Annotated in this window: 45 protein-coding genes (1 of these 45 running past the window's edge); 24 read left to right on the top strand and 21 right to left on the bottom strand. The window is 43.7% G+C overall.

All coding sequences use genetic code 11. From position 1 onward, the window contains the following. The first annotated feature begins 58 nt into the window (after nucleotides 1-58). From D6V41_RS08870 to D6V41_RS08860, 3 genes are all read left to right on the top strand, one after another. Nucleotides 59-4,147 (top strand): hypothetical protein, encoded by a 4,089-nt coding sequence (locus tag D6V41_RS08870; RefSeq protein WP_136251102.1) that lies wholly within the window; start codon nucleotides 59-61, stop codon nucleotides 4,145-4,147. Between the two features lie 105 nt (nucleotides 4,148-4,252). Then, a complete protein-coding gene (locus D6V41_RS18335) occupies nucleotides 4,253-5,614 on the top strand; it encodes an ATP-binding protein (protein ID WP_136251101.1) in 1,362 nt (453 codons plus the stop codon). Between the two features lie 292 nt (nucleotides 5,615-5,906). Continuing rightward, nucleotides 5,907-7,037: a hypothetical protein gene (locus D6V41_RS08860; RefSeq protein WP_136251100.1), complete on the top strand. Its 1,131-nt coding sequence runs from the start codon at nucleotides 5,907-5,909 to the stop codon at nucleotides 7,035-7,037. A gap of 66 nt (nucleotides 7,038-7,103) precedes the next feature. Here D6V41_RS08860 and D6V41_RS08855 read toward each other — a convergent pair whose 3' ends face one another. Together D6V41_RS08855 and D6V41_RS08850 are read right to left on the bottom strand one after the other, a co-directional pair. Continuing rightward, nucleotides 7,104-9,224: a tetratricopeptide repeat protein gene (locus D6V41_RS08855; RefSeq protein WP_136251099.1), complete on the bottom strand. Its 2,121-nt coding sequence runs from the start codon at nucleotides 9,222-9,224 to the stop codon at nucleotides 7,104-7,106. A gap of 160 nt (nucleotides 9,225-9,384) precedes the next feature. Beyond that, complete coding sequence (locus D6V41_RS08850; RefSeq protein ID WP_168710995.1) at nucleotides 9,385-10,080, bottom strand: DUF481 domain-containing protein; 696 nt, start codon at nucleotides 10,078-10,080, stop codon at nucleotides 9,385-9,387. A 314-nt stretch (nucleotides 10,081-10,394) separates the two neighbouring features. On the opposite strand from D6V41_RS08850, the gene D6V41_RS08845 reads away from it, so the two are divergent. Both D6V41_RS08845 and D6V41_RS08840 read left to right on the top strand, forming a co-directional pair. Further along, nucleotides 10,395-10,817 carry a CBS domain-containing protein gene (locus tag D6V41_RS08845; protein ID WP_136251097.1) on the top strand — a complete coding sequence of 141 codons (423 nt, stop codon included), beginning with the start codon at nucleotides 10,395-10,397 and terminating at the stop codon, nucleotides 10,815-10,817. A gap of 78 nt (nucleotides 10,818-10,895) precedes the next feature. Next, nucleotides 10,896-12,023: a tetratricopeptide repeat protein gene (locus tag D6V41_RS08840; RefSeq protein WP_168710994.1), complete on the top strand. Its 1,128-nt coding sequence runs from the start codon at nucleotides 10,896-10,898 to the stop codon at nucleotides 12,021-12,023. A gap of 93 nt (nucleotides 12,024-12,116) precedes the next feature. Here the strand turns inward: D6V41_RS08840 and D6V41_RS08835 are convergent, their stop codons facing one another. Beyond that, nucleotides 12,117-15,386, bottom strand: coding sequence for a S41 family peptidase (locus D6V41_RS08835; RefSeq protein ID WP_136251095.1), 3,270 nt, complete (start codon nucleotides 15,384-15,386; stop codon nucleotides 12,117-12,119). A 319-nt stretch (nucleotides 15,387-15,705) separates the two neighbouring features. Between D6V41_RS08835 and D6V41_RS18330 the strand changes: the two genes are divergently transcribed. Both D6V41_RS18330 and D6V41_RS08825 read left to right on the top strand, forming a co-directional pair. Next, complete coding sequence (locus D6V41_RS18330; protein WP_241664484.1) at nucleotides 15,706-15,858, top strand: BrnT family toxin; 153 nt, start codon at nucleotides 15,706-15,708, stop codon at nucleotides 15,856-15,858. Nucleotides 15,859-15,988: 130 nt separating this feature from the next. After that, nucleotides 15,989-16,213, top strand: a complete 225-nt coding sequence (locus D6V41_RS08825) for a BrnA antitoxin family protein (RefSeq protein WP_136251094.1) — start codon at nucleotides 15,989-15,991, stop codon at nucleotides 16,211-16,213. A gap of 338 nt (nucleotides 16,214-16,551) precedes the next feature. Here D6V41_RS08825 and D6V41_RS08820 read toward each other — a convergent pair whose 3' ends face one another. Further along, nucleotides 16,552-17,706: a hypothetical protein gene (locus tag D6V41_RS08820; RefSeq protein ID WP_136251093.1), complete on the bottom strand. Its 1,155-nt coding sequence runs from the start codon at nucleotides 17,704-17,706 to the stop codon at nucleotides 16,552-16,554. A 76-nt stretch (nucleotides 17,707-17,782) separates the two neighbouring features. Next, a complete protein-coding gene (locus D6V41_RS08815) occupies nucleotides 17,783-19,624 on the bottom strand; it encodes an ABC transporter ATP-binding protein (RefSeq protein ID WP_136251092.1) in 1,842 nt (613 codons plus the stop codon). A gap of 241 nt (nucleotides 19,625-19,865) precedes the next feature. Here D6V41_RS08815 and D6V41_RS08810 point away from each other — a divergent pair, with 241 nt between their 5' ends. Next, nucleotides 19,866-20,318: a nuclear transport factor 2 family protein gene (locus tag D6V41_RS08810; RefSeq protein ID WP_168710993.1), complete on the top strand. Its 453-nt coding sequence runs from the start codon at nucleotides 19,866-19,868 to the stop codon at nucleotides 20,316-20,318. A gap of 47 nt (nucleotides 20,319-20,365) precedes the next feature. On the opposite strand, the gene D6V41_RS08805 is transcribed toward D6V41_RS08810, so the two are convergent. The 5 genes from D6V41_RS08805 to pyrC all read right to left on the bottom strand — a co-directional run bounded on the left by D6V41_RS08805 (nucleotide 20,366) and on the right by pyrC (nucleotide 24,595). Next, nucleotides 20,366-20,860: a hypothetical protein gene (locus D6V41_RS08805; protein WP_136251090.1), complete on the bottom strand. Its 495-nt coding sequence runs from the start codon at nucleotides 20,858-20,860 to the stop codon at nucleotides 20,366-20,368. 110 nt (nucleotides 20,861-20,970) lie between these two features. Beyond that, on the bottom strand, nucleotides 20,971-21,600 hold the full coding sequence (locus D6V41_RS08800) for an RraA family protein (protein WP_136251089.1): 630 nt from the start codon (nucleotides 21,598-21,600) through the stop codon (nucleotides 20,971-20,973). Nucleotides 21,601-21,620: 20 nt separating this feature from the next. After that, the gene (locus D6V41_RS08795; RefSeq protein WP_136251088.1) at nucleotides 21,621-22,034 is read right to left on the bottom strand and encodes an MAPEG family protein; all 414 of its coding nucleotides are present in this window, start codon (nucleotides 22,032-22,034) and stop codon (nucleotides 21,621-21,623) included. Nucleotides 22,035-22,125: 91 nt separating this feature from the next. Continuing rightward, the gene (locus D6V41_RS08790) at nucleotides 22,126-23,544 is read right to left on the bottom strand and encodes a DEAD/DEAH box helicase (RefSeq protein ID WP_136251087.1); all 1,419 of its coding nucleotides are present in this window, start codon (nucleotides 23,542-23,544) and stop codon (nucleotides 22,126-22,128) included. 1 nt (nucleotide 23,545) lies between these two features. Beyond that, nucleotides 23,546-24,595, bottom strand: a complete 1,050-nt coding sequence (gene pyrC / locus D6V41_RS08785) for a dihydroorotase (protein ID WP_136251086.1) — start codon at nucleotides 24,593-24,595, stop codon at nucleotides 23,546-23,548. A 268-nt stretch (nucleotides 24,596-24,863) separates the two neighbouring features. Here pyrC and D6V41_RS08780 point away from each other — a divergent pair, with 268 nt between their 5' ends. Continuing rightward, nucleotides 24,864-27,071: a tetratricopeptide repeat-containing diguanylate cyclase gene (locus tag D6V41_RS08780; RefSeq protein ID WP_168710992.1), complete on the top strand. Its 2,208-nt coding sequence runs from the start codon at nucleotides 24,864-24,866 to the stop codon at nucleotides 27,069-27,071. A 75-nt stretch (nucleotides 27,072-27,146) separates the two neighbouring features. Continuing rightward, complete coding sequence (locus D6V41_RS08775; RefSeq protein ID WP_136251084.1) at nucleotides 27,147-28,901, top strand: lysophospholipid acyltransferase family protein; 1,755 nt, start codon at nucleotides 27,147-27,149, stop codon at nucleotides 28,899-28,901. 35 nt (nucleotides 28,902-28,936) lie between these two features. Here D6V41_RS08775 and D6V41_RS08770 read toward each other — a convergent pair whose 3' ends face one another. Continuing rightward, nucleotides 28,937-29,446 carry a DinB family protein gene (locus D6V41_RS08770; protein ID WP_136251083.1) on the bottom strand — a complete coding sequence of 170 codons (510 nt, stop codon included), beginning with the start codon at nucleotides 29,444-29,446 and terminating at the stop codon, nucleotides 28,937-28,939. A 294-nt stretch (nucleotides 29,447-29,740) separates the two neighbouring features. Beyond that, nucleotides 29,741-30,295, bottom strand: coding sequence for a lipocalin family protein (locus D6V41_RS08765; RefSeq protein WP_136251082.1), 555 nt, complete (start codon nucleotides 30,293-30,295; stop codon nucleotides 29,741-29,743). 120 nt (nucleotides 30,296-30,415) lie between these two features. Here D6V41_RS08765 and D6V41_RS08760 point away from each other — a divergent pair, with 120 nt between their 5' ends. From D6V41_RS08760 to D6V41_RS08750, 3 genes are all read left to right on the top strand, one after another. Then, nucleotides 30,416-31,381: an aldo/keto reductase gene (locus D6V41_RS08760; RefSeq protein ID WP_136251081.1), complete on the top strand. Its 966-nt coding sequence runs from the start codon at nucleotides 30,416-30,418 to the stop codon at nucleotides 31,379-31,381. A 93-nt stretch (nucleotides 31,382-31,474) separates the two neighbouring features. Continuing rightward, complete coding sequence (locus tag D6V41_RS08755) at nucleotides 31,475-33,661, top strand: alpha-amylase family glycosyl hydrolase (RefSeq protein WP_241664483.1); 2,187 nt, start codon at nucleotides 31,475-31,477, stop codon at nucleotides 33,659-33,661. Nucleotides 33,662-33,758: 97 nt separating this feature from the next. After that, nucleotides 33,759-35,198, top strand: a complete 1,440-nt coding sequence (locus D6V41_RS08750) for a M24 family metallopeptidase (RefSeq protein ID WP_136251080.1) — start codon at nucleotides 33,759-33,761, stop codon at nucleotides 35,196-35,198. 91 nt (nucleotides 35,199-35,289) lie between these two features. Here the strand turns inward: D6V41_RS08750 and folE are convergent, their stop codons facing one another. Next, nucleotides 35,290-35,976 carry a GTP cyclohydrolase I FolE gene (gene folE / locus D6V41_RS08745; protein WP_136251079.1) on the bottom strand — a complete coding sequence of 229 codons (687 nt, stop codon included), beginning with the start codon at nucleotides 35,974-35,976 and terminating at the stop codon, nucleotides 35,290-35,292. 192 nt (nucleotides 35,977-36,168) lie between these two features. On the opposite strand from folE, the gene folM reads away from it, so the two are divergent. From folM to D6V41_RS08725, 4 genes are all read left to right on the top strand, one after another. After that, entirely contained in the window at nucleotides 36,169-36,900 is a 732-nt protein-coding gene (gene folM, locus D6V41_RS08740) for a dihydromonapterin reductase (protein WP_136251078.1), read from the top strand. 73 nt (nucleotides 36,901-36,973) lie between these two features. Next, a complete protein-coding gene (locus D6V41_RS08735; RefSeq protein WP_136251077.1) occupies nucleotides 36,974-39,154 on the top strand; it encodes a TonB-dependent receptor in 2,181 nt (726 codons plus the stop codon). 11 nt (nucleotides 39,155-39,165) lie between these two features. Continuing rightward, on the top strand, nucleotides 39,166-40,272 hold the full coding sequence (locus D6V41_RS08730; RefSeq protein ID WP_136251076.1) for an agmatine deiminase family protein: 1,107 nt from the start codon (nucleotides 39,166-39,168) through the stop codon (nucleotides 40,270-40,272). Next, nucleotides 40,262-41,164 carry a carbon-nitrogen hydrolase gene (locus D6V41_RS08725; protein ID WP_136251075.1) on the top strand — a complete coding sequence of 301 codons (903 nt, stop codon included), beginning with the start codon at nucleotides 40,262-40,264 and terminating at the stop codon, nucleotides 41,162-41,164. Before D6V41_RS08730 ends, D6V41_RS08725 begins: the two co-directional genes overlap by 11 nt. A 29-nt stretch (nucleotides 41,165-41,193) precedes the next feature. On the opposite strand, the gene D6V41_RS08720 is transcribed toward D6V41_RS08725, so the two are convergent. From D6V41_RS08720 to D6V41_RS08710, 3 genes are all read right to left on the bottom strand, one after another. Then, nucleotides 41,194-41,922 (bottom strand): hypothetical protein, encoded by a 729-nt coding sequence (locus D6V41_RS08720; RefSeq protein ID WP_136251074.1) that lies wholly within the window; start codon nucleotides 41,920-41,922, stop codon nucleotides 41,194-41,196. A 196-nt stretch (nucleotides 41,923-42,118) separates the two neighbouring features. Continuing rightward, a complete protein-coding gene (gene pdeM / locus D6V41_RS08715) occupies nucleotides 42,119-42,832 on the bottom strand; it encodes a ligase-associated DNA damage response endonuclease PdeM (protein WP_136251073.1) in 714 nt (237 codons plus the stop codon). Nucleotides 42,833-42,866: 34 nt separating this feature from the next. Next, a complete protein-coding gene (locus D6V41_RS08710; RefSeq protein ID WP_136251072.1) occupies nucleotides 42,867-45,371 on the bottom strand; it encodes a ligase-associated DNA damage response DEXH box helicase in 2,505 nt (834 codons plus the stop codon). Nucleotides 45,372-45,677: 306 nt separating this feature from the next. On the opposite strand from D6V41_RS08710, the gene D6V41_RS08705 reads away from it, so the two are divergent. From D6V41_RS08705 to D6V41_RS08690, 4 genes are all read left to right on the top strand, one after another. After that, nucleotides 45,678-46,685 (top strand): ligase-associated DNA damage response exonuclease, encoded by a 1,008-nt coding sequence (locus D6V41_RS08705; RefSeq protein WP_136251198.1) that lies wholly within the window; start codon nucleotides 45,678-45,680, stop codon nucleotides 46,683-46,685. 5 nt (nucleotides 46,686-46,690) lie between these two features. After that, nucleotides 46,691-48,361, top strand: a complete 1,671-nt coding sequence (locus tag D6V41_RS08700; protein ID WP_136251071.1) for a cisplatin damage response ATP-dependent DNA ligase — start codon at nucleotides 46,691-46,693, stop codon at nucleotides 48,359-48,361. Between the two features lie 88 nt (nucleotides 48,362-48,449). Beyond that, nucleotides 48,450-50,111, top strand: coding sequence for a GGDEF domain-containing protein (locus D6V41_RS08695; protein WP_136251070.1), 1,662 nt, complete (start codon nucleotides 48,450-48,452; stop codon nucleotides 50,109-50,111). A gap of 1 nt (nucleotide 50,112) precedes the next feature. Next, nucleotides 50,113-51,297, top strand: a complete 1,185-nt coding sequence (locus D6V41_RS08690) for an alanine racemase (RefSeq protein WP_136251069.1) — start codon at nucleotides 50,113-50,115, stop codon at nucleotides 51,295-51,297. A 1-nt stretch (nucleotide 51,298) separates the two neighbouring features. Here D6V41_RS08690 and D6V41_RS08685 read toward each other — a convergent pair whose 3' ends face one another. Together D6V41_RS08685 and ubiG are read right to left on the bottom strand one after the other, a co-directional pair. After that, a complete protein-coding gene (locus tag D6V41_RS08685) occupies nucleotides 51,299-51,907 on the bottom strand; it encodes a glutathione S-transferase family protein (protein ID WP_136251068.1) in 609 nt (202 codons plus the stop codon). A 32-nt stretch (nucleotides 51,908-51,939) separates the two neighbouring features. Next, nucleotides 51,940-52,716 carry a bifunctional 2-polyprenyl-6-hydroxyphenol methylase/3-demethylubiquinol 3-O-methyltransferase UbiG gene (gene ubiG / locus D6V41_RS08680; protein WP_136251067.1) on the bottom strand — a complete coding sequence of 259 codons (777 nt, stop codon included), beginning with the start codon at nucleotides 52,714-52,716 and terminating at the stop codon, nucleotides 51,940-51,942. Between the two features lie 65 nt (nucleotides 52,717-52,781). Between ubiG and D6V41_RS08675 the strand changes: the two genes are divergently transcribed. Then, nucleotides 52,782-53,147, top strand: coding sequence for a DUF2237 family protein (locus tag D6V41_RS08675; RefSeq protein WP_136251066.1), 366 nt, complete (start codon nucleotides 52,782-52,784; stop codon nucleotides 53,145-53,147). Here the strand turns inward: D6V41_RS08675 and D6V41_RS08670 are convergent. The 3 genes from D6V41_RS08670 to D6V41_RS08660 all read right to left on the bottom strand — a co-directional run bounded on the left by D6V41_RS08670 (nucleotide 53,144) and on the right by D6V41_RS08660 (nucleotide 56,506). After that, nucleotides 53,144-53,581, bottom strand: coding sequence for a DUF4112 domain-containing protein (locus D6V41_RS08670; RefSeq protein ID WP_136251197.1), 438 nt, complete (start codon nucleotides 53,579-53,581; stop codon nucleotides 53,144-53,146). The two genes, D6V41_RS08675 and D6V41_RS08670, sit on opposite strands and share 4 nt — an antisense overlap. A 104-nt stretch (nucleotides 53,582-53,685) precedes the next feature. After that, complete coding sequence (hemH, locus tag D6V41_RS08665; RefSeq protein WP_136251065.1) at nucleotides 53,686-54,765, bottom strand: ferrochelatase; 1,080 nt, start codon at nucleotides 54,763-54,765, stop codon at nucleotides 53,686-53,688. A gap of 139 nt (nucleotides 54,766-54,904) precedes the next feature. Then, complete coding sequence (locus D6V41_RS08660; RefSeq protein WP_136251196.1) at nucleotides 54,905-56,506, bottom strand: AbgT family transporter; 1,602 nt, start codon at nucleotides 56,504-56,506, stop codon at nucleotides 54,905-54,907. A 230-nt stretch (nucleotides 56,507-56,736) separates the two neighbouring features. Between D6V41_RS08660 and D6V41_RS08655 the strand changes: the two genes are divergently transcribed. Next, nucleotides 56,737-57,273 (top strand): hypothetical protein, encoded by a 537-nt coding sequence (locus D6V41_RS08655; protein WP_136251064.1) that lies wholly within the window; start codon nucleotides 56,737-56,739, stop codon nucleotides 57,271-57,273. Nucleotides 57,274-57,322: 49 nt separating this feature from the next. Next, nucleotides 57,323-57,671 carry the start of a hypothetical protein gene (locus D6V41_RS08650; RefSeq protein ID WP_136251063.1) on the top strand. It continues 797 nt past the right edge of the window, so the window shows 349 of its 1,146 coding nt (coding positions 1-349); the start codon lies at nucleotides 57,323-57,325; its stop codon lies off the right edge, out of view.

The raw sequence follows: 57,671 nt of genomic DNA, 5'->3' as shown, positions 1-57,671 counted from the left end.
TAAGTGCTAGTTTTAAGTGCCGGTTGTGAGTGCTGATGATGAGTGATGAGTATCAGTGATGAGCATGAACACAAGTAGCACCGCACGTTCAAGCGTTTATGCCCCCCTGCAAAATCAAACTGAGCGCAGGGTTAGCTCAAGTCGGCCTGCAGCACGGCAGGCTCGGCCAAACCGTCAAACCAGACGCCGCATAGGTACTTCCGTTCGCCCTACTAATACAAGTGTTGTTTCAAATGCCAGTTCAAGTACCGTTTCCAATGGCAGCTCCAGTGCAGTTTTAAATGCCAGTTCCAGTGCAGTTTCTACTGTCAGTTCCAGTTCCACCAGCAGAGACAGGACTCAAGTGCAAATACCGTCATTGTCGCTTAGCGGAAACAGCGCCAACAAGCTCAATCAGGCCTTGCAATGCACGCCCAGCGTATTAGCCAGCTCAAGCCATGCTTTGAAACAAAGCGTACAAAGCTCACTCAATCAAGAACACGCTGATCACACTCGTCAACCGGTGGTGGTTAGCACAAAAATTGGCGATAGTACGGGCAGTGTGTCAAATAACACAGCAAATAGCGCAAGCCGCTCAACAGCCCTGACTGATGTTAGTGCTACACTAAGCTCCAATGCATCGCAAGGTTTGAGTCAGGCCAGTGATGTGCCAGAACAAGCTCAACAAAACAACGGGCTCTCTCAATCTACCGCTCAATCCACCAATCAAGAAACCGCTCATGAAACTAGTTTGGCGGAGTCTCAGGTCAGACAAGCTCAACAAGATCTGCAATTGCAAAGTCAAACAGGCGGATTTTTTGACTGGTTATTAGATAATTTTGCAGCCTTGGTGAATCAGTTACCTAGCCGTGATGAAAGCATACAAACAAGCGCAGGACCAGCCCCCGAGCTTGACACAACAGGCAGAGCCAATCCCGAATTGTTGTCTCAAAACCAATCTGAAGCACATAGCCAAATAGCACATGCAAACCTTTCTCTTCAACGCGCAATGGCAAGCGCAGACAAAAACGAAAACGGCCAATCACCGATACAAGCTCCCGAACAAACAATACAACAAGAGGCATTGCCACAAGCTACACCGCTAAGTCTACAAGAAACTAATTTGCACCTTAACAACGCGCAGCAATACGCCGCTACTGCCCTGCCTGCAAACGTAAGAGAAGGCGCAGATCTAATCATTGCACAAAGTATGCAGGCGCAAATTGAACAAGGTCAGACTCAACTTAACGAAGCAGAACACGAGCAAACGCTAAGGCAACAGCAGGCTCAACAAGAGGCGAATACTCGCACTCAAGCCATTTCAGAGCAGAGCAACCAAGCGCAGCATGATGCAATTGTGTCTCATCGCGAATCTATTTCTCAGGAACAAGCAAATAGCATTTCGCAAGCGAACCTCGCCCAAAGCGAATTTACTGACAGCGCACAAAGAGAAGCCTCAGATAATCACCATGCCATTGTTCAACGCGTCAATAACAGTAATCGAGATGCCAGTAGCACTTTGCAGCATGCTGAGCATCAGGCCGAGGTTCAACGCTCTGCAGGAGAGAGAGAAGCAGCTGGCGTAAAAGAAAGCTTAAATCGCGAACAAGAAAACGATAGCTGGTGGGACAGAGCAACAGATGCAATAAAGCAGGCATTTGAGCGCGCCGCTCAGCGCATTAATGCGATATTTACCCGCATACGCCGGGCTGTTGCAACAATCATCGAACGGGCAAAAAATGCAGCGATAAACCTCATAAATCGCGCTCGGCAATTCGTGATTGAAAAGCTAAATCAGTTTCGCGTGTGGGCGCAGCAACAAATCACCGCCCTTTTGTCTCAGCGTTTCCCCAGGCTGGCGGCAATATTAAATACGGCAATTGATCGCATTGTAGGTATTGCAATGCGTGTTATAAATCGTATAGCCGACGCAGCAGTGGCGCTCGTTCGGGCAGTAGCGGGCTTTCTTGGCCGCGCCCTGGACTTCATTTTACATGCATTTCAAACTGCGCTTGCCGGTGTGTTTAGCATATTGGCTGCTTTAGTCTCAGGTAATTTTTTAGAGGCACTAAAAATCGCAATCCGCGTGGCCTGTGAAATTGCCGGCGTTGACCCACAGCCGATATTCGATTTTTTCACCCGCGCAGGCGAAAACATCATGCGAATACTGCGCGACCCAATGACATTCTTCCAAAATTTAATTGAAGCAGTGCGAGGCGGTATTGCCGGTTTTGCAGACAATATTCGCACGCACTTGATCAACGGACTGCTTGGATGGCTCACCGGGGCACTATCAGATATCCCTATTAATTTTCCTGAAAGACTGGACTTTAAAGGCATTATATCACTGATTGCACAAATTCTGGGGCTGACTTTTGAAAATGTAAAAGCGCGCATTATTCGCCGCTTTCCGCCTGCCGAACGCGTGTTTGATGCCATTGAACGCGGTATGGAAGTCATTCAATTAATAAGGCGTGAAGGAATTGCCGGTATCTGGGAAATGATTAAGGCACAACTTGCCAATTTGAAAGAAATGGTACTCGAAGGCATTCGAAATTTTGTTGTGACGCGAATCGTTACCGCTGGCATTACCTGGCTTTTAAGCTTGCTTAACCCCGCCGCAGCGATTGTTCGCATGGTAAAGATGCTGTACGACCTTGTGATGTTTTTTGTAGAACGCTTTAGTCAAATTCGTGACTTTGTAAGCAGCGTGTATAACTCAATGGTTAATATTGCCATAGGCGCAATAACGCCTGCAAAAACCGCCATTGAACAAGCCATGGCCAGAAGCCTGCCGGTAATCATCAGTTTTTTGGCGTCATTAATTGGGCTTGGCGGAATAAGTGGCGCAATCAGGCGTTTAATTCAGCGCATGACTCGTCCCATCAATCGGGTAATCGACAGAATTGTGAACAGGGTTATAAGGTTTGCGCGACGCCTGATCAGGCGCGTCAGAAGAACCGTAAGGCGAGGCATTAATCGAGCAAGAAACTGGTGGAATGTTCGCAAATCTTTCGCCGCGCCACAAGGCGAGCAACATACGCTATTTTTAAAAGGACGGGGCAGTCGTTCAGTACTTACTATGCGCTCAGTTGAGCAGCCCTACGCAAGATTTTTATCTAACATCAACGAACAAAACTTAAGTACCGCAAACAAAAGGCATTTGCGTCAGGCTCGCAGTATTCAAAGTCAGATTGTTGCAAAAATTCGCGAACCGATTGCCGGCAATGCCCAACAGCGCTCGCAAAAAGAGCAGGTAAAGCAAAGGGAACTGGATAGCTTATTTACAAACTTATCCACGCACACTCAGCATTTGTTTACTCGCAGCATCCCAAACTATGGGGAGGTGACGTATTCGGGAATGACTGGCGCGAATTACAGTAAAGGAATGAAAATTAGCGTGCTTACCAAACAAAACAACCCGCGAGGCTCTGGCCCGACTCGAAGTGCTCATACCCAGTATGACATTATCGATAGGCGGCGCTCATCAAAAACCTCCACAGCCACATTTTATATTCGCGGTCACTTACTTAATGAGCATCTTGGCGGTCCAGGACAGTGGAAGAATATGACGCCTTTGTCTAGGTCGGGCAACGCCCAGCATGAAACTCAGGTCGAAAGCTATGTTAAAGCCGGTTTTGATAGCGGTGAAATTCAGTCTTATGAAGTGATTCCAAGCTATAGTGCCAGAAGCGGCAAATCAAACCTGAAAGCGCTTCTGCAGTCTCTTCACCCCACTAATCATGCTGATTTTGAAGCGGTGGTCGATGCCGAGGATAATGTGCCTTCGCATCTTGCCATAACCGCAAAGAGATTTACGCAAGATGCAGCAGGAAATTTACGGGAAGAGCGCAGTCGAAGCTGGCGCATTGACAATGATATTAATCAGGATGCAAACCATTACGCCCTCTCAGGCAGTCCACGGATTTATCCGGTAGACATTAATTCCTTAACGCATTCAAGACCATTAGTTGCGCTGAATCATTTGGAAATTACGCCTCAAGCGTTGCCAATTTTCCGAGCAGTCAGGGAGCGTAAACGAAACAATCAAGCCATGTTTGGACGTTATTCCACCTTGTCGAATGAAGCTAATCAACACGGTGGGAGCACAAGCACGGCGATGCTAGAAAGATGGAATAATGACGGCTATATTTTGCTTCGCCATTAAAAATGTAGCCGCGAAAGGCAATAAGAAAACTTGTCATAGGTAAATGCGCACCGCCAAGAGCGCACAGACAACAGCGCACAGATAAAAGCGAACAGGTAAATCAGCATGCATAAAAGCAATGTCTATCCGTTTGAATATGATAATAGCGAAAATATTCGCCAGGCTATGTCTTACTTACGAGAAGTAATACAGGCGCGCTGTAAGTTATCCACCCAAACCAGCGCCGACGCGCAAAAACTGCCTTCTCTGACGTACGTGGATGACCAATCTGTATTTGCGCATATCATTCGAAGCCACCAGCCGCAGTTTCATGAATATATTTTTCTGCTTTGCGCCATTGCTATTGAATGTGAGCCCTATTTATTTGAACAAGAGCTTGCCACTCTCGCCAAACACCCAGAGCCTCTTTTACGCTTTGCAGAGGCCAGCAATCACCACAGCGCCTTTTTTGTACCTAGCGTTGAAACCGCCATATATCTAGTGGCGGGCAATGATTTAACCAGCCGCCTGCGAGCCATGAAAAGCTTGCTTCCAACTCACTGGCTTTTTCAGAATAATCTTTTGCAAAGCATTAATGAAACCCAGCCTGTTGTGCAGCAGCAGCTTAGACTGCATCCCCAGTTTTATCAGGCGCTTATACAAGGCCACCAGCACAGCGATATTCATTTACCTGATAACATGCCTGCACGTTTACTGGAAACTCAAAAAGCCTGGGAAGATTTAGTGGTGAATGAAAGCACCCAAGCGCGTATTGAAGATTTGTTATCTGCCATATTGCATGGCAATACCTTAAGAACCCAGTGGAAAATGCAGCACAAACTGATGCCGGGCTATCGCACCCTTTTTTATGGACCATCCGGCACAGGCAAAACCCTTGCGGCCAGCTTAATCGGCAAACACTGCAACAAACCGGTCTATCGAGTGGATTTATCTATGGTGGTGAGTAAGTACATAGGTGAAACCGAAAAGAACCTGAAAAAATTGTTCGACATCGCAAATGATCAAGCATGGATCTTGTTTTTTGACGAGGCAGACGCCCTATTTGGCAAGCGAACCGCAGTCAAAGACGCACACGATCGATTTGCCAACCAAGAGGTGTCCTACCTACTGCAGCGCATTGAGCAATATCCTGGCATTACTATTTTAGCCACAAATTTTAAAGGCAATATGGATGAGGCTTTTGTGCGCCGATTTAATACCATCGTGGCTTTTCATCTACCAGATGAAGCGCAACGCCGAAGCATTTGGCAAAGAAACTTGCCCCCCAACTATTTGGTGGCTGATGAAAACGCCTTGCTTGATAGCGTGCAAAAACATGCACTTTCCGGTGGAAGTATTGTGAATGCTATCGAACATGCATGCTTAAAGGCATTAACCCGCGGAAAAGATGCAAAACTAAGCGTTGATGACTGTTTAGCAGGAGTAATGCTCGAAACTGAAAAGCTGGGCAAAGTGTTTCAAGCTTAGATTACTAAATTCCTTAAACAAGGCAGCAGGTGCTTGCAAAACCGTCAACTATTTTTACAGCTTTAAGAATACACAATTCTAAATATATGATTCGGAACAAGATTATACAGGGTGCAAATCTTGCATTGAAAAAGCGTAATAATAAAAGTAAGTACTCACAAATATCATTAAAATTAGAAAGTTGCAATTGTGCATCATTCCTCAGTCAGTGTTCGTCGATGTAATTGTCCTTATCGCAGTGGCCAATAAAACACTCTCTTTAGAATGAATAAGTTCTCAAAAGGATTACATCATGACTCGTTTAATTTACTTTTCCGCAGTGCTTTTTTTGTCGCTGTTTGTTTTTGTTGAGGTGGCCACGGCTAAGCTTATTCGGGGAGGTGGACGTGGTACTATAAGTCTTCAAACGGAAGTTCCATATTATTTTGTTGAAAATGACAGGGTTTTGCAAATAGAAGGTTCAGTAAATGGAAGAGACTTCGATACCTTTACTGCCATGAGCGAAGCAGCCTTTTTAGATAGAAACGCTGGTTTTGGTATTAGTACGCGCACTATTGGCGGTGGCAGTAGCGGAATCTCAGCTATGCCTTCATTCTCTGGCAAGCCTGGCTCTACAAAAGCAAATGACTGTAACGGGAGTTATACCCCGGATGATGTTCGTGAAATAGAAGACGAAATTGAGTTTTTAATTAATACTGGTGGCTCAGCAGATAATATAAGCGCTGCAGAAGGACGTTTATCTGCATTGAGAACCGGCACTCCCTGCGAATGGCAGCTAACGCAAGGTGATGATTTTACTGCATTTGGCACCTTCAGTATGTTTTTTGACAATCCACTGATTAACACCACCATCGAATGGACGATAAGCGGCAACGGAATTGAAAAAACGCTTACAGGAAGTATTAATACTGACCCAGACAGAGTTACTGAAGATGGCGCGATCGGCGTGGGCGAAGTGGTACTTGACGCCTTATGGGAAGATTTAGACTTGCTACCCGGTATTTATGATATTAGCGTGAGCGCGATGATTTCAAGCGACGCAGGCATGTTTTTCAGAGAGCAAATCAATACGAGCAGTGAAAGTTTTATCGACCCCATCGACCTGCAGTATTTAAGCGGTTTTAACCCTGAATATGATGCATGGGTAGCGAGAAAAGAAGCCGCTGAAAAAGCTGGCTTGCCTTTTGATGAACCTGAGCCGCAACAAGAGCTTGACGGCTACGTCATGGCGGATGATTTTTCTGAATACATCGCGCCCTCAAGTAGTTTATTTTTCAACTCTACTTCTTTTTTATTAGGCGACAATCCGCCTGAAATTCTTAGAGTGCTAGCGAGGCCTGTCGAGGCAAGTGCTCCAGCATCCAGTGCGCTTTTAGTATTATTAGGAGCTTTAGTTTATTTCAGACACAAAAAAGCAATTTAATAAAGTAGTTAAATAGAAGAAGGCGCTTGCCTTCTTTTGTTTTTATACTTAGAAATAAAAGACAATTTATTCTTCAAATAACTGCCTCACTTCCTTAGCTTGTCGAGCCAAGTCTTCATCGATAAAGCGAATAAGTGCTTTATACTCAGCGTCATTGTTTATGCCTTCAAGCAGAGGGTCATATTTGGTCCACCATTCTCGCCAACCAGCATCTACTGATTTTTGAAGAAACACTAGCGCTTGCGACGAGTCACCTTTCAACGCATGTAGTCGTGCAGTTGTATAAAATGTGAAACTCCAACTTAATTCATTCTGCAATAATTTGCTGCATTTCGTCAGAGTCGACTCAAATCGTTGCAAGTTCTCAGTGATTTTATCTGTCCAGGCGACCTCTATGGCCGGCGAACAAAAGGGCATGGTATACTTATCAAAATCTTCCAATTGCTCGTAATTATGACTAATTTGATATATGGCCGTTTCTTTTTTTCCAAACATCGCGTGATACCAGCCTGATTCGAATGCAATCCAATAATCATCTGGGTTGGCCTCTAGTTCAAACTCCATTTTATTAAAAAGCTCATCAAACCTTTCTTCAAAAATAAGCATAGTGGAATCATAAATTGGGTCGGAGGTTTGACTTTTGAGAATATCAACAAGTCCCAGGTTCAATAGTGATGAATTCAATCGATACTCTAATTCAGTATTTTCTGGGGAGCGCTCTATAGCGAAAAGTAATTCCTTTATTGAAGCAGCGAACTTTCCCTCTCTAAAATATACATCAGCCAAGCCCTGGAATGGAAAGCTTGAATCAGGATGGTCTTCTTTTAAGTTTATAAAGACTTGTTTTGCCTCATCAACCTTGCCTTGCCAAAGCAGTTGAACGCCGAGATTGTAAGTGTTCGTTATAAAAAGTGGATCAAGCTCTCTTGCTTTTATTTGTTCCTCAATCGCCTCATCATACCTTTGCAACGCAATAAATGATGCACTTTTCCACATGTATGCAATTGCCAAGCTCGGATTAATTTCAAGAGCCTTGTCAAATGCTTCGAACGAGTCTTCGTATTCTTTTCTGAGATATTTAACTAAACCCATTACTGCATAAATCTGTGCGATTTCTGGTTCACGTACAATGGCTTTTTCCAGATTTCGCTCCGCAAGAGTACTCGCTATTTCAGATTTGAGTATGCCAAACGTTGCGGCACCTTCAGAAAGCAGGGCAATAGTATCTGCCAAGCCCACATAAGCGGCAGCGTATTCTGGATCAAGAGCAATGGCTTGTTCAAAGTACTTTCTCGCCTGTTTCATGCTTTCAGTGGATTGCTTGCGGTAAGCTTCGCGACCCTTGAGATACATAACGTATGCATCGACGCTCTCGGTGGACGATAGTGACTTAAGCTCTCCTGCTTCCAAATACCTGTCTTGAAGCAAGTTAACCACTGCTCGACTAATTTCACTCTCCAGCTCAAACACATCTTTGAGCTCTCGTAAAAAACTTTCAGACCAAAGCGTACGACCGTTCTCTGTGTCCAGCAGTTCTACTCTCACGCGAATGCGATTGCCGCTTGCCCTAACACTACCGGTAAGCACCGTATCTACTTCCAATCGCTTTCCTATATCGACAGGTGTAAGTCCCCTTTCTGTCAGAATTTGACCAGAGCGAGATGCAGAAACTTTAAACCCGTCTGCACTTCCGAGCAGACTGGTAATTTCTTCAGCAAGTCCAACTGCCAGATAGCCTTGGTCTTTTTCAGGGCTTTGGTCACTGAAGGGTAATACTGCAAGCGAATCGGAGGTTTTAATTGTGCTCAAACCTTCGGAAGATGCGCGCTGTTGGTCACTGATCGACTCAAAATACTGAATGCCAATAAAGGCACTGATGACAAAAATTGCTGATAGACCTATCCAGTTCTTAGGGCCGAAAGGTTCTATCCTTGGATTAAACTCTTCATCAATACCCGGTGTGCGTTTGATGCCATCCATCGTAAAATCAAAATGCCAACTTAAATAGCAAGCTATCGGAAACCCACACACGAATATAAGCAGAGTCGCAGGCCCTACCAATGGATGTAAATTTAAAAAACCAGTAACCAACCCAACTACTTGTAACAGCAGCCATGCTAAACCAAGATAGGCAAGCAATGGTTTAATTACCTCGCGTCGCTTTAATTCACTTAGAAATCGCTTCAACGCAATACCTTCTAATATGGCTGATTATTAATTGTACTAATCTATATGATTGTTGATGATTAATAAATAAACAAACCTAATTCGTCACTTATTTTCGCTCCTTTGAGAGTGAACTTTTAAAAAGCATGCGCTTATGCCCGCTTCAGCAATTTCTCCGTTGTTAAAACGAGTACTTAAGCGTCACACCATAGTCGATATCGGTTTTTTCCACATCACTAAACGGTGTTGAGTTGTGTTTTACCTCAATGTCAAAACCAATAGATAAAGAGGGGCGGATAGGAAATTCAATGCCAGTAACAACCAGGCTGCGTAAATCAGACACATCCTCAACCGCAGGCTGCACGTAGGCTGAAAAGAAAAAACTAAATGGATATTCGCCATCCTCTTGGTGCAAATATCGAGCATATAGATTGGCGCGAACCAAGGTCTCGCTTAAATTGGTTTGTTCAGATTCTTCTCGTTCTAAAAAAGCTCCCGCACCCAAAATGAATTGAGATTTATCGGCCTCAAACAATAAATCCTGACGCCATCGAATGTTAGCCCCAATCAAGGTTCGATTTGAAAGATCAGCAAAATCGTCATATTGATATTGCGTAAACACTTCGGAATCTAGCGATGGTTTGAAAAAATTTAGATTTACCCATCTGGCATGTAAAAATAGTTCGTCTTCATCGCGTATATCGTTGGTTTTAGAATAATTGTAATCGCCCAGCAATACAAAGATGTTTGAATTTTCGGAGTAGCGAAGCACGCTATCAATACTGTATTCCTGTTCGTCTTTATTTCCCGATTGTCCGTTTAAACTAATTCCTAAATTACCTGAAAATCCTTCTTTCGTTTCAATTAGATCATCCACAGGAACAATAGCGTTTGCTTGAAAAACCGCTATTGTAAAGAAGCAAGTGGAGAGGCAAAAAAAAGTAAAAACACGACAGGCTATTTGTGTCGGCAAAGCGCTTTTCATAAATGCTATTCTCGGCTACCTTAAAGTTAGTTAAACTAATACTTTAGCATAAATGTGAGCGTAAATCGGCGGTCTTGAGCGCCTTTGTACTTTTTCGCCAGATTATGTGTTTGTGAGTTTTCATTTTTAGCGCTAGTATGAAGATTGAGCACATCGACCTTTCGGCTGTGCACTAAATATAAAAACATGCTGCGCAAGGAGTTGCCATGGAATCGCTAAAAGTGGGTGATTATATGAATCGCCGTCCAGTAAAACTTCATATGGAATTACCGGTTGCCGAAGCAGTCGAACGTTTGCTGATTGCCAAACAAACTGGTGGTGCGGTGGTTGATGACAGAAACAAAGTTGTTGGCTTTTTGTCAGAGCAAGACTGCCTGAGCCAAATGATCACCTCCAGCTTCTATCGCGAACAGGTTGCCAGAGTAAAAGATATTATGCGAACTGAAGTACTAAGCGTAAAAACATACGACTCAGTATTGGAGCTTGCGCAAACCATGCTTAAAACCAAACCTAAAGTATATCCTGTGGTTGATGATAGCGGCTATTTGCTTGGCTCAATAAATCGCTCAGAGGTGCTTAACGCAATTGATGTGCAGTTGCGCGATGGATATAAGCAAAAGCGGGCTTAATTCATTACTTATTGCCTATCGATTTACCTGTAAAAGCTGTCATACTTGCCATCCAGTAATCAAAAAATGGATGCATTGATGCCTTACTTTATTAAATTCAACCTATGGACTTGTTTTTTCGGCTCATCACAATCAAGCATTCTGCGGCTTGTAGCGGTAAATGCCGCAGTATTGCTTGGCCTGATTTTCCTTTCATCCAAGGCGCTGGCGAAAGAAAACGCTAATCTTGAAGTACTAGATAGCCTTTTTAAACAGAACGAATATCAAAAAGTCATCAAAAACATTCGTGCACTACCCAAGGATAAACTCACCCTTGAGCATTACCGCTATTTGATTTTTAGCCTGGCAGAGGATGATTTGGATGATGCAGAAGAAGCAGCAGAAAACATGCTTAAAGCTATGCCAAATAACCCTGATGCCTACCTCATTCACGCCAGTATAATGGGCGCTCAGGCCTCTGATTCAGTATTCAGTGCTTTAGGCTATGCCGAAAAAGCCCTTAAAAGCCTTAACAAAGCGGTAGAGCTTGCGCCAAACGAAATTGAATACCGACAGGCGTTGATGAGTTTTCATCTGAATGCACCTGGCATCGCTGGCGGTGACACCAATATTGCGATGGCTCAAATACGGGTGATTGAACAAATCGATAAGGTGGAAGGTGTCGTTGCAATGGCTTGGTATCAGCGTACGCTCGGTGAGCCTGAGCTTTCTTTGGAGCTATTACAGGCAGCTGTTGAAGAGTTTCCGATGAACGTCACCGTATTAAATGCATTGGCGTCTCACCACGTTGCGCAAGAGAATTTTAGTCAGGCAATTGATGCTTATCAAAAGCTTACCGCCATTAAACTTATTCGGCCAAGCAAAGACACGAAAGAAGTTGAAGAAAAATATGAAGATGCTCTTTTTCGTCAGCTCAATGCGCACTATCAAATAGGCAGAGTGGCGTTACAGGGAAAAGTACGCTTAGAAGACGGTATTAAACATATGCGCATGTATATTGACCGCATTAAAAACACAGAAGCAATCGAAATTATTGATACGAGTAATTTACCGTCTGTCGATTGGGCAAACCTGCGCTTAGCAGGCTTACTGCTTGCAAATAACCAAGTAGACCTTGCCAAAACGCGTTTTGGGATGGTCGTTTTAGATACAAAAGATGAAAACATGCAAAAAGTTCACAAAAGTTTGAAGCGAAAATTGTCATAAACGCACGCGTTTGCTTGATACAAGAACGCAGTTAATTTACTCATAAAAAAAGAGCGGCCAGCCGCTCTTTTCGTTATTTAGTTGCAACTTAACTTAATTCACCATTGGCACTCTGATCGGAGGAGCCGGTTGTGGTTTGATAAGCTCCTTGTTGTCGTCTATACCTTTCATCGCTTCTTCAATTGCGCGATCAAGCTGAGGGTCGATGCCTTTTGCTGTGAGCTTGGTTAGTTGTTCTACAACAATGTCAGGTGCTACCCCCTCATTTTCAACCTTCCATTCACCGTTAAGATCGTAAAAGCCTGAACGAGGCGCAGTAATGTAGCCACCATCAATTAATGGAGGAACGCCCCAAATGCCAACCAGTCCGCCCCATGTACGTTTGCCAATTAAAGGACCAAGTTCATAAAACCTGAACATATATGGGAGCATATCGCCACCTGAGCCCGATACTTCGTTTATAAGCATGACTTGATTGCCCCAAATACCCGAACCAGGGCTGGTCATAGGCTGTGCTTGATTAAATGGGTTATTGAAGAATCCATTGAGCTCTCGTCGCAGCACATCGATAATATAGTTAGCAATAAAGCCGCCATGATTAAAGCGCTCGTCGATAATCACCCCTTGTTTATCGCTTTGGGCAAAAAAGTAGCGGTTGAAGCTCGTGTAGCCACCCATTGCCGTATCGGGTACCCACACGTAAGCTAGCTTGCCCTCTGATTTTTCATCTACATACTTGCGATTTGCTTCAACCCAATCATTTCGACGAAGCGCAACATCACTTGCGATAGGTTTTACCAAGTGGATTTTTGCATCATCATCGTTTGCAGATGCCCCTATTTTTATTCGTGTGTGTTTACCCAAGGTTCCTTCAAAATACTGGTAGATATTGCTATTGGCATCTACAGCCTTACCATTAACTTCCAGCAAATACGAGCCTTCGGGAATAAGGTGAGCAATGTGAGCAAGCGGGGCCGACGCATTTTCCGACGGGAAAAAGGATTCGCCGCTATAAATCTTGGCGAATTTTACACCTTTGTCGCGACCTTCGGTATCAATGTCAAAATCCACACCCAAAAGACCTATTTGATTATCGTCGATATCAGGAAGTTCGCCAAAACTGGTGTAAGAATGGCCGATAGACACTTCTGCTCCCATCGCATCTAGTAGGTAAGTAAGATCAGCTGGATGGCTTACTGACGCCACTAATGGCTGATAGGCTTTGTATACTTTGTCCCAATCTGCGCCATGAAAATTATCAACGTATAAATAGTCTCGCTGATAGCGCCATGCTTCTCTGAAGATCTGCTGCCACTCTTGCGCAAAGTTAACACGCTTTTGTAAATTCATACTCAGCATTTTATCGTCTGCTGAAGATTCTCCCGCTGCTGCAAACACTCGCCATCCGCTGTCTGTTTGCGCCAGTATTGACTCGCCATCTGCTGAAATACGATAATTTTGCACGCTGGAAGCGATTTTTTTACTTGCTCTGTCTTCTAGGGTGAAGCGATACAGGTCGCTTTGTGTTTTTCCGGCGCCGTCGTTGTAGCGAGAAAGATAAAAGACCGTGCCTGCTTTGCCGGTTTTAACATGGCTAAAATGTCCCTCTTCGGCCATAAGCGGTAAGATCCTGTTACTTAAGCCAGCGAGAGTAACAGTTACTGTCACTGCATCTTTGCTTTCGTCTTTTTTGTCACTCGCCTCGTCGTTACTTTCAATTTCAATACTCGCTTCGTCATTGGCGGCTTCTTCATCTGACCGTAAGGGTAACGGCGACTCAGCTTTATCGCTAAGCAATGCATAGTAAAGATGATAGCTAGGGTCAAAAGCAAGGGTTGACATGTCTAACCAGGCGGCTTTTGGTCCGTAATTCGTGCTGGCAACAAAATACAGCTTGTTACCATCTGCATCCCATACGGGATACTGAATTTCTGCAAGTCCATCACTGATTTGATAAGACTCTCGCTTTTCGACCGAATATAAATGCAGTTCGCGAAACATCGTTTGATTTTGCGTGGTATATGCCACCCATTTGCTATCAGGTGACCACGACGCCATCAACTCTGGCTCAACATGGGTTGTTGTATTTTGATCAATAATACGAGAGCTTGCATTATCAACATTAACAATCCAAAGTCGCTGCAGCTGGTCGGTAAAGATCACGCGAGATGCATCAGGAGACCAGCTCAAAGCTTGGTAAAATCCGCTTTCAGCTAATTCTATTTCCTGTTTGACTACGCCAAATTGGTCAGCAAACACCAATCGATACTCACCGCTGGCATCGCTGAAATACGCAATGGTGTCACCGTTTGGTGACCATGCTGGGGAAACTTCCCGAACGCCAGATGTATCGGTTAAATTGCGAGGTGAGCCATGTTCAACCGGTACGGTGAAAATATCGCCTCTTGCCTCAAATACAGCTCGTTTGGCGCTGGGAGAAATATCAAAGCTGGCAATCGTTTTTGAGGCATCTACATACTGTTCGCGTAGCCAGTAAAAATTATCATCAATCGTAATATTGAGTTTAACTGGCGCATTTGTGTCACGTTTTAGATATAAATCCCCCAAATACTCATAAACGAGATTTTCTGCGTCAACGGCAAAGCTCATTACATCAAAGTCTTTTGATTGGGTAATTTGTGTAACCGCATTGCTCTTTACATTATAAGCAAATACGTTACTTACCTGTGAGCGGTTAGATAAGAAATAAATTAAATCGCCTTCCCAGGCCGGATCGATATCAAAATCATTATTAAATGGTAGGTCGCGCTCTTCCAGACTGTCTAAGTCAATAATTCTGAGCGCCTGATTTTGCCCGCCTCTATAATTTCGCCATCCTTTGTCCCAATAACCCGGGCGGCGGAAAACCAACGCTTCTGCATTTGGTGAAAACGCACCATCGTAGGCCCGGTTCATGGGCAAGCGCTTTGGATTACCACCGTCAATTGAAACGGTATAAAGCCTGTCCCATCCGCGCGGTGCGTTACTTCGGGTAGAGCGAAATAATACCGATTCACCATCGGGCGTAAATCCAACAAGTTCATCGTTACCAGGATGATAGGTCAAGCGCCTTACTTCACCCCCACCTGCATTTACGATAAACACATCGTTATTACCGGCATATTGTCCGGTGAAGGCAATTAGCTCACCATCAGGTGAAAACTTGGGTAAATATTCCCTGCCCTGAAAGCTGGTTAAGCGCTTTGCCTTACCGCCGTTTATTGATGCGGTCCAAATATCATTTGCATAAGCAAAAACAAGTTTGTCGCCGCTTATGTCAGGCTCTCGAAGCAGCTGAGTGGCTAAGCTGTTTATGCTCGTGCTTAATAAAGCCGTCGCCAACAGCATGTTTAAAAGTTTCATTGTCTGTCCTTTTGTTGTTTTTATTGCTTTATTCGTGTTTGTGGGGCCATTTAGCTTAAAGCTTAAATTTTGAAGTCCAAGTACAAAAGCTTAGACTAAATGCTAAGTAAGGTATGGTCAATCATTGACCAATAATAGGTAATTTAGATTTAGGGTTCTCTGCACAATTAGCTTGGTAATCTATCAAACGCAGCATCTTTACAAAAAGGTGGATTAAAAGCGGAGTTCAAACATAGACGCTTTACAAATTTATCGAGAATTCTTTCTAATACACTCTAGCTACTCTTGACAGAGCTCTACATGTACATACAATGTACATATGATTAAATTTGAATGGGATTCGGCTAAAGCTGAGTCTAACATAGTCAAGCATGGCATAAGCTTTGATGAGGCCAAGTCGGTTTTCTATGATGAATTTGCCTTGCAATTCTACGATCACGAGCACTCTCAATTGGAAGAAGACCGGTTTTAATGCTTGGAACGAGCAATGAATTGAGAGTTCTCCTTTTATGTCATTGTGAACTGAACGATGGTGAAGTAATTAGATTAATCTCAGCACGGAGAGCAACGAAGAAAGAGCAAAAACATTACAGAGGTGACTTATGAAAGATGAATATGACTTTTCGAAAATGAAATCGCGAAAGAACCCTTATTACTCTAAATTAAAAAAACCAGTCACAATGAGACTTAGTGAAGATGTAATTGATTATTTTAAAGCCATGTCTGAAGAAAATGGGGTTCCTTATCAAAGTCTAATAAACCTCTATTTAAGAGATTGCGTTGCTCAACACAGGAAAATTGACATAGCGTGGAAAACGGGAGGCTGACAAGAGAAAGTTACATATGGTTTATTACTTTATTAGTGTTTGTGGGGCTATAGAGCTTATGTTTTGAAGTCCAACTTTAAAAGCTTAAACTAAATGCTAAGTAACGTTTGGTCAATCATTGACCAATAATAGGTAGTTTAGATTTAAGGTTACCTGCAAAATCAAGGTGGAAATCTTTAAGAATTAGTGTTCCTTTAAAAGAATCGATTCGAGACTGTGTATAAAATAAAGGAAATTATTTAACAGAAATTAAAATAGCCAAAATTAAAAGTGAAAATATTTCCTGAAAATGAAAAAAAAGAGCGGCTAAGCGCTCTTTTATCAATTTATGTACTTAGCTAGCCGCAAAATGCAACAGTTGTTGTATACACCGCTTGAGGGCAGGCAGGTGGTGCGGTACCTGACCCTCCGCTATCCAAATCTGTAATAGAAGTATCCACACATATCCTATAGGTAACAATGCAGTAACCGCTTCTGCTTGAAGAGCCTGGACCATAAAAAGGGTCTGCGAAAGAACCAGAACCGCCACTTGCATCACTTGGATGTGGGTCTACTTGTGTTCCTTCATCTTGAACAAATTCATTCCAGCAATTAGACATTGATGTGCCTGCCAAATTGCTTACTTCCCCTTCTCGGAATAGTTGCGACACTTGTAATCCATCTATTTTTGATATTAAAGGATTGAGCTTAAATCCGAAGACCAACTTGTCGTTACCTTCATCTAATTCACCGCTGACCGATAAGTCAAAAGTAAGATTATTGCCTGTTCCGAAAGATTTTGTAACCCGCAGTGCTTTTTTATAATGGTCTAAGGAGATTCCAATGCCTCCCGAACCCTTACCTACTTCGATAGAACCTCCGGTAAAATAACTTTCATGGGTGAAATCTCGCCAACTTCTGGAACCCATCGCATTTTTTATTTGATTTGTTATTCCGCTTTTTACATCTCGAGCATTGCTTGCTGAAGAAAAAAAGCCTGTGGGATGATTCGCTTCGCACCAATTGTCTGATTGAGTATTGCTGGAACTATTATTTTCACTACTAAAAAATTGAGTCGGTGGTGAAACGTTATCAAAACTTGCAGCTGAAGCTTGTCCCACAGCTGTTTCAATTTCATCTATCAACGTGAAAAATTTAAATAAAGCCTGATGTTCCTGAGAATCCAACGATCCGTTATAAACGCTTACTTGATCGACACCATTGACCCCTTCAGTGACGATTAAATTAAATTTGTAAGCTTGATGGTTTTCTGTAGATGCAACGATTACAGACTCTTCTACCGGATCACAAACGGAGGGCGCCGGATCAGAAAATCCAAATCCGGGACCTGGCATGCCTTCTGAACAACTTTCTGCTTGAGGAGCTTCTTGCAAAGCGATTTGTCTTGCCTCTGAATAGTTGCAAGTGTCGCAAGCAAAAGCACGAACCGTATTAGTTGCAAGAGCTTGAGAGACGGGTACTACACAAAGTATTAAAAACCAAATTAATTTCATAAATTCCCTTTCTGTATGTTATGCATTCAGAACTAACGTAACAAAAAAAAAAAAGAAGTTGTCAAATATTTTCTGATTACTCCACACCAATAAAGCCACCTGTTTGATGCGCCCATAACTTGGCGTATATTCCGCCTTTTTCCAATAATTCCGTATGCGAACCGGATTCTACAATCTTGCCCTCGTCCAGCACCAAGAGTCTATCCATTTGCGCAATTGTCGATAAGCGGTGCGCTATGGCAAGCACGGTTTTGTTTTCCATTATCTTGATAAGGCATTCCTGAATAGCTGCTTCAACTTCAGAATCCAACGCAGAGGTTGCCTCGTCTAAAATCAAAATTGGCGCATCTTTAAGCATTACCCGAGCAATGGCAATGCGCTGTCGCTGGCCACCCGACAGCTTAACGCCTCGCTCCCCTACATGGGCATCATAACCGGTACGACCTTTCGCATCACTTAAGCTCATAATAAATTCGTGGGCTTCTGCCTGTTTTGCGGCGCGAATCATTTGCTCTTCGCTTGCATCAAACCGTCCATAGAGAATGTTGTCACGCACAGAACGGTGCATTAAAGAAGTATCTTGAGTCACCATGCTAATTTGTGAGCGCAATGATTCCTGAGTGACATCGGTAATGGCTTTACCATCAATTTTAATCTTGCCTGATTGAATATCGTAAAAACGAAGGAGCAAATTGACCAAGGTCGACTTTCCAGCCCCAGAGCGCCCAACAAGACCAACTTTTTCACCGGCTTTTATATTAATATTAAGCTTGTCAAACACTCCAATCAGCTTGCTACCTTTACCCTTGTAGGCAAACTCAACGTCTTCAAAGTCAATTTTACCGCCATTGACTTCCAGTTTTCTGGCATCATCCTTGTCTATTATCGTTGCCGGAACCGCCAGGGTATCAATACCATCTTGCACCGTACCGATATTTTCAAACAAGCCCGATACTTCCCACATGATCCACTGTGACATACCGTTCAGGCGCAAAGCCAAGCTAACTGCAATTGCAATGTCCCCAGGCGATACAATCGCATTTATCCACAAATACACCGATAAAGCCGCAATAGAGAACACTAAAAGTGAATTAATGCTCCAAACAAGAGCCTGAAGCACCGTGACCAAGCGCATTTGCGGGTAGACGGTTTGCAAAAAACCATCCATCCCTTCTTTTGCGTAATTTTCTTCTCGCTTGTGGTGGCTAAAAAGCTTTACCGTCATGATGTTGGTATAGCTATCAACAATGCGCCCTGTCATTATTGAACGTGCATCAGCTTGCTTTTGAGAAACCGCTTGAAGCTTCGGTAAAATAGCGCGCAGGATAAGTACATAAAGCACTAGCCATACCAGTAAGGGCATGGCGAGACGCCAGTCGGTTGCAAATACCAGAACCACTGCTGAAATAAAGTAGACGCTGATGTAGACCGCCAGATTCATTATCTTCATCACGGTTTCGCGCACGGAAAGTGCCGTTTGCATTACTTTAGTAGCCACTCGCCCGGCAAACTCATCCTGATAAAACGATAAGCTTTGTCCTAACAAATATCGGTGCGCCAACCATCTTATCCGCATTGGATAATTACCTAAAATTGATTGGTGAGTGATCATCGATTCGAGGATCACGAGGCCGGGCAAAAATACCAATACGAGAAGCGACATCCAGATGAGTGTAACTTTTTCTTCCTGTAAAAAGGTGCTGCGGTCTCTAGAGGCAAACCAATCCACAAATTGCCCCATAAAACCGAACAAGGACACTTCTAGAATCGCAATTAATGCACTAAGTATAGATACGCTGATTAATACTCCCCACATGCCTTCAGAATAATATTTACAGAATGCAAACAAGGTTTTAGGTGGCTGGGTGGGTGGCTCAACGGGAAAGGGTTTGGTTAAGCGCTCGAAAAAAGAAAACATGTATTAAGTACAATCCTTTATTGAATATGATATTAAAATTTTACGGAGCCTTTGTGTTAAACCTGTAGAACTTGATAAACAAACGATTACACTTTTTCAAAGCGCAATTATTAGAGCGCCGTTATTAAAGCGCCATTATTAAAACATAATAATCAAAGCGAAAATATTGAGTGTAGACTATCATGTTAAAGCGAGCATGTACGAGGAGATTGCCTCGACAGATTCATTGATGGAGAAAAATATGCGCCAGCCCCTGATAACACTTTTATTCTCGATAAGCTTAAGCCTTGCGGCATTTTACGCCATGTCGGAAAACAAGCCAGAAAGTTTCACTACGCCTGAAGATGCTATTAATGCCTATATTACTGGCGTAACCACAGGTTCTGGTGATCATGTGATGTCAGCCTTTAGCGAGCATGCCCGAATTCAGTATTATAATCAGAATGACAGATTTATGGATTATACCCGCGACAATTTTGCAGCGGATGTAGATAAAGGCGATAATTGGGATGCCGAGGTTAAAATCAGTAATCTACAAATAACAGGAAAAGCCGCCAATGCCAAAATCGACTTTACCTGGGGTGAAAAAGCAGAGCATGGCTATGTGGATTATCTTAATTTGATTCAAGGTGCAGATGGTTGGCGCATAACGAATAAAGTTGCGCAATATATTAAGCGCTCGCCTGCAAGCTGACGGTCATAAGAATAAGTGACCAGCATATGTTGTCTTATAAAACGAATTTAAAATCTGGAATGCACGGAGAAGCTTAAAAATGTGCTGAGTCTGTCGTTAAATGCATCCGAAGCCATTGGGGTGTTCCACGCAATGCTGGTTTCAGATGGGCGGACGAGCGCAAGGCCCAAATTATAGTAAGTATGTTCAGCGTCTTTATTTTTTAGTTTATAAGCCAGGTTAAGTTCTTGCGTAAATGCAGTTTCAAGCTGCGTGGACTCGCGTAAATGTGACCATTTATAGCCGTGAACGATAGGTGAAGGCGATTCTTTAATACTATATGCGGCTTGTTGAACTTCGCTTAAAAAAGCTGATTCATCCACGTTTTGATTATTCGTAACAAACAGGGCTAATTGAGCGGTGGTATTTACTTGCTCAACAATCAGCGGGCTAAACAAAGGAAGTTCTTCAACTTGCGACTGAAAAGTATTAACTGCAAATTGACAGTAAGCACTAAACGGCAACATTAGCACGCCGCATAAGATCGTTTTTAAGCCAATCATCTTCAATCACCATTGTTATACTTGATGTATGAAGTATATCGGCATAAAACAGATTTTAATTATCACAGCATGTTTATAGGTATGCGTAAAAATACACCTTTGAGCTTTGACTAATCCGCTTTACTGGATTTCTCACCAAATCCTAAGTCAGTGAGCTTTTGATTTACCGTTGCTTCATGTTGGCTTTGCCAGGCTTCCAAGCTCAAACTAGCGTCTTTTTCGGCGCGTGCTTTGCCAATTTTATAAGATTCTTCTGCCTTTAATTTCGGCAATACAGCGATGCCCTCTTCATCGGCAACAATGATGTCTCCCGGAAACACCTTTACGCCGCCGCAAACAATTGGCTCATTTAAGGGAGAGATCTTTGCCTTTTTGCCGGGTTTTGGTATGACGCCACGGGCAAAAACCGGAAAGTGCATTTCTCTTACTTGCGCGATATCGCGAATTGTACCGTCGATAACAAATCCCGCTATTCCCCGAGATTTGGCGATTGCGCAGACGTTTCCACCGGCAAGCGCATAAGCATCGTCGGCCTGAGCGACAATGATATCCCCGGGTGATGCTTTGTAGATAGCAGCATGCAGCATCAAATGATCGCACGGCTCACAAAACACAGTGAATGCTGGCCCTGCAATGCGATTGATGGGTTGATATAAAGGACGAATTTGATAATTCATGAATTGTTCACGGCCTAGCGCGTCAGCATAGTCACACGGTGATACTTCAATATAAGGCGTCATTATCTCAGCTCTTGCTCGTCTTACATGAACTTTTCAATAATGCGAACGAGCCAGTACGCACAAATACCAAATTGAACAAGGAAAAAGACAAATCGCAATATTATGGCGACATTACTGACTGAGGCCACATGCACAAGTGACTGCACGATTCGGGCGCCAAGCACAATAAAGGCAAGCCCGTTCGTAATCACACTGGAATCGCTTGCAATTGCCAGTAGTAACACGCCTCCAATGAAGGGAAAACACTCAATAGCGTTTAGATGAGCACGCGTCAGACGCTGGCCTGCATCACCAACATCAGAGCCATCTGCATTAAATTTCAAGGATTTACGTTTATTTGCCTGATTATAAGCAGCGCGATAAGCTGCCAAGGCCAAGAGTAATACCATGATCCATAGTATGTAGCCAGACAACGCTAAAATTGTCGCATTCATTTAAAGTCTCCGTTATGAAAAACACTGAAATATGCTTGTCTGTCAATAAGTGACACAATGCCTATCTTCGTGCATTTTTATAACATTAGCATCAAACAAGCTTTTTCGCCCGTAAGCGTTTACCTTTTACTTTACTTTCCCTAAACATCAAGAGCGTGCGCTTAACGCTGCGAATTTTAATCGCTGCAAAACTTCGATGCGAACTAACGTGAATTTTGCCAATATCTTTGGCAGGCACATGTGCATTTTTAGCAAGCGCACCCAAAATGTCGCCTTTGGAAATTTTCTGTTTTTTACCTGCATCAATCTGCACACCCACGTATTGAGGTTCACGAATACGATTTTTATGAAACCTCAGCGCAAGACCACTTTTAACGGGAATATCGGATGGTAACTGTGCATTAAATCCGATCAGTTTTGTTTCGTCAGTATCATCAATAAGGGTAATGGCTTTACCTTTGAGTCCAGCTCGACCAGTACGACCTACTCGGTGAGTATGGGTGTCCAAATCGTCTGAAATACTATAGTTGATCACAAGATCAACGCTCGGGATATCAAGCCCTCTTGCGGCAACGTCTGTGGCGACCAACACATTTGCACAATCTGCACTAAACAAAAGGACGGCATTGCTTCGTTCGAATTGCTCCATATCTCCTTGAAGTTGCACAACGCCAAAGCCATCTTCTTGCAGCTGCTGATGCAGCTCAACCACTTCCTGTTTGCGCTGGCAAAACACAATAGCGGATTCAGGTTGGTGCTCACTTAAAAGTGCAGCAACCGCGTAAGCTCGTCTGTTCGCCAATACTTTATACGCTGTTTGCTCTATGTGTTGATGGGTGCGCCCATCGTCAACTTGTATGGTCTGCGCATCTTTTTGATACTGCGCACTAAGCGACTGAATATTCCCACCAAAGGTCGCTGAAAATAATAGTGTTTGAACGCCCTGTGCTTGGTCATTTATGGCTTTTAATAACCAGTCAACCTGATCCTCAAAGCCCATGTCTAACATACGGTCTGCTTCATCTAACACCAAGGTTTTTAGTCCTTTAAAACTCAATCGGCCCTGCATGGCGATATCCATAAGCCTTCCAGGTGTCCCTACAATGACAGCAGGTGGATGTTTTAAGGAGCTTAATTGGGGTGCAATGGCCACGCCACCAAAAACAGCAAGAATTTTCGTGTTGGCAATTCGACGAGCCAGTAGCTGTAGCTGGTAGGTAACCTGCTCGGCCAACTCTCTTGTAGGGCAGAGCACTAAAGCATGAGGATGTGAGCTATCGGCCGCTTGCTCATTTTGTGAGTGAGCTTGACTATCTAACAATTTCTGCAAAATAGTCAATCCAAATGCAAGGGTCTTTCCGCTACCGGTTTGTGCTTCAACAGCGACGTCTTTCCCTTCCAGCAATGCATGTAAACATGCTTGCTGAGTCTTAGTGGGTTCATGATATTTTAGCGCATCTAAAGCGCTGTTAATTTCATCACTGAAGTTATAATCCTTGAAGCTTTCCATGTTAGCTAGCGCTTACCTCTGTTAACTTCCAATTCAGACTTTCTCCTGCAAAAAACGGAACAATATCATCACCCGTTGTTAACTTTACAAGTTCAGGTACTGACCACGTCTCTTTTGAAAGTGTAATGGTGCCGGTATTTCTGGGAAGGCCATAAAAATCAGGCCCGTAATGGCTTGCAAAACCTTCAAGCTTTTCAATTACGCCTAAATCATCAAATACTTTGGCGTAAAGTTCAATGGCACTCCATGCGCTATAACATCCCGCGCAACCGCAAGCCGATTCTTTTTTGTGTTTTTCGTGCGGCGCAGAGTCTGTACCTAAAAAGAATTTGTTTGAGCCGCTTTTCACAACTGCTCGCAAAGCCTGCTGATGAATATTACGCTTAAGTACAGGCAAACAATAGTTGTGAGGACGTATTCCTCCAACCAGTAAATCGTTGCGGTTAAGCAACAAGTGTTGTGGAGTAATGGTTGCTGCCACCTTATCGGACGAAGACAGAACAAAATCAACTGCATCTTTGGTGGTGATATGTTCAAACACCACTTTAAGGCCAGGAAAGTGTTGCACAATGTCTTTTAGATAGCGTTCGATAAACATTGCTTCCCGGTCAAAAATATCAATTTCACCGTCGGTCACTTCACCATGAATTAGCAGCAACATGCCGCACTGCTGCATGGCTTCAAAAACCGGATAGAGGGCTTTGATTCCTCTAACCGCTGCATCAGAATTTGTGGTTGCGCCTGCCGGATAAAGCTTGCTTGCCACAATGCCAGCCTGCTTTGCTTTTTTGACCTCTTCTGGCGTGGTTTCATTGGTTAAATAAAGCGTAACAAGAGGCTCAAAATCAACGCCCTGTGGCACCGCAGCTAAAATACGCTCCTTATAAGCAAGCGCCATATCGGTTGTGCTTACGGGTGGAACGAGATTAGGCATGGCAATGGCGCGTCTGAAGCATCTGGCCGTGGCCGGAACCGTTTCTTTTAGCATTTCACCATCACGAAAATGAAGGTGCCAGTCGTCGGGCGTTTGAATAGTTAAAGTATCTGTCATAGTGGTTAAGCAATTATCTTTTAAGCAAAAATCCTGGGTATTATGCCTCAATTAGCCAAATTTGACATGATATTGAACAACAATTGATAAAAGTTTTAGAACAAACGACCGCTTATACTGCTTGTATCATGTCGCAATACTATGCAATATTGTGATTCATTAGGGTTTTAAGGCGCTGCTTGCTTTGTTGCTGAAGGTTTTGTTCTTGAGGGTCTGGTCAGTAAAGCTTTTATTGGTAAAGAGCGGGTCGTTGAAGGGCTGGTCCTTAATGCTATTTTTTTTAAAGCACACTCCAATATTGTCTCTTCTTGCATCATTACTGGCAGTTTATTCTTTAGCGCTTGCTGATCCTGGCGAAGCGATAAACCCATCCGAGTCAAACCAAGCGTTCGTCGCATCCGATGATGTCCAAACTACATTAAGTGCTATTCGCGACGCCAGATTCCGTGGTGATATGAAGCAGGCCGATGCACTTGCCATTGCCCTGCTTGGTAAATTAGAAAGTGATTCAACACGCACCGATTTAAACAATGAGGAGGTGAGCAGTATAGGCGCCTTACGTTATGAGATGGGCCGCAATGCGATGGAGCGCAACAATTACGAACTGGCTTCTCACGAGTTAAACATAGCAATAGAGCTACTTGCAAAGCAGAGCAACTCGCCGCAAACGCGCAAACTACATGCCGATGCTTTGCGCCAGTTAGGCCTGACCTATCGCTATCAATCTAACTATGATAGGGCGCTGCCTCTTGTACTTCAGGCAAAAGAAATATACCAGGCGCTTGGCGATAAACGTGCTATTGCCGGCGCCTACAACAGCATAGGCGTTATTCGAGAAAAACAAGGCTTGTTGGAGCAAGCGTCCGAAGCACACTTAAAGGCCTTGCGCCTAAACCAAGAGTTAGGTTCTGACGATGGCGTTGCAAGCGCTTTATATAATTTAGGCGATATTCGAAGCGCAATGGGGGATCACGAAACCGCGCTGACATATTTTTATGATGCCCTCAAAATTGATGAGGCTTTAGAGGATCCTAAATATATTGCCTATGATCACAACAAAATTGCGGGCACCTATTTAAAACTGGCTCAATTTGACAAGGCGCTTATGCATGTTGATATTGCACTAGATTTATTTGATCAAATTCAGGCGCCACGCGACTATCATTGGGCCTTAACAAACCGAGCTGACATACTCGCGCGACTTGAGCGCGTTGACCAAGCTACTCAGGACTTAGACAAGGTCATCGCACTGAGCCAGGAAAACCAGTGGTTAAGCTTATTAGTGGATGCATATCGAAGCCGCAGCAAACTTGCGCTTGAAGAGCAAAACTGGGAGGCAGCATCAAGATACGCATCCCTTGGCCTGGAGCAAGCCAGACAAAACAAAGAACTGCAGGATATTGCTAACTTTCAGCAACTGGCGGCGCAGGCATATCGCGAACAGCAAAATTACGAAAAGGCATTTTATGCATTGAGTGAACAGCTTCAGATTGAACTAGATATGTTTAATCAGGCTCGTTTACAAAACATTTCCAGTCTGCAGGCAGAAACGGAAGCAATGCGTCAGGCTCAGCAAGTCAAAATGCTCGAGCAGGAACAAGTGATGCAAGCATTAGCTCACGAGCAAGCGCAGCTTAATCGCACGCTTATTTTTGTCGCAATAGGAAGTAGCGCGGTTTTATTCTTTTTATTGTGGAGTCGATATTCGCAGGCTAGGCTTAATCAACGTTTAGCCAAAGAAGTGGCTGAACGCACTTCATCACTTGCGCTAAAAAACCAGGAACTAAAAAACGCCTACGAGACGATGAAACAACTAAGCTATACAGACAGCCTGACCGGAGTGAAAAACAGACACTTTTTTCATGAACAAATTGCTGCGGATATTAATCAAAGCTTAAGGCTACATCGCGATATAGCCAGTGGAAAAAAGGCGGCTGATACCGAAGCAGATATCGTATTTTTTATGCTAGATATCGACCATTTCAAAGCTGTTAACGACACTTATGGTCATCAGGCGGGCGATGCCGTATTAAAAGAAGTGGTCTCGCGCATGCGAAATGTGTTTCGACAATCTGATTATCTGATCCGCTGGGGCGGAGAAGAGTTTTTAGCGTCTGCTCGCTTCATTCATCGCAAACATGCACAGGATATTGCCCAACGGCTATTGGATGAGCTCAAGTTCAAAGCATTTGAACTCAACAATGGCACAAAGCTATCACTGACATGTTCGGTTGGCTACGCATGTTATCCTCCCTGTCCTAATCAGCCTGCTGAACAGTCCGAATCTGGCGAGTGGGAAAATATAGTCAACCTTGCAGACCTTTGCCTGTACAAGGCAAAACAAAGCGGCAGGGATGCCTGGTGCGGTGTTAATGCATCCAGTGGGCAAATAAAGGTAAATGCACAAACAACTATTGCACAAATTCAAACGTGGAAAATGCAAGGTATGTTGGACTTAGCGCAGTCATTCGCATAAATTGACTTAAGCACTCATCAAACCATTATGATCTAATCCAACTAACAAGCGCGCTAAACAACTAGCAAATAGCATATGAATCATCTAATAAGTATAAATAATCTCGTTGAGAACCCGACCTGGAAAACCAAAATCTTGATTTGGTTAGCTGACCGCGTGCTTGGCATCGCCCGCATGAACAAGTTGTATCAACTGCATCAGATGCAGGGGCTATCAAAAGAAGATTTTGCTGACCGACTCATCACTTTGCTTGAGTTAGACATTAAAGGGCTCGATGAACTCAAAGCCAACATACCTCGTGAAGGGCCTGTTGTGATTGCCAGCAATCATCCTTTTGGCGGTATTGAAGGTGTTATACTTGCGCGGGCAATTGGTAGTGTGCGCCCTGATTTAAAAGTGCTTGCCAATAAAGGCTTAGGCATATTTAAAGAGCTCAAAGACTACTTTATCTTTACCAATCCGCTGTCGCAAAACGACCCAAAGAATGGACCGAGCTTACGTAAATGCATTCATCACGTAAAGGCGGGAAAAGCCTTGCTTATTTTTCCTGCTGGCAAGGTATCCTATTTTCAAAAAGCGAAAAAGCGTATTTCTGAACACACCTGGAACAAGATAGTAGGAAGACTCATTAGCCTGGAAAAATGCCGCTTGGTGCCTGTATTTGTAAATGGCGAAAACTCGAGCATGTTTTATCGCACTGAACGGGTGTATTTTCGGATGCGCATGCTCTTATTAGGCCGGGAATTATTAAACAAAACCGGTCATAACATAGTGATCAATGCAGGAAAATCAATCGATACAAAATTTATTCAAGGTGATAGTTTTGAAGAAAAGGCCGCCCTTGCAAGAGCATTGAGTTACGCTCAGGCGCAAAGCTGGCGATATACGTGGCCGGCTGATACGGTGACCGAATACGCGCCTTTGGCACAAGAAACAGCAAGTGAGCTAATTGCTGAGGAATTAGCCGCTTTGCCAGCCTCTCAGCATTTAAGCTCATTTAAAGATTATGACGTTTATTACGCCTATCAATCCCAGGCACCTAATATTGTAAATGAGATTGCGCGTTTGCGTGAACTCACATTTCGTTTGCATAACGAAGGAAGCGGTGAACCTGTTGATACCGATGGCTTTGACGCTACCTATACGCAACTTTTTATCGTAAAGCGACAAAGCAATCGAATCATCGGAGCTTACCGAATGGGGCGCACTGACAAGCTTTTGCAAGGGCAAGCTAATACCGACTTAAGCCAATTGTATTTGCACAAAATGTTTGAGTTTGGTGAAAACTTTGCTAATCGAAAGGCGCCTTGCATGGAAATGGGTCGCTCATTTTTAATTCCTGAATACCAAGGCTCGTACCAAGGTTTACTGCTTTTATGGCGAGGTATTGGCGCTTTTGTAAGCAAGTTTCCGCAATACCGCACGCTTTACGGCACGGTATCAATCAGTAAATTATACGATGCACGAAGCGTAGCGCTCATTCAGCACGCTTTAATTGACTCCCCAGGCGCTCAAAATGTAAAGCCGCGCAATAAGTTGCCTTTTGAGCTACATCCGGAAGTTGCTGACTTTTTTGCACAATACGATGCATCAAAACATCTGAGTGCTTTTTTGAAAGTCATTGAAGCAGATGCCAAAGACATGCCGGTGCTCGCCAAGCAATACCAAAAAATGGGCGCTAAATTTCATGCGCTTGGCATTGATAAGAGCTTTAATCACACCCCCGGATTACTTCTTAGTGTAGATTTAAGCAAAGCGCCAGAAAAGCTGCTTAAACTGTATTTAGGGGAGGCTTATGAGCAGTATCTTCGGTATGGTGAAGCAGATTAGAGTCGCTGTTGTCTAGCAGAAAACTTTAACCTGACTCATGCACTCCGATTCAAATGAGTGATCGTGGCCGGTGCGTAACCAAAATATTCAGGAATTTGTTTGTTAAGCGTGGCGCACATGATGCGGATAAGTGCGAAGTGATGTATGGCGTGGCTGCAAACAAACACCAGTTCTCGCTCTAGCGTTGATGCGCATGAGGCAGATTTGCTTTGATGAATATCGATTTCGGTGGTGACAAGCACATTTTGTCCATAGTTATCGCTGGTAAGGGTGCCTATCCATTGCTTGATTTCATTTAGCACCTGAACCGCCATCTTTGGATACTGTTCAACCTCGTTGTGTCTGTTTCTGATGTTGTAATCAATGTGCGTCGTTTTGCTTAGAGCGCCATTTTTAAGCGATAAAAAGTGATCGATGATATGGCGCATGTGCACACCAATACTGCTCGAAAAATGCGGTTTTATTATCTGCTGATATTCTGCGTCGGATAACTCGTCTAACAAAGAAATGGCTTGTTCGATTATTGCGGTGTAGCTATTTGACATTCAGTTTCCTTGTACTGGCTATCCTAATCACTTGTTTTTGCTCTTTAACGTTCTTTATCGTTCTTTATCGTTCTTTATCGTTCTTTATCGTTTTTTAGCGTTTTTAATCGCACTGGCGTGTAAACACTTTGCAAGTGAGCAAGCCATAAGCAGCTCGTCATTTAACCAAAGAGACATGTCTCAAGCTCGATTATTTTAAATACTGTTATTTCAAGGGCTTTGTTCACGATACTTTATAATCAGACCTATGTAACACCCACTTTATTTCATTTTTATTAATATTTCGCCTAATTATCACAATTCGGCGTTATTTGGGCTGTGATCCACGTAAATTAATTCATCCGTTGCAAAACCATAGCCTTTTGCCTGTTCCACTAATCGCTCGACTATCCCTTGCTCAAGCTCGGGAGTACGAGACAAAATCCATAAATACTCCTTGTTGTAACCGGTGATGAGCGCATAGTCATAGTTTTCTTTGTCAAGGTTAGCGATAACGTAGCTTGAATAAAAAGGGCCAAAAAACGACACTTTTAAATGTCCGATATTTTCACTTTCAACAAAATATGCCTTTCCTTCTGCGCTTGTCCATTCACCCTCTTCAACATTAAAACCTTTATTAATAACTGTAATGCCGCCGTCTTCTCTTAAACTATAGCTTGCAGTCACTTGCTCCAGCCCCCTTTCAAAAGAATGATCCAGGCGCGCTATTTCATACCAGGTACCCAAATAACGAGACTTGTCGAATCCGCTAACAGGCTGAACCCCCTCAGGCACACTGGTGCAGCTAAAAAGAAAAAGACTCAAAGCGAAAATAATTCCAGTCGATACTGCGTTTTTACCTTGTTGCATTGCTTGCTTCCTAACAATTCTTTCATATACGCATACGTATTCAGGCATGCTTTTGTGCTAAAAATCGTGCTAATGTTTCTGATAACATTAATCTAACATAATAAAAAGATGAGTAACTGTATGTCGGCATTGCCCTTTAATGAGCACTTTGAAAATGCAAGTCGCTGCATTTTTGGCACAATGAACTTAGGTGGAGGCTGGAACAGCAATCCGGTCACAAAAGAGGATGAAAGCCAGGCGCATCATCTACTTGAAACCTGCATCGAAGCTGGCATCAATGTCATCGATTTAGCCGATATTTATACCTTTGGTAAAGCCGAAGAGGTGATGGGTCGCGTATTCAAAAAAAATAAGCACTTTGTCGATCACTTCATTATTCAATCAAAAATTGGGATCCGTCTGGTTCCCGACGTTAACACCAAACATTATGATTTAAGCCCGCGTTGGGTAACTGAAGCCGTTCATGCCAGTTTAAAACGACTTAATATCGAGCAGCTCGACGTGCTTTTTTTACATCGTCCAGATCCCCTCATGCAAATCGAAAAAACCGCCGAGACTTTAAACAACCTTTATAAGCAAGAAAAGTTTGAGTATCTGGCCGTTTCGAACATGCATGCCGGGCAAACTGCGCTTATCCAAAATCATGTCGAGATGCCTGTGATCGCCAATCAGCTTGAAATGAGCCTACTTGCCTCTGATTTTGTTGAAGATAGCATCACAAGCAACATGCAAGCTAATACGAATCAAGGCTTCCCCAGAGGCACACTTGAATACTGCTTGCAGCAGAAAATTCAGTTACAGGCATGGTCTGCGCTGGCACAAGGCCAGTTTGGCAATACTGAGCATCCGGATAAAGCTGTTCGTGATACGGCAAACTTGCTGGCGCAACTGGCTGAAAATTTAAATACCAATGTAAATGCCTTGGTTTTAGCCTGGTTAATGAAGCACCCAACAGGCATTCAGCCAGTAATAGGAAGCACTAAACCTGAGCGTATATTAGAAGCGGCTAAGGCTGGCAAGCTCGAATTAAGCAGAGAGCAATGGTATCAAATACTCGAAACGCGCAGAGGAGAAGCTGTTCCTTAGCCGATGTCTCAAACAAACGCGCCTAGTAAATACACATAGCAAGCACATCTGGCAAATCGACTTAGCCAACAGACTTATAAACGGAAGATGCTCATGAAAGTGACAGAAACAATAAAAGCAACAAATACAGTGAACGTGAATATTCAAAAACCAGCCGTAACGCCTGCCAACCTATTTAAGCCAAAATGCATCCTTGCTGCCCTTGCAGTGACTATGCTTGCTGCCTGTGGCCAGGCACCTGAGTCGCAGAATGAAACATCAACAAGCCCAGTGGAAAGCCAGCACACTGCGAAAACTAATCCCGATAAAACAGTGCCGGTCAGTGAGCAATTAGATAACTACCTGACTCGCGATATTAAAGATGAGGTGTTTTATTTTGTTATGCCCGACAGGTTCCATAACGGAAAACCTGAAAACGATATGGGCGATCCGGATATTCCGATTTCATACGGTGGTTTGGATAAAACGAGCAAGTGGGCGTTTCATGGCGGTGATATGGTGGGTCTTGAAGCAAAGCTCGATTATTTGCAAAACTTGGGCATTACATCCATTTGGATGACGCCAATTTTACGAAATAAAGCCATTCAAAAAGACGGGTTTGGCCATCATGGCTATTGGGTTGTCGATTTTACTGAAATTGACCCACATTTTGGCAGCAATGAAGAATTGAAAAGTCTGATTGATGCGGCGCACGAGCGCAATATTAAAGTCTTTTTCGACATTATTACTAACCATACTGCAGACGTTATCAAGTTTCGCGAATGTCATAACGACGATGGTTCTTTTAAGGAAGAAGGGCAAACCAAGTGTGCGTTTATCACAGAGGCTGAAATGGCGGCAGGCAAAACCTATACCCCATTTGTGCCAGAAAACGAGCAAGGCGTAAAGGTACCTGACTGGTTAAACGATCCGAAATACTACAACAATCAGGGTGACAATCTCTGGCAAGGCGAAAGCGTGATCACCGGCGATTTTGCCGGACTGGACGATATCGATACCAGCATGCCTGAAGTGCAGCAAAATATGATCAGCATATTCAAAGATTTGATCAGCGAGTTTAAGCCTGATGGATTTAGAATCGATACGGTTAAACACGTTGATATAGAATTTTGGCAGGTATTTGCCCCCGCCATTACAGAACATGCGCAAGATATTGGCATTCCTAACTTTCACCTTTTCGGGGAGGTTTACGATGGTAATCCGGCGGGTTTAAGTAAATACACTACAGAAGGACAATTGCCTTCAGTGCTTGATTTTGGCTTTTTCTTTAACGTAAAAGATGCGCTGCTTGAAGGAAAAGATATCAATCGAATCGCCCACCTTTTTGACAACGATGATTATTATCGAGATGCCGACTCAGGCCCTGATTTATTGCTTAACTTTTTGGGCAATCATGATGCAGGGCGCGTTGGTCACTTTTTACAAGCGTCTTTGGCAGATGCTTCGCCCGAGGAACACCTGCAGCGCAGCAAGCTCGCACATGCCTTGATGTTCTTCTCGCGTGGCGTGCCCGTTGTGTATTACGGCGATGAACAAGGCTTTACAGGTGACGGTGGCGATGTGGATGCCAGAGAAAACATGGACCCGTCGCTGGTAGATGTGTATAACGACAATATTCTCATCGGTACGGATAAAACCACGGCTGACGATAACTTTGACCCAAACCACCCGCTTTATCTCACCATCAATGACTTGGCGCAAACGCGCATTGAGCATCTGCCACTTCGTCGCGGCATCCATCAAATGAAGTTAGTGGATAACAACAAGGGATTACTTGCATTTTCGCGCATCGATATTGATACGAGAGATGAATATCTTGTGCTAATGAATAGCTCCAACGAGACTCAAACGCTTGAGTTACCCGTTGATGCCAATCAATATGAAATAATTTACGCGCTTAAGCAACCAGCTGAGATAAAAGTAAACGAGGGCTTTCTTAGCACGAAACTAGCGCCACTTTCTTTAGTGGTGTTAGACGCAAAAAGCGCCGTTGGCCATGCCGCTCTAACTGAGATAAGCATTGGCGATATGTATGAAGAAAACGATCGCGTGTTTATCCCTGCTGAAGTAAGCTTTGAAAATAACCTGGCGACAAACCTGATCAATGTTGAGTTCTACGCCGTGGACAGCATGGGCAATGAAGTGTTGCTAGCAAGTGATAATACTCATCCCTATCGTGCAGTCGTCATGCCAAGTGTCTTGGACGCTACTGCAACTATCAAGGTACGCGCTTCTAACTATGCCGATCAAACGATTGAAACGAGCTTGGAAATTGATTAACAATCAGCTAAAAAGCTAAGCTTAATCATCGTGATGAATATTATTTATCGCAGTAAATGATGTGCATTATTTGCATAAACTAAATTGGGGAATGGGTATGCCTAGCGCCACTTATCGCAGAATCTTCTTATTTTTAATATGCTTCGCTGTTTTGTCAGTGAATTCTGGCTTGGTATTAGCTGCTGATACATCTTCTGTTTTTGCTGACGATGCATTTGATTCAGTCACTGATACTCCCCACCAACATCAAACTTCTGGCGCCACTGATCCGCTTCAAAACATAGCAGATATGAAAACGCGCGCGTCGCTTATTGACCAAATGCTTAACGATAAGCTTGAAAATACCTTGCCAGAGCTCATGGCGCGAACGGGTATCGACATGTGGATTTTAATTTCTCGCGAATATAATGAAGATCCAGTTCTTAAAACCATGCTACCTGCCACCTGGCTTTCAGCGCGCAGACGAACCATTCTTGTGCTGTTTAATCCGGGTGACGGTAAAGCACTTGAGCGCTATGCCGTTGCGCGCTATCAGGTAGACACCATGTTCCAGAAAGCATGGGACAAGGAGTCTCAGCCAGATCAATGGCAGCGATTGGTCGAACTTATCAGGCAACTCTCTCCAAATAAAATAGGCATTAATAAGTCTGAACATTTTGCGCTTGCAGATGGCATGACAGCAACAGAACACCAGGCCTTTATGGAAGTCCTTCCTTCAGATCTACAAAGCAAGGTGGTGAGCGCTGAAATGCTTGCCATCGCTTGGCTTGAAACGCGCACTGAACTTGAAATGCAGTATTATCCAGAGATTGTGCGAATGGGTCATTCCATTATAAAAGAGGCTTACACCAGTGGATTCATAAAACCGGGGGAAACTACCACAAACGATGTTGTTTGGTGGCTTCGTGACCGTTCACGAGAATTAGGGCTGGATAACTGGTTTCATCCCAGTGTCTCTATTCAACGAGCCAGTGCAGAAAAATTTGACCATGTGAAAGCGTTTAGTGAAGGCAAGAAGGACCAAATCATTGAGCGGGGCGATTTGGTTCATATGGATTTTGGAATTACCTATTTACGCTTAAACACAGACCAACAACAGCACGCCTATGTATTGCGAGAGGGTGAAAGTGATGCCCCTGATTATTTGAAGCAGGCACTGGCCGATGCCAACCGCCTGCAGGATATATTTACGGCTTTGTTTAAAGAGGGGCGCACAGGTAACGAGGTTTTACTTGCTGCCAGAGAACAGGCAATAGAAGAAGGTATTAAACCGAGCATTTATACCCACCCACTCGGGTATCATGGCCACGCAGCAGGCACTACCTTGGGAATGTGGGATGCACAAGCTGGTGTGCCGGTACAAGGAGACTATCCTTTATTCAAAAACACAGCCTATTCTATTGAACTTAATGCCGCGCGCTTTATTCCTGAATGGGGAAAGGAAATACGGATCATGCTTGAAGAAAACGCGTTTTTTGACGGAACACGCGTTGAATATATGGATGGTCGTCAAACAGAATTTCATTTAATTCATTAAGGCGCAAGGTGCATTTTCATTCACAAACGCCATTTACAAACAAACAAGCCCAGACTCGGCTGGGCTTTAAGCTCGGATAGCTATTGTCTCTTTACGCTCTAAAAAACTCGCGTTTTAGTTCACTGTCGGTTTTAAACACGCCACCTAAAGATGAGGTTCGTGTGAATGAATTGGTATCGCGGATACCACGCGCTTTAACGCAGTAATGTGTTGCGTTAATACTCACAGCAACGTCTTTGGTGCCGGTGAGCGCCTGTAAGGCCACCATCACTTGCTGCGTTAAACGCTCCTGTACTTGAGGACGCTGAGCAAAAAATCCGACTAATCGATTTATTTTTGATAAACCAATGACGGTATCTTTTGGAATATAGGCCACAGTTGCTGTGCCATCTATTGTCACAAAATGATGCTCGCACGTGCTCGTTAAGCTAATGTCCGTTACCTGAACAGGCTCTTCGATAGACATTTTGTTTTCAATTTGTGTGATTTTAGGAAAACTGCGATAGTCAAGACCTGAAAATATCTCGTTGACATACATTTTCGCAATTCTTTTTGGCGTGTCCTGCAAACTATCGTCGTTAAGGTCTAAACCCAGCGTTTGCATTATGTCGCGCATAGAAGCCTGAATTCGGGCGCGTTTTTCTTCGCTGCTGAGTTTATTTTCAACCATAGGGGTTTCCAACCCATTGGCGATTAGCGCATCACGCACGAGCACAGCTTGTGGAGAGATCGCCAATTCGGTGGCTTCATGCATTACTATAGCTTCTTTTGCTAACATACTGTGTCCATCTATTTAATTTGTAAATCCATATACGCAATTACACGCGTGAATGGTTTACAATGTGATTCGACTTTATGCTTAAGTACTAAAAAACACGATCTTGCCAGTGTAAATTTACGTACCCACTGCAGATTTTTAATTTCGATCATTTAGACGAATAAACTACCAAAAAAGGCGTTTTACCAGCTTATGCCAGCACATACCTCTGCAAGAAATTCAGCACCTATTTTAATCACAGGCGGCGCGCAGCGCCTTGGATTGGCCATCGCGCACAGTCTTCTCGAACAAAATCTACCTGTGATTATAACATATCGCAGTGAAAAACCATCAGTGGAGCAATTGCGTAAGCTTGGTGCCGTCGCTATACATGCCGATTTTGCGACTAAACAAGGTGTTGATGACTGCATTGAAAAGATCAAGGCGCAGACTGATTGTTTGCGCGGAATTATTCATAATGCGTCAGATTGGGATCAAGAGTCACAAAGCGACGACTACGATGCGCTTTTTAATAAAATGATGCAGGTGCATGCAAACACCCCCTATCGATTAAACCTTGCCTTTGAATCGCTACTCAAAAATAACCATGGTATGAGTGATATCATCCACATGACAGATTATGTGCAGGAAAAAGGCAGCAAAAAACATATCGCGTATGCGGCAAGTAAAGCTGCGCTTCACAACCTAAGCTTATCTTTCAGCGCCTTGTTTGCGCCAAAAGTAAAAGTAAACTGCATCGCGCCTGCCTTGGTAATGTTCAATGACGACGATAGCGAAGAATATCGACAAAAAGCCTTAAAAAAATCACTTTTAGAAATTTGTCCGGGAGCGCAGGAGGCGGTAAAAGCGGTCAATTATTTGCTGCAAAGTGACTACGTTACCGGCCAAACTTTGCACCTAAACGGTGGCAGGCATCTAAAGTAAGCTTTTTCGCTTTTTACTGACTCATTATTCATTTTTTATTCGCATTCTCCTTTAATTAAACGTTAGGAATACAATGATTAAGCAAACGCTGTATCGAAGACCCCTTATCTTTAAGCGCACTGATAATGTTTCAGAGCAAACGGCTACTAAAGCCTTTAAGCACGCTTTTTGCCCTCTACTGTCAACATTGAGCTTGAGCCTGGGTCTAAGTCTGACGCTTTTTTCAAGCTTTGGTACAGCAAGAGACCTTGTTGATGCGCCAAGCACTCAAAACTCAGCGCTTGAAACAATCAGCGTAACAGCTTCGCGACAAGCGCAAAGCACTGTTGATGTGCCGGCAAGTGTATCGGTTATCAACCAAGACATGATTGAACGAATAGAAGCGCAACATATTAATCAGATTACCTCTCGCATTGCCGGAACCTGGATTAGTCGAGGAAATGGACAGGAGCACCTCACTGCCATACGCTCACCCGTTTTGACCGGTGCAGGAAGCTGCGGTGCCTTTTTCATGGCTTTGGACGGGATTAGTCTGCGTGCACCCGGTTTTTGTAATGCCAACCAACTATTTGATAGCAATACAGAGCAAGCCGCACGCATTGAGGTGTTAAAAGGGCCTGCAAGTACGCTATACGGCACAAATGCTCTACATGGCGCGATTAACATTATTACGCCCTCTGCTTTTGAACGAAGCTCATCTATTGGCGTGCAGGTGGGAGCCTACGATTTTGCCAGATTGTCGGGGCAATATCAGTGGGAGTCTGACAATAGCGCGTTTTTAGCTTACGGAAATGCAAATCAGGAAAATGGCTTTCAAACCGAGAGTGGATATGATCAGCAAAAAGCGACTTTAGTTTATGAACACGTAGCGCCTTTTGGTAACAATTCCTCTGAAAACCATAGCTGGCGCAATAAAACGGTAGTTGATATCGCCAATCTCAACCAAGAAACTGCGGGCTTCATACAAGGCTTTAGAGCATACGAAGACAAAGGCCTAAGAAGGATCAATCCCAACCCAGAGGCTTTTCGTGACGTAAAATCCTTACGCGCCTATTCCCAATTTGTCAAAACCACAGATACAGACCGTTTAAGCATTACGCCCTATGTGCGCTATAACGACATGCAGTTTTTACAACATTTTTTACCGTGGCAAGCATTAGAGGAAAATGAACACTCGAGCGTAGGGCTTCAAGTTCAGTATGATAGCCGCTTTGCTGGTGCCGAGCTTATTAGCGGTATCGACGCAGATTTTACCCAGGCAAGCCTCATTGAGACGCAAGACCAGCCATTTTCTCCCAGCATTCCAGAAGGTGAACATTATAATTATGAGGTTGATGCCATAGTAATGGCAGCCTTCGCTCAGGCAAAATGGAATGCAGGGGACTTATCATTTATATTGGGCGCCAGGGTGGAGCGAAGTGAGTATGACTACAACAACAAGTTGAGCGACGGCAGTGCATGTGAATCAGATGTGGCGGTATGCCGTTTCTCTCGCCCGCCTGACCAAACTGTGAGTTTCAGCAGCTTTTCGCCATCGGCAACGCTGGAATATCGCTTCTCAGACGCATTAATGAGCTATGTCAAATATAGTCAAGGCTTCAGAGCGCCCCAGGCAACAGAACTGTTTCGCTTACAAAATAACCAGGTGACCGCAGATTTGGACGAGGTCGATATGGATGCTGTGGAAGCAGGAGTGAGATATTCAATTTATAATCATAGCTTGCATCTTGCCGCATATGATATGGCCAAAGAAAATGTCATTATCAGTGATACAAACCGGCAAAATGTCACTGATGGTGAAACTTCTCATCAAGGGCTTGAGTTAGAGTATCGCTGGCAAGTGCTGTCAAACTTGCGTTTGTCCACAAACCTTACCTTTCAGCGCCATCGTTATGAAAGCAATTTAGCCATTACAGACACGCCTATTGAGGGCAATCGTGTGGATACCTCGCCTGATAGAATATTCGCCGCGCAAGTGCTGTGGCAAGCCACCGAAAAATTTGAAACAGAACTTGCCTGGCAGACACTCTCAGCATACTATCTCGACCCCGAAAATACGGCAGAATACGAAGGGCATTCTTTGCTTGATTTAACCTTGAGATATGCTGTAAGCGATACTATGTCAATCAAGCTGGGCATATTTAACGCATTAGATGAGGATTATGCGGAGCGCGCTGATTTCGCCTTTGGTAATTATCGCTATTTTGTCGGTCAACCGCGTCGCGCCTTTGTGAGCGTAAACTGGATTTTGTAAGGAATAAGCTTATGACCAATAAGCAGGAAAAAGCGATTTTAAGTGACAAAGACTTCAATGCCATTTTGCCGCAGCGAACGCTTCTCCCCGAATGGGCAGAACAAGAAGCCGTTGTTTTGGCTTGGCCACATGATGAAAGTGATTGGCAACCCTGGATAAACGAAGCTCGCACAACTTACGTTAAGCTGATAAAGGCCATTGCAGATGCCGGAGCTGGCGTAATATTGCTTTGTCATCAAAAAGACATTGGCTTGGCCAAATCCATGATCGATTTGCATTTACCTGTGCTTATTTTTCAAGCTGAGTTTAATGATACATGGACACGCGACTATGTTTTTCTTAGCTGCGAGACTGCGCGCGGAAATCAACCGGTTGAATTTGTATTCAATGGTTGGGGGCAAAAATTTGATGCCCGCAAAGATAACCTTGTTAATCAACAATTAAGTCAGTTGTGTCAGTTATCGCTGGTGTCTTGCGATACGGTGCTAGAGGGCGGTGCCATTGAAATCGACCAGAATCAGATTTTAATGAGCACGGCTTCATGTTTGTTTAACCCAAAGCGCAACAGTGAACACACAATGCAAGACTATGAATCTGTGTTTACAGACTTGCTTGGTGCTCGCCAGTGTCATGTTTTTCAAAATGGGCATTTAACGGGTGATGATACTGACGGACACATAGATACACTGGCGCGCTTTACACCACTGCGAGGGTTAGTAATGCAAAGTGCTTATAATCGACCCGATGATGAGCATTTTACAGGGCTAACTGCCCTTAAATTTGAGTTAGAGCAGGCATTTTCTGACTATGAAATATTTGAACTGCCGCTCCCAGATATGCGAAACAGCGACGGTGAGCGATTGCCTGCATCTTACGCTAATTTTTTAATTTGTAATGATTGCGTCCTCGCGCCCGTTTACCTTCAAAATGAAGATGAACAGGCATTAAATACCTTACAAAAAGCCTTTCCTAATCATCGCATAGTGGCTGTAGATTGCTCTGCCATTGTTCAGCAATTTGGTTCACTGCACTGCATTACTATGCAAATCCCTGTCAATACCTTGCAACCTGAAGTCTTAAATCAAATGAAAAAAGGAGTCTCTGTTTATGACGCCTAACCGTAAAAGCACCTTAAAAGTAGGACTGGTTCAGCAGTCGGTTGCCTCGAACAACAAACATGAAAACTGGGCTAAATCCGCCGAACGTGTAAGAGTATTAGCGTCTGAGGGTTGCGAGTGCATTCTATTACAGGAGCTACATTCAACCTTATATTTTTGCCAAACAGAAGATGTGAGTGTGTTTGATTTAGCCGAGCCTATTCCCGGCGAAGCAAGCGCATTTTTCGGAAAGCTGGCCAAAGAGTGTAATGTGGTGCTGGTGACTTCGCTGTTTGAGAAGCGTGCTGCAGGTCTGTATCACAATACAGCAGTTGTGTTTGACCGTAGCGAGCAAATTGCCGGGACTTACCGCAAAATGCACATTCCAGATGATCCAGGCTTTTACGAAAAGTTTTATTTTACGCCTGGTGACACAGGCTTTGAGCCAATTGACACAAGCGTAGGGCGATTGGGTGTTTTAGTGTGTTGGGATCAATGGTATCCGGAAGCCGCTCGCTTAATGGCAATGAACGGCGCACAAATATTATTTTATCCAACGGCAATTGGCTGGGATAGAACGGATCCACACGACGAACAAGGCCGTCAACAAGGCGCATGGGAAACCATACAGCGTGCGCATGCGGTAGCAAACTCAGTACCTGTTATTGTGGCAAATCGGGTAGGTTTTGAAGCCTCTCCAAATGAAGCAGATGTTGGCATTCAGTTTTGGGGACATAGCTTTATAGCAGGCCCGCAAGGTGAAGTGCTTGCTATGGCAAGTGATGATAAAGAAGAAGTTTTAAGCGTTGAGCTGGATTTAAACCGTACTGAAAACATCAAACGTATTTGGCCGTATTTTCGTGACCGACGTATTGATGCCTACGATGGTCTAAGCAAACGCTGGGGCAAATAAGCGCGTAACATCAAAAACAAGAAAACGCTTTAATCAGACACAATACTTAAGTTTGTGCTAAGTTGCTGCATAAGCGGCTTGAAATCATTCACTGGCCCTCGCTGAGGCAACTCTTCAGTCTCTGCTGGGCCTGATTGTTTAAGTTGATTTGCATAATCAAGCTTAATTTGTGATAAAGCCACATCAAGCTGTTTTGCCAATGCCTGATGTTGCTTGTGAACAAAATGATAGACATCTTGCTCGGCGATTTGTACATACCGGTACTTTTGGGTGTCTCTTAGCCTATCTGGCAAAAATAAATTGCTGGTTACAATGGCATTGACTCTGCCTGCCTCAAAAAACGTAAAGAGCCGGTGATGCTCTGCTAATTCAATTTTTAAATTAGTATTATCTTCTAGCTGCAGTTTTGATTCAGGAAATTCAAATCCAGAAACCGCGCCAATCGAACGAAGCTTGCCGATGTCACAATTTGGACATAGCTTTTTATTAATGACCACAAGTGTTTTACTATTGAGCAATGCGACATTAATGCGGATCAGGTTCGGGTAGTTTTGAGTGTGTTGCTCCAGGCGCAATGACAATCCATCAATCACACCTACATTTGCACTGACAATACTGCGGGTATACGGCAAATCCTGATAGCGTAGCGTATGACCAACCTGCGCATAAGCTTCTTCCAGCATTTGCTCTGCAATTTTAAACTCATCGTGTATCGGAGAAGAGCTGAGCACAATTTGCTTGGCTTGAAGTGTACCCATCGAGCACACAAATGCCGCAAAGCTTAAAGCAAAGCACAAAAAATATGACGCGCCATTCTGCGCCACCCCATTTTTATTTTTATTCGAGGTGCTAAAGAGCTTGTCCAAATTGTACATAAATGCGAGTTTACGTCCGTTAAAAACCGGTTTTAAAACAATCTTTTGCTGTTTTTGACCAGTTCTAAAGTATGGATTTTTATAACATAAACAGCTTTTTGTTGAACGTCAACATTATTTGACAATTATTTTTATTTACCAGTGAGCCTATGATCTCACTGCTAGTCGATAGCCCACCCGTATATTTGCCAAAAGCCGGCATTAGCAGGAGCTTTTCATCGAATACAAAAGACTTTCCGGTGACCTTTTTATGCGTCAATTTATAAGACGTTTTTGGATGAAAGTGTCCAACTACTTGTGCTTTGCAATGAGTATGATTTGAGATATCTTCAGGCTCATGAACAAAAAGAATTTCATCAAGTAAAAGACTATGAGCACGCTCACCGGCAAGCGTTTCAGGGATATCAGGGTCATGGTTGCCTAATATCCACACCCAGCGTTTAGTTTGCATCACCAATTGATTAATGTTCTCAAGATCTTCTTTCTCGATGCGAGACCGTGCATTTACATCATGAAAACTGTCTCCCAAACAAAGCACCGTTTTTGGCTGATATTCTGATATGAGTTGGGACATACGTTTTACTGTTTCTCGCGTGTCAAAGCGGGGCACCGGATGAGCAAACTGCGTTAAGAAACTGCCTTTTTCAAAATGTAGATCTGAAAAAACAAGCAGGTCTTGTTCTGGCCAGAATAAAACAGCTCTTCCATCCGCTAAAAATCGCTGTGAAGCGAATTTGAACGGGATCACAGTATTTTCAAGCACCAGGGATTTGAGCTTTTCAGAATTTATCATTTATTTATTGTTTATTATTTATTCTTGTTTTATATCAGTTTTCGTTGCTAAGCAGTTCACGTATTTCTTCCATCATATTTTCAGCCTCCTGATACAGATTAGCTTGTTCAAGCAGAGCCTGAGTTCCAGCACCTGTCACTTGCTCACTGCGCACGTCCAGAACAATGGGAATTGCCATTGGTGAAGGCTTTGTTAAGCATACAAAATCAAATGCACCGTCAAAGCGGATAAGTAAATCTGCAGTGCGAGACAAATCCAGCAGTTCACGTTCGGCATCTTCTCTGGTGACTCTCAGCAATACATGATCTTTATCGTATTCTCGCAATGTATCGTATATCAAATCACTTGAAAATGTGACCTGACGCATGGTCTTTTTACTGCTGTGGTACTGTTGTTCTATTAAGCCGCTAACAACGGCTACTCGTCGAAAGGAACGCTTTAGCATTGCTGCTTCAAGCATCCAGTCTTCAAGCTCATCTCCGAGAATATCAGGGTTAAAAAGCTGCGGGATATGTTTTTGCTCGACTTTCTTCAGTGAACAAATGGAAAGTCCATAATCAGTAATAGAAAAGCTCAAAGGTTGCAGTCCCATTTTTTCCATCCGTTTGGTTATCAGCATACCTAAGGTCTGATTGGCTAAGCGGCCTTCGAATGTGTAAAACAATACAAACTCGGCTTTCCTGAATGGAAACTGCTCAATTAACACTTTATTGGCCTGCGGAATTTTGCTGAAGGCCACTTGTAAATCCAGCCATTCTCGCACTTGTTTAGGCAGGGCATGCCATCTGTCGGGTTCATTTAACAACTGGCGAACAGCATCGGCCAAATAAGTCGAAAGAGGCATTTGCCCGCCCACATAGCTTGGTATTTTAGGCTCTTTGGCTTTGCCGGGTTTGGCCTCCAGGATCATATCTCTAATCCCTTCAAAACGAAGCACCTCGCCTGCAAAATAAAAGGTATCGCCCTTGACCAACTGCTGGGCAAAGTATTCTTCAACTTCTCCGATAATCTTGCCTTGATGCGCACGTCTTAAACGCTTCACTTTCAATCTGCCAGCTTCAACAATGGTACCGATGTTTTGTCGATGTCGCATGATTACGCGTTTATTTGCCGGCTTATAGGTGTTTGGAGCAACTTCCTCGAGTCGGTTATATCGCTCGTAAGCTTGCAGAGCGTATCCCCCATCTTGAGTGAAATACCAAAGTTGCTTGAAGGTTTGTTTATCAAGCGCCTGATATGGCGGAGCCTGAGTAACTTGCTCAAAAATTTGTTCAATACCTGCAGGCTCACTGCACAAACAATTCAATATAAATTGCGGGATAATATCAAGCGCACCCGATTGCGGTGCATCACCATCAAGCTCGCCTTTTTTAATCGCATCAATAGCCGACAAGCACTCAAGTGCTTCAAAACGGTTGCCCGGCACGAGCAATGCCTGGGAAGGTTCATCCATGCGGTGATTTGAGCGGCCTATTCGTTGCAGCAAGCGACTTACACCTTTCGGTGCGCCCATTTGAATCACTAAATCCACATCGCCCCAGTCAATACCAAGCTCCAGTGCCGAGGTTGCGACAATGGCTTTAAGCTTTCCGCTTGCCATCATTTGCTCTGTTTTTTGGCGCTGGTCTTTACTTAGAGAGCCATGATAAATCGCGATAGGCAGTACTTTACTATTTTCTTCCCAAAGCGCCTGAAAAATCAGCTCTGCACTGGCGCGGGTATTCACAAACACTATCGTCGTTTTGGCTTTTTCAATCGCGAGATAAACATCTTTTATGGCATATTTGGCCATGTAACCGCCAAAGGGCATGCGGGCTTTGGAATTGAGTATTTTAACACGTGGCTTAATACGGCTCTTTGCTTCAATGATACGGCACGGCTCAGCATTTTCGCCTAACCAACTAGCTAAAATATCAGGGTAAGCAACGGTAGCAGAGAGTCCAAAGCGGATAAAGTCGCTACAAAGGTAAGACAACCTAGCTAATGCCAGGGAGGTAAAGTCGCCCCGTTTGGTATGGGCAAAACTGTGAACTTCGTCAATGATCACGCATTTTAAAGAAGAAAAGATTTGCGGGGCGTCTGCGTATGAAAGCATCAGCATCAGTGACTCGGGCGTGGTTAGCAGGATATTTGGTGGGTTGCGCCGTTGTTTTTGTCGCTGATAGCTTGTGGTATCTCCTGTTCTGCTTGCCACTTCAATATTCAGCTGCATATCTTCAATAGGTTGATGCAAATTTCTCTCAATATCGTAGGTAAGCGCTTTAAGTGGCGAAATGTATAAAGTGTGTAAGCCTTTAATTTTTAAGGAGCCATTTTTTACCGAGCGGCTTGCTTCGCTTTGTTTATACAGGTCAATCAGGCTTGGCAAAAAGCCAGATAAGGTTTTGCCAGCGCCGGTAGGTGCAATGAGCAAAGTGGATTCGCGCCTTACAAACGCAGTCGCCATTTGTTTTTGATAAGGGCGTAGGCGCCAGTTCTTTTGCTCAAACCAGTTCTGAAAAACACTTGGAATGACGGCACGTTTAGTTGCCTGACTCAAATTGTCTCCCTTTGCTCGTTAATGTAATCGATAGGCGCATACATTGCGGGATTGTATTTAAGCTTATTTGTTGAAAGAATTATTGAGCAGAGCCACGCAGCAAAATAAAGTGTCGAAATACATGGATGTTTTTCGTCAAGCGCCTCATGGAAGAGCTTGCAGCGTCTTTATTTTGCTGCGTGGCTCTGCTCAATAAAAGCGAATTAACAATTAAGCTTAAATACAATCCCACATTACAAGCGTCTGATCCTCAGCTTCTTGCGAGTTGTAACAATATTTATTAAGAATAATATGCCTAGTTCTAATATGCACCCGGAGAAATGGATCAAAACGGACAAAACTGGATTATATTGCAGAGCGCTTGACGCTTATATTGACCCCATGCATCCAGTCAAACGCGCCATTATCACTCATGGACACGCAGACCATGCTCGCCCCGGGCACTCAGAAGTATATGCTACGCCTCAAACGCTTGGGATAATGCGCATTCGTTACGGGGATGACTTTTGTGAAAAACCAATTCCAATGGAATATGGTCAAACGCGGTCAATCCATAAGGCGCAGCTGCATATGGTTCCAGCCGGTCATATTCTTGGTTCTGCGCAGGCGGTTATAGATTATAAAGACTATCGCCTCATTTTGGCTGGCGATTATAAAAGACACCCTGATCCAAGTTGTCCACCTTTTGAAGTCACGCCTTGCGATGTGTTTGTGACTGAGGCAACCTTTGGCTTGCCTGTGTTTCGGCACCCGCCAATCAATCAGCAGATACAAAAACTCCTTGATTCAATGGCCTTATTTGAGAATCGTTGCCATTTAGTGGGGGCCTATGCGCTCGGAAAGTGTCAGCGCGTAATACTGGCACTAAGAGCGCTTGGCTATAATAAACCCATTTATCTGCATGGAGCGCTTTTAAGACTGTGTGAGTTTTATCAGGAAAATGGCGTTGAGCTTGGAGAACTTATTCCGGTCAGTGAACTGGACAATCCGAAAGTCCTGGCCGGTGAATTAGTCATCGCACCTCCATCGGCGCTCAACGACAGATGGTCTCGCAAATTGCCAGAAGTAATGACTGCAATGGCTTCAGGCTGGATGCAAATTAGAGCACGTTCCAAGCAACGCAGAGCAGAATTACCTTTGATTATTAGCGATCATTGTGACTGGTCAGAACTCATTCAGACCATCAAAGAGGTCAATCCAAGGGAACTTTGGGTTACTCACGGTCGAGAACAAGCCCTGGTGCATCAGGCACAAAAAATGGGTTACAAAGCAAAGGCACTTTCTCTTGTAGGATACGAAGAGGATGAGGATTAACTGACATGGAAGCCTTTGCAGAACTGGTAGACAAGCTCTATTTTACATCATCAAATTTGGCAAAATCTGCGTTAATCAAACAATATCTATCTCAAACGCCTGATCCTGACAGGGGCTGGGCAATTGCCGCTATCGCAGGAACGCTAAGCTTTGACTTTTTTAAGCGAAAACTGATCAAAGATTTAATAACAGAGCGTGTGGACCCCGTTCTGTTCGATTTAAGTTACGATTACGTTGGTGAAATGAGCGAAACGGTTTCGCATCTGTGGCAAGCACAGGCCGACGATCCTCCTGGCATGAAAGTACTTCCTTCTTTGGCAGAAGTCGTTAATACATTTGCAAACGGAAAACGTGCTGAGAATAGAAATTATCTGATTACCTTGTTAAACAGCATGAGTGCTCCGCAGCGCTGGGCCTTGTTGAAACTGGGAACGAGGGGCCTGCGCATTGGCGTTTCTGCCAGATTTTTAAAGAAAACTCTGGCAGAGTATGCTCAGGACTGTGGTTCGGATATCAGCATTGAAGACGTGGAACGCATATGGCATGGCGTTGCCCCACCCTACAAAGCACTGCTTGCTTATTTAGAAGGTAAAGCTGAGGCGCCAGATGTATCTGAATCAGTGACCTTTCAACCGCTTATGCTATCCCACCCGCTGTCTGACGATGAGCTTCAAAGCATACGAGCTTCAGACTTTCAGGCTGAATGGAAATTCGATGGGATCAGAGTTCAGCTGGTTGTCACGTCAGCGGGAAAGGCATTATTCAGCCGAACAGGTGACGATATCAGTCATTCTTTTCCTGATATTATTGATGAGCTTGAGACTCAACATATTTATGGCGTGTTTGATGGAGAGCTGGTTGCTCTAAATCCTCGTGTAACAGATGCACATGAGATAAAAGGTGTTCTGGAGGCTAAAAATGACAATCAGACACACTATGAAATTGCATCTTTCAACCAATTGCAGCAGCGCTTAAATAAGAAAAAACCAGGCAACAAATTAATCAGTAACTACCCCTGCGGTCTGATTTTGTACGATGTCCTGTCGCTTGAAGGCAAAGATCTCAGAGAAAACACGCTTGTTGAACGCAGCAAAGCGCTGGCCAACTGGTTTAAAACGCAGCCTTATCACTTTATCCATTTATCTCGACCTTTGGATTTTACGGATACTCATTCTCTTATAAGCTTGCGAGAAGAAGCAACACAACTGGAGCAAGGTTATATTGAAGGATTGATGCTCAAGCGAAAAGACGCTGTTTACGTATCAGGCCGCCCCAAAGGCAAATGGTTCAAATGGAAACGTGACCCACGCTTAATCGATGCAGTAATGATGTATGCGCAGCGAGGTCATGGAAAGCGATCGTCGTTTTATTCTGACTATACCTTTGGCTGCTGGCAAGATGGAAAACTATTACCTGTGGGCAAGGCTTATTCAGGCTTTACGGATGATGAATTAAAGCAGCTAGATCGATGGGTGAGGCAAAACACCATTGGACGCTTTGGGCCAGTTAAGGAGGTCGAAAAAGCCTTGGTACTTGAAGTTGCTTTTGATTCTGTTCACCCCTCTAATCGTCATAAATCGGGTGTTGCCATGCGTTTTCCACGAATTCATCGTATTCGCTGGGATAAACCTGCAAATGAAGCGGATCATTTGACAACCTTGCAAGCAATGATTTAACACGCATTGGCATTTTTTCTAATTCTGGCTTTATCTTACTTGCGAAAATAAGGTAGAGTGAAAAAACCGTGTATTTGTAGGCCAGATTATGCTGTTAAGGCAAAAGTTAAACATTGTCATTATAATAATTGCCGGCATGGCCGCACTGCTAACTTATAGCGTAAGTGCTTATCTTTTAAATAACTACTTAAATGAAACCAAAGCCTCTCAACGTGAAGCTGCTGTTAATTCCATAAAGCAAGACATCGAGGTCTTTGATCGGCTTTTACTTTTAGTGGAACAGCGATGGGAAGAAGAGCTTGCGCTCACTTTACCGAAAATTGCTGAAAACCTTGCTCAAAACTATCCTAAGCTAAGTAACAATCAAAGCCGCATTCAACAGGCTGAACTCAGAGAACTTGCCGAACAATATAGCGTTTCAGATATTCATTTAATAAACTCACAATATCTCGTGTTTAATAGCACGGTTGACCACGAAATTGGCTTGGATATGAAAGAATACGGTAATGAGTATTTATCCAAGCTCAAAGCTATTTTCAATCAAAACGCGTTTTTTACGCACCGCGTTTCTCTCTCTACCGCTACCGGCGACCTAAAAAAATATGCGTACTACAGTCAAGCAGGAAGCGACATCATTGTAAACGCAGACCTGGATCTTCGAAGTCGACTTGCTGATGGCGAACACAACGAACTTGCAGATTATTTATTTGGTGATTATGCAATAAAACTTAAGGCCAAATATCCTGATATCAGTTTTGTTGATGTGTTCATTGTCAGTAATGTCGACCAGTGGGCCTTATTTAATACCGGAGAAAGAATAGAAGAGGAGCTAGCTCGACGTCTCTTCGAAAATGAGATTGATGAGCTGAAAGTGGGCGACAGTACAATCATTCACGTTAAAATTGACAATTATTTAGACGTAGGGTTCAAAGCATACCTCAAGCTCGATTTTGACAACAGTTTGCTTGCTAAAACGCGCGCTAACTTGCAACTGCTGTTGCTAGGTGTCGGGATCATTATTACGCTTTTGAGCCTTTTTATATTTCGTTATGCAACCAAAATTCTTTTTCTGGATCGCTTTAGTTCACTGATTAAACAGGTAAAACGTGCCGAACCTGAAGGGGCGCAAACGATATCACTTGACGGTTCTGACGAATTAGCTCAACTTGGTGAAGAAATAAACAATATGATGTTGCGCATCAAAAAGGAGCAGGATTTAAATAAGTGGCTAACCGGCATTTCTCAAAAAGACGGCTTAACCCATATTGCAAATCGCCGTGCCTTTGATGAAAAACTCGAACTGGAGTGGAACAAATCAAAAATGTCCGGAAGCGATCTCTCTCTGATCATGATTGACATCGATAATTTTAAAGCGTTTAACGATTTTTACGGTCATGTTGAAGGAGATAAATGTTTGCAGGCGATCGCTTCTTGTTTAAACGAACAACTGTCCAGACCGTCAGATTTTATAGCTCGATACGGAGGTGAAGAATTTATTTGCGTGTTGAGTGATACTAAAGCTTCAGGGGCGCTTGCACTGGCAAAACAGATGCAGGCGTCGGTAAATGAACTCAATATTGCGCACGAAAAATCGCCTGTAAGCGACAGAGTCACGATAAGCCTAGGCTGCCTCACAGTAAACGGAAATGTTGCTGTAGAACTTAATGAAATCGTATCCCACGTAGATAGCCTAATGTACATGTCCAAACACAAGGGCCGCAATTCAATCACTCAAGAGCACATTAAATAATATGAAAGTAAACAGGGACACAGGGAACGCTAAACATTCACATCTTTCTGAGCTCCCGACTCCGTGTTTATTGATTGAACGCAGTTTGTTAATCAAAAACATTCAACGCATGTCTAAGCACATCAAACGCCTAAATTGTCGCTTGAGGCCGCATGTAAAAACACATAAATCGCTGGCAATTGCAAAGATGATAGAAAACGAGGGACCCTGCAGCGGCATAACCGTCTCTACCATCAAAGAAGCTGAGTATTTTTTTAATGCCGGCTACACAGATATTTTATATGCAGTTGGCATCAACGCTCATAAGCTTGATAAGGTGCACGCCTTGATGAAAGCAAGCTGTGATATCAAATTGATCTTAGATAGCACAGAAGCTGCCGGGCAGCTGATTGATTATGCGCAAACGCATAATGTCGAAACGCCTTTTAAGGTGTATATCGAACTCGACGTTGATGCTCATCGAGCCGGTGTGAAGCCAGATAGTGAAGACTTGCTAACTATTGCATCTATGCTGAACGATAGTCGTTTCACAACACTAGCGGGGGTAATGACACATGCCGGCGCTTCCTACTCTTGTTTTGGTCTTGAAGCTCAGCACAAGATGGCGATACAAGAGCGAGATTTAAGCTTGCTAGCGGCACGTCGTATCAGGCACGCTGGAATGCCTTGCCCTGAGGTATCGATAGGCTCAACCCCAACCGCTCTTGCGCTAGATGATGCGCACGGAATTACCGAAATACGTGCCGGCGTATACTGCGTGTTTGATTTAGTCATGTCAGGTTTAGGCGTATGCGCTCAAGGTGATATTGCGATAAGCGTACTGGGCAGCATTATCGGAAAACAGACGGATAAAGATCTCGCATTGACAGATGCCGGGTGGATGGCAATGTCCAGAGACAGAGGCACAAGTGAACATCCTACCGATTATGGGTACGGCGTAGTTTGTGACCTGCATGGTAAAAGTTTAAAAAATTTAACGATGGTAAGCGCAAATCAGGAGCATGGAATTATTGGCCAACAATCCACCTCAACTGACGGAAGCTTCAATCCCGGAAATTTTGCTATTGGTGAGCGTGTGCGTATTCTTCCAAATCATGCATGCTCAACCATGGCGCAATTTGAGCATTTTTATCTGATAGACAAAGACCGCGTCATCGACAAGGTGCCAATCTTGCGCGGCTGGTAAATCATGCTTTTGCGGACGGCCGAGCGCTTACATCGGCATACCAGCGTTTTAAATTAACATGATTATCGCCCAGGCGAATATCGACAACCCTTGCAAAATCAATAGCGCACAAAGCGGTAATGTCGGCAATTGAGAATTTGTCGTGAGCAATAAAAGCATGATTAGCCAAACGCTTTTCCAATACACTAAGAAATTTACTTGCGTTGATTCCCGCTTCTTTGCCGTACTCGGGTACAGGTGTCATCCTATCTTTAAAATGTCCGGTGCTGTGTTGAAAGCACATGCCTACTTGCATGAACAGGCAAAATTCTACCTGGCGCTGCCACATGGCAATAGTGGCTTTTTCCAACGGAGTTTCACCCATCAATGAAGGTTCTGGCTGTATAGCCTCAAAGTAGGTGCAAATTGCGTCACTTTCGCTGATGCAAGTGCCATCATCTAATTCTAAAATAGGCACTTTTCCGATTGGGTTTTTCTCGCGCATCGTCTTGGACAGGTTTTCTCCTTTGGTAATATCTACCTGTACATACTCCATATCGATGTTTTTTTCTGCCAAAAATATCCTGACTCGACGCGGTGTGGGGGCTGTTTTTGTATCGTAGATTTTCATTACGTTCCTTATGCCAATTTGCCAAGTGTAAATTATGTGCGTTCTCGCTTCTTGTAAACCTGAATGTAATTTACCGCGGTACTTTTTGTTAAGCGCCATTGCTGAGTGAAGGGGTTCATGGCAATCCCTTTTTCATCAATCAACTGCATTCGATTGATTGAGGCCCAGCTATTTAGTTCCAGCGGTTTGATAAACATATGCCAGTTGTGCGTGCCTATTGGTAAATAGCGCATAATGTATTCAGCGCCCACAATAGCAATAATAAAAGACCGTATTCCACGATTTAGAGTAGCCATAATCATGCAACCGCCCTCTTTTGTAAGTTGTGAACACTCGCTAACCAGCTCTTTTGGCATCGGCACATGCTCAACCACTTCTGCGTTAATCACTACATCGTACTGTTTATCTTCTTTTAGCAGATGCTCAGCTAACATATGCTTGTAGTCGATATTAAGGCCGCTTTTCTCAGCGTGGCGCCTTGCCACCTGAATACTGGTTTCGCTGGCATCAATTCCGGTAACCTTAGCTCCTGCTTTGGCTAAGGTCTCACTTACAAGCCCGCCTCCGCACCCGACATCCAGGATACTCAAGTCTTTTAAACAGTCTATTGAATGATGATTGCGTCCGTAGTAATTCGCAATTTGTTCAATAAAATATTCAGTGCGCGCCTTATTAAACGCAAGCGCAGTTTTGTATTTTCCCTTGGGATCCCACCAGCTTTCTGCAAGCGCATCGAATTTGGCAATTTCCTCTTTTGAAATATTTTCACTATTTTTTGTCGAAGATTGAAGCTTACTCTTATCTAACATCGTATACCTTTACAAATTCTGTTGGCCGTCTAAGCTAATTAACAAGAACGCGAGGGAACACACTAATGGCAAACGAAAAAAACGTACTGGGCGCTCCGCTAAAATTATGCTGTGGAAACACCGGGTTCACCCGCGAAGGCTTTTGCTATGTGCCTAATGCCGATTATGGCAATCACAGCGTCTGCGCCATTATGACCGACGAGTTTTTACAATTTTCCAAGTCCATGGGGAACGATTTAATCACTCCTAATCCTATGTACGACTTTCCTGGCTTAAAAGATGGTGACCGTTGGTGTTTATGTGCAAGCCGTTGGTATCAGGCTTTTTTGGCAAAACTCGCACCGCCAGTTGTACTCGAGGCCACTCACGAAAAAGCCTTAGAACTTATTCCTTTAGCTGCACTGAAAGCGCACGCGGTAGAGCATAGCTAAGACTGGCGTTTTTCCCAGTCTTTCACCATTTGCTCACGCATTTTGTCTATTTGTGCTTTATTTTCTTTCACCCACCAGGTTTCGATAATTCTGACATTGCGCTGGTTCGCTTTGAAAAATATATCCACAATATCACCGATAACAGGAACAAAGCCTAGCAGAAAATCGATAACACAATTGCGCAGCATTTTTGTTTTAAGCGCTTTTGGCACACCAAGTTTATGTCCTAAATACACAATGCGTAATGAAGCCAATAGCATAAGACCATCACCAATTCCTGGTATTAAGCCTACCAGTGAATCCAGACCAACTTTTATTCCGATGACAGGGATACGCACGGCCGTATCCAAAAGATTGCCCAAAGACTGAGCTTGAAGTAGCTCAGATGGCGCGGTAAACGCATTTTCAGATGCGCTTTCGTGGTCTTCGAGCATCTGCAATGTTTTTTCAGTTTCACGCTTACTTGGCTTGTTACTCATGTGTTAACTCCAACCTGATGTGTGAAAACCTGGCGACTGATTTTTTTACTCTTTACTTGTTACTTAAGAGCGCCAATCGCTTTAGCACGCGCCTCGCGCTGATTGTAATCATCACCTACTTTCCAGTGAGACAAGTGCGCTTGTATCAAAGAGCTTAGCATGTCTAAATGGGCATCGTCGCTATTTAAGCAGGGAATATATTCATAACTCTGGCCCCCAGCTTCCATAAAATACTCCCTGTTTTCTTCGCCTATTTCTTCTATCGTCTCCAGGCAATCCGATGAGAAACCCGGGCAAACCACCTGCACTGCTTTAACACCCTTACCCGGTAAAGATTTCAAGGTTTCATCCGTGTAGGGTTTTAACCATTCTTCGCGACCAAAACGAGATTGAAAGCTCGTCATATAACTGCCTTCATCAAGCTCTAAGACTTGCGCTATCAACCTTGTGGTTTTGTGACACTCGCAGTGATATGGATCACCGTTTAGCAAATAGCGCTTGGGAATACCATGATAGGAGAATATTAGCTTGTCTGCGCGTCCATGAGCGTCCCAATGCGCTCGAATTTTATCCGCAACGCATTGAATATACTCAGGATGCTCATGATAGTGACTGATAAACTGAAAATCGGGTAACCAGCGCCGTTTAACAAAATCCTGTGCCAGCGCATCAAAGGTCGAACCTGTTGTAGATGCACAGTATTGCGGATAAAGAGGCAAGAGCAGAATTTTACGTGCGCCTTTATTTAACAAGCGGTCAATGGCACTGCTTACAGATGGCTCACCGTAGCGCATTGCAAAATCGACCATAACATCCTCACCATAAATATGACTAAGGCGTTTCTGAATACCGCTTGCCTGATGCTTCGTATGCGTCAAAAGTGGAGAGCCTTCATCGGTCCACACGGTTTTGTATGCTTGGGCAGAGCGCTTGGGGCGTATATTTAAAATAATACCATTTAATACAAAGTACCAGACGAGCTTTGGCACTTCGACCACCCTTGGGTCGGATAAAAACTGTTTTAAATAGGGACGAAGCGCTTGTTTAGTTGGCGCTTCAGGCGTACCTAAATTGCTTATTAAGACCCCGATTTTGTCTGCTTGAGCGTGGGTGAAGGCAGTTTGAGAGCGGTATTTCATATACGTCTAATTCAACTAATTATGATGCTAAGATAAATGATATTAAGTACTTACGCACTAGCCGCCGCTTTGGACTATTTAAAAGCGGCGACAATGTATGCCTGTAAACAAAGCAAGCAAGCTTTTTTGCAGGACAAGTTTAAGGCGAATAGTAAGTTGCAGCACCTGGGCCAACGGGCATGCCGAATAAAAAGACCCAAACGTAAAACAAGATGGTCCAGCCAACGATAAAGGTAAGCGTATAGGGCAACATGGTGGCAATAAGCGTTCCCATTCCCAAGTCTTTTTTATAGCGCGCGGCAATAGCGAGTATCAAACCAAAATACGACATCATTGGCGATATTACATTAGTGACTGAATCTCCTATGCGATAAGCCGCCTGAATGACTTCCGGTGCAAAACCAATAAGCATCAACATAGGAACAAAAATTGGTGCAGTTACCGCCCACTGCGCGGAGGCGCTACCTAATGATAAATTTACGATACCGCACATCAGGATAAAAAGGACAAATACTTCAGGCCCATCCAAGCCTGTTGCTTGCAAAAACGCCGCACCCTTAACCGCGAGCACGGTCCCCAAATTTGTCCATTTGAAAAACGCAACAAATTGAGCAGCAAAAAATACAAGTGTGATGTACAGCCCCATGGAGCTCATACTTTTCGCCATTGCATCTATAATATCTCGGTCGTTTTTCATGGTGCCGGCAATGCGGCCGTAAACAAATCCGGGGATGGCAAAGCTGACAAAAATAAAAGCAACAATACCTTTGAGAAAGGGAGAGCCTGCCACCTCGCCAGTTTCAGGATTTCTTAACACTCCGTTTTCAGGAACAATGGTGAGTGCAAGCACTGCGCAAACCGCAACAAAAGCCAGGCCAGCCCATTTCATGGCTTTTATTTCCTGCGCAGTGGGTGCGTCCATTTGTTGCTTGCCTAAATCAATAGAAGCTTCATCTGGATTGTAAGTGCCAAGGCGAGGCTCAACGACTTTTTCAGTAACAACTGCTCCCATGATAGCGACGGCAAAAGTCGATATAATCATAAAATACCAGTTTACTTCAGGCCCAACGACGTATTCGGGGTCTATCATTCGAGATGCATCTTGCGTAATACCCGACAGAAGCGGGTCAACCGTTCCAAGCAAAAGATTGGCACTGTATCCTGCTGACACACCGGCAAAAGCAGCAGCAAGCCCTGCAAGCGGATGGCGTCCCAGAGAGTGAAATATCATGGCCGCCAGCGGTATGAGCACGACATAACCAAGTTCAGAAGCAGTATTTGACACAACCCCTGCAAATACCACAACCACAGTTACTACCTGCTTTGAGGCATTCATTACCATGGAGCGCATAAGGGTACTTAACAAGCCTGAATGTTCGGCAACCGATACCCCTAATAACGCAACAAGCACCGTTCCTAGCGGAGCAAACCCTGTAAAATTAGTCACTAAACCGGTGACAATACGTTGGAGACCTTCCGCGTTCAGCAGAGAGATCACCTCAATGACACCATCTGCCTCGCGTCCTTTAGCACCTTCAGGCCTTGGGTCGATTACACTAACGTCAAAATATCCAAGCAAGCCACTCAACAGCACAATAAATAGTGCCAGCATCGCGAAGAGAGTAATAGGATGAGGCAGTAAATTTCCTAACCATTCAACGCCAGCAAGAAATCGGGAAAACCAGCCGGTGTTGGCAGGGTCGTTATTTTGAGTGGAAGAATGTGATGAATTGGACGGCAAACCAGTACTCGCTTTATTGTTATTATCCGGCAAATATTACCTAAAACTTCTCCATTTTTCATATTTAATTGTTTGCGTCGTATATATTGTGTACAGTTCAAGAATGTAACAAGATGTAAACATTAGCAAAACAGGCTTAATGTTAGAAATGTTACGGAAATCACGGCTCTGTTTATAAGTTGACATACATGGCCGGTTAAAAAGATAGAAGCCCGGTAGGAACAAGTCTGATGGCGAGCAATTCAAATAGTAAAACGGATATAAGTGCATCCAACGATGCGTTTTCTGAGTTAGAACAGTTACGCTTGTTAATGTTTGGGCAAGCAAAACAAGAGCTGGAACTAAAAATAGACGAGCTTCACCAGCGCGTTACTGAAGAACTTAACATGCTTCAGGAGCAGTTTAATGAGCGCCACACTCAACTGCTTGAATTAATAAAAGACAATCAAACATCACTTATTAGTAAACTCAATGATCTCGATGACCAACAGCAGTCTGACAAAAACACGATAGAACAATCTATTGATAGTTTATCTTCTCAGCTTGAAATGGCTGAAAACGCTGGCAAAGATGATGCAGAGTCCTTGCATAAGCGAATTGACGCAGAAGTATCTCAAATTCAGGATGACTTGAGCAAGGCAATAGAACAACTGAATGAAAAGCTTACCACCATGAATACTAATCTGGCTTCCAGCAAAACAGACAGGAAAATTCTGGCTAAATTACTAGCAAACGTGGCAACTAATTTAGATGCTGATGATGCCTGATAATTATAAGGCATCAAACGCCACATATAGGGATATATGAAGAATTTACATGAGCAAAGCATCTGACACGAATGACCCTGATATTTCAAAGCATGCATCACAAGCGCGTGCTGAGGAAGACTTAGCTAAAATTCGTGAATTGATTGCTCGTGCGCCTATAGAAGCTTATTTTAATGACGAAAAACAGCGCATGCGCGAAAGTGTGCGTGAAGTCATTACTCAATCACTTATTGACCGAGAAAAACAAGACAAAAGTGTGAGTGCATCAATTGAGCCGATGATACAAGCATCTATTCGACATTCATTTACCAATCAGCGTCAGGCGCTGGTAAACGAAATTTTTCCGCTAATTGGTGAATTAGTAAGAAAATATGTGGCATCTGCGCTTAGAGAATTTT

The organism is Ningiella ruwaisensis (genome assembly GCF_004798935.1).
Taxonomy (GTDB): Bacteria; Pseudomonadota; Gammaproteobacteria; order Enterobacterales; family Alteromonadaceae; genus Glaciecola; species Glaciecola ruwaisensis.
Note: the sequence above shows the minus strand (reverse complement) of the source record. Positions and strands in the feature narration are given on the sequence as shown.

Bases quoted from the DNA above. Each gene is read 5' to 3' on its own strand.
- D6V41_RS08690 (WP_136251069.1), top strand. From the start codon at position 50,113: ATGAAAGTAAACAGGGACACAGGGAACGCTAAACATTCACATCTTTCT.
- D6V41_RS08870 (WP_136251102.1), top strand. From the start codon at position 59: ATGAGCATGAACACAAGTAGCACCGCACGTTCAAGCGTTTATGCCCCC.
- D6V41_RS08675 (WP_136251066.1), top strand. From the start codon at position 52,782: ATGGCAAACGAAAAAAACGTACTGGGCGCTCCGCTAAAATTATGCTGT.
- D6V41_RS08810 (WP_168710993.1), top strand. From the start codon at position 19,866: ATGCGCCAGCCCCTGATAACACTTTTATTCTCGATAAGCTTAAGCCTT.
- D6V41_RS08700 (WP_136251071.1), top strand. From the start codon at position 46,691: ATGGAAGCCTTTGCAGAACTGGTAGACAAGCTCTATTTTACATCATCA.
- ubiG (WP_136251067.1), bottom strand. From the start codon at position 52,716: ATGTTAGATAAGAGTAAGCTTCAATCTTCGACAAAAAATAGTGAAAAT.
- hemH (WP_136251065.1), bottom strand. From the start codon at position 54,765: ATGAAATACCGCTCTCAAACTGCCTTCACCCACGCTCAAGCAGACAAA.
- D6V41_RS08800 (WP_136251089.1), bottom strand. From the start codon at position 21,600: ATGACGCCTTATATTGAAGTATCACCGTGTGACTATGCTGACGCGCTA.
- D6V41_RS08790 (WP_136251087.1), bottom strand. From the start codon at position 23,544: ATGGAAAGCTTCAAGGATTATAACTTCAGTGATGAAATTAACAGCGCT.
- D6V41_RS08765 (WP_136251082.1), bottom strand. From the start codon at position 30,295: ATGCAACAAGGTAAAAACGCAGTATCGACTGGAATTATTTTCGCTTTG.
- folE (WP_136251079.1), bottom strand. From the start codon at position 35,976: ATGTTAGCAAAAGAAGCTATAGTAATGCATGAAGCCACCGAATTGGCG.
- D6V41_RS08695 (WP_136251070.1), top strand. From the start codon at position 48,450: ATGCTGTTAAGGCAAAAGTTAAACATTGTCATTATAATAATTGCCGGC.
- D6V41_RS08825 (WP_136251094.1), top strand. From the start codon at position 15,989: ATGAAAGATGAATATGACTTTTCGAAAATGAAATCGCGAAAGAACCCT.
- D6V41_RS08720 (WP_136251074.1), bottom strand. From the start codon at position 41,922: ATGGGTACACTTCAAGCCAAGCAAATTGTGCTCAGCTCTTCTCCGATA.
- D6V41_RS08730 (WP_136251076.1), top strand. From the start codon at position 39,166: ATGACCAATAAGCAGGAAAAAGCGATTTTAAGTGACAAAGACTTCAAT.
- D6V41_RS08685 (WP_136251068.1), bottom strand. From the start codon at position 51,907: ATGAAAATCTACGATACAAAAACAGCCCCCACACCGCGTCGAGTCAGG.
- D6V41_RS08755 (WP_241664483.1), top strand. From the start codon at position 31,475: ATGAAAGTGACAGAAACAATAAAAGCAACAAATACAGTGAACGTGAAT.
- D6V41_RS08760 (WP_136251081.1), top strand. From the start codon at position 30,416: ATGTCGGCATTGCCCTTTAATGAGCACTTTGAAAATGCAAGTCGCTGC.
- D6V41_RS08705 (WP_136251198.1), top strand. From the start codon at position 45,678: ATGCACCCGGAGAAATGGATCAAAACGGACAAAACTGGATTATATTGC.
- D6V41_RS08860 (WP_136251100.1), top strand. From the start codon at position 5,907: ATGACTCGTTTAATTTACTTTTCCGCAGTGCTTTTTTTGTCGCTGTTT.
- D6V41_RS18335 (WP_136251101.1), top strand. From the start codon at position 4,253: ATGCATAAAAGCAATGTCTATCCGTTTGAATATGATAATAGCGAAAAT.
- D6V41_RS08735 (WP_136251077.1), top strand. From the start codon at position 36,974: ATGATTAAGCAAACGCTGTATCGAAGACCCCTTATCTTTAAGCGCACT.
- D6V41_RS08725 (WP_136251075.1), top strand. From the start codon at position 40,262: ATGACGCCTAACCGTAAAAGCACCTTAAAAGTAGGACTGGTTCAGCAG.
- D6V41_RS08805 (WP_136251090.1), bottom strand. From the start codon at position 20,860: ATGATTGGCTTAAAAACGATCTTATGCGGCGTGCTAATGTTGCCGTTT.
- D6V41_RS08845 (WP_136251097.1), top strand. From the start codon at position 10,395: ATGGAATCGCTAAAAGTGGGTGATTATATGAATCGCCGTCCAGTAAAA.
- D6V41_RS08840 (WP_168710994.1), top strand. From the start codon at position 10,896: ATGCCTTACTTTATTAAATTCAACCTATGGACTTGTTTTTTCGGCTCA.
- D6V41_RS08770 (WP_136251083.1), bottom strand. From the start codon at position 29,446: ATGTCAAATAGCTACACCGCAATAATCGAACAAGCCATTTCTTTGTTA.
- D6V41_RS08815 (WP_136251092.1), bottom strand. From the start codon at position 19,624: ATGTTTTCTTTTTTCGAGCGCTTAACCAAACCCTTTCCCGTTGAGCCA.
- D6V41_RS08655 (WP_136251064.1), top strand. From the start codon at position 56,737: ATGGCGAGCAATTCAAATAGTAAAACGGATATAAGTGCATCCAACGAT.
- D6V41_RS08775 (WP_136251084.1), top strand. From the start codon at position 27,147: ATGAATCATCTAATAAGTATAAATAATCTCGTTGAGAACCCGACCTGG.
- D6V41_RS08750 (WP_136251080.1), top strand. From the start codon at position 33,759: ATGCCTAGCGCCACTTATCGCAGAATCTTCTTATTTTTAATATGCTTC.
- D6V41_RS08670 (WP_136251197.1), bottom strand. From the start codon at position 53,581: ATGCTCGAAGACCACGAAAGCGCATCTGAAAATGCGTTTACCGCGCCA.
- folM (WP_136251078.1), top strand. From the start codon at position 36,169: ATGCCAGCACATACCTCTGCAAGAAATTCAGCACCTATTTTAATCACA.
- D6V41_RS08820 (WP_136251093.1), bottom strand. From the start codon at position 17,706: ATGAAATTAATTTGGTTTTTAATACTTTGTGTAGTACCCGTCTCTCAA.
- D6V41_RS08835 (WP_136251095.1), bottom strand. From the start codon at position 15,386: ATGAAACTTTTAAACATGCTGTTGGCGACGGCTTTATTAAGCACGAGC.
- D6V41_RS08795 (WP_136251088.1), bottom strand. From the start codon at position 22,034: ATGAATGCGACAATTTTAGCGTTGTCTGGCTACATACTATGGATCATG.
- pyrC (WP_136251086.1), bottom strand. From the start codon at position 24,595: ATGACAGATACTTTAACTATTCAAACGCCCGACGACTGGCACCTTCAT.
- D6V41_RS18330 (WP_241664484.1), top strand. From the start codon at position 15,706: ATGATTAAATTTGAATGGGATTCGGCTAAAGCTGAGTCTAACATAGTC.
- D6V41_RS08780 (WP_168710992.1), top strand. From the start codon at position 24,864: ATGCTATTTTTTTTAAAGCACACTCCAATATTGTCTCTTCTTGCATCA.
- pdeM (WP_136251073.1), bottom strand. From the start codon at position 42,832: ATGATAAATTCTGAAAAGCTCAAATCCCTGGTGCTTGAAAATACTGTG.